54 protein-coding genes and 1 pseudogene (1 of these 55 running past the window's edge) are annotated in these 54,739 nt (G+C 62.6%); 22 read left to right on the top strand and 33 right to left on the bottom strand.

What is annotated here, in order from left to right:
- Positions 1-37 precede the first annotated feature (37 nt).
- Together trpB and trpA are read left to right on the top strand one after the other, a co-directional pair.
- Entirely contained in the window at positions 38-1,255 is a 1,218-nt protein-coding gene (gene trpB, locus C8K61_RS04945) for a tryptophan synthase subunit beta (RefSeq protein WP_108095091.1), read from the top strand.
- Entirely contained in the window at positions 1,252-2,061 is an 810-nt protein-coding gene (trpA, locus tag C8K61_RS04940; protein WP_108095090.1) for a tryptophan synthase subunit alpha, read from the top strand. The genes trpB and trpA overlap by 4 nt, the downstream gene beginning before the upstream one ends.
- A gap of 168 nt (positions 2,062-2,229) precedes the next feature.
- Here trpA and C8K61_RS27165 read toward each other — a convergent pair whose 3' ends face one another.
- Together C8K61_RS27165 and C8K61_RS27160 are read right to left on the bottom strand one after the other, a co-directional pair.
- A complete protein-coding gene (locus tag C8K61_RS27165) occupies positions 2,230-3,093 on the bottom strand; it encodes a methyl-accepting chemotaxis protein (RefSeq protein ID WP_371919971.1) in 864 nt (287 codons plus the stop codon).
- Positions 3,088-4,017 (bottom strand): annotated as a pseudogene (locus C8K61_RS27160) (methyl-accepting chemotaxis protein); the annotation flags it as partial. The gene C8K61_RS27165 and the pseudogene C8K61_RS27160, both read right to left, overlap by 6 nt.
- Positions 4,018-4,399: 382 nt before the next feature.
- On the opposite strand from C8K61_RS27160, the gene C8K61_RS04930 reads away from it, so the two are divergent.
- Entirely contained in the window at positions 4,400-5,287 is an 888-nt protein-coding gene (locus C8K61_RS04930) for a LysR substrate-binding domain-containing protein (protein ID WP_108095088.1), read from the top strand.
- A gap of 52 nt (positions 5,288-5,339) precedes the next feature.
- Here the strand turns inward: C8K61_RS04930 and C8K61_RS04925 are convergent, their stop codons facing one another.
- The 6 genes from C8K61_RS04925 to exbB form a co-directional block, all read right to left on the bottom strand.
- The gene (locus C8K61_RS04925; RefSeq protein WP_108095087.1) at positions 5,340-6,740 is read right to left on the bottom strand and encodes an aminoacyl-tRNA deacylase and HDOD domain-containing protein; all 1,401 of its coding nucleotides are present in this window, start codon (positions 6,738-6,740) and stop codon (positions 5,340-5,342) included.
- 89 nt (positions 6,741-6,829) lie between these two features.
- A complete protein-coding gene (gene recG / locus C8K61_RS04920) occupies positions 6,830-8,905 on the bottom strand; it encodes an ATP-dependent DNA helicase RecG (protein ID WP_108095086.1) in 2,076 nt (691 codons plus the stop codon).
- A 12-nt stretch (positions 8,906-8,917) separates the two neighbouring features.
- Positions 8,918-9,844, bottom strand: coding sequence for a hydrogen peroxide-inducible genes activator (locus C8K61_RS04915; RefSeq protein ID WP_108095085.1), 927 nt, complete (start codon positions 9,842-9,844; stop codon positions 8,918-8,920).
- A gap of 127 nt (positions 9,845-9,971) precedes the next feature.
- Positions 9,972-10,700, bottom strand: a complete 729-nt coding sequence (locus tag C8K61_RS04910) for an energy transducer TonB (protein ID WP_108095084.1) — start codon at positions 10,698-10,700, stop codon at positions 9,972-9,974.
- Positions 10,697-11,122: a TonB system transport protein ExbD gene (exbD, locus tag C8K61_RS04905; protein WP_108095083.1), complete on the bottom strand. Its 426-nt coding sequence runs from the start codon at positions 11,120-11,122 to the stop codon at positions 10,697-10,699. The genes C8K61_RS04910 and exbD overlap by 4 nt, the downstream gene beginning before the upstream one ends.
- Before the next feature lies 1 nt (position 11,123).
- Positions 11,124-12,203: a tonB-system energizer ExbB gene (exbB, locus tag C8K61_RS04900; protein ID WP_108095082.1), complete on the bottom strand. Its 1,080-nt coding sequence runs from the start codon at positions 12,201-12,203 to the stop codon at positions 11,124-11,126.
- A 189-nt stretch (positions 12,204-12,392) separates the two neighbouring features.
- On the opposite strand from exbB, the gene C8K61_RS04895 reads away from it, so the two are divergent.
- The 3 genes from C8K61_RS04895 to C8K61_RS04885 all read left to right on the top strand — a co-directional run bounded on the left by C8K61_RS04895 (position 12,393) and on the right by C8K61_RS04885 (position 14,737).
- Positions 12,393-13,250, top strand: a complete 858-nt coding sequence (locus C8K61_RS04895) for an SDR family oxidoreductase (protein WP_108095081.1) — start codon at positions 12,393-12,395, stop codon at positions 13,248-13,250.
- A gap of 2 nt (positions 13,251-13,252) precedes the next feature.
- Positions 13,253-14,053: an AraC family transcriptional regulator gene (locus C8K61_RS04890; protein WP_108095080.1), complete on the top strand. Its 801-nt coding sequence runs from the start codon at positions 13,253-13,255 to the stop codon at positions 14,051-14,053.
- A gap of 66 nt (positions 14,054-14,119) precedes the next feature.
- A complete protein-coding gene (locus C8K61_RS04885) occupies positions 14,120-14,737 on the top strand; it encodes a LysE family translocator (protein WP_108095079.1) in 618 nt (205 codons plus the stop codon).
- Positions 14,738-14,777: 40 nt separating this feature from the next.
- Here the strand turns inward: C8K61_RS04885 and C8K61_RS04880 are convergent, their stop codons facing one another.
- The 6 genes from C8K61_RS04880 to C8K61_RS04855 form a co-directional block, all read right to left on the bottom strand.
- The gene (locus C8K61_RS04880) at positions 14,778-15,515 is read right to left on the bottom strand and encodes a hypothetical protein (protein ID WP_108095078.1); all 738 of its coding nucleotides are present in this window, start codon (positions 15,513-15,515) and stop codon (positions 14,778-14,780) included.
- A 40-nt stretch (positions 15,516-15,555) separates the two neighbouring features.
- Positions 15,556-15,936: a RidA family protein gene (locus tag C8K61_RS04875; RefSeq protein WP_108095077.1), complete on the bottom strand. Its 381-nt coding sequence runs from the start codon at positions 15,934-15,936 to the stop codon at positions 15,556-15,558.
- A gap of 61 nt (positions 15,937-15,997) precedes the next feature.
- A complete protein-coding gene (gene spoT / locus C8K61_RS04870; RefSeq protein WP_108095076.1) occupies positions 15,998-18,106 on the bottom strand; it encodes a bifunctional GTP diphosphokinase/guanosine-3',5'-bis pyrophosphate 3'-pyrophosphohydrolase in 2,109 nt (702 codons plus the stop codon).
- Positions 18,107-18,163: 57 nt separating this feature from the next.
- Entirely contained in the window at positions 18,164-18,427 is a 264-nt protein-coding gene (rpoZ, locus tag C8K61_RS04865) for a DNA-directed RNA polymerase subunit omega (RefSeq protein ID WP_108095075.1), read from the bottom strand.
- Between the two features lie 137 nt (positions 18,428-18,564).
- Positions 18,565-19,185 carry a guanylate kinase gene (gmk, locus tag C8K61_RS04860; RefSeq protein ID WP_108095074.1) on the bottom strand — a complete coding sequence of 207 codons (621 nt, stop codon included), beginning with the start codon at positions 19,183-19,185 and terminating at the stop codon, positions 18,565-18,567.
- Positions 19,186-19,198: 13 nt separating this feature from the next.
- Positions 19,199-20,062: a YicC/YloC family endoribonuclease gene (locus tag C8K61_RS04855; protein ID WP_108095073.1), complete on the bottom strand. Its 864-nt coding sequence runs from the start codon at positions 20,060-20,062 to the stop codon at positions 19,199-19,201.
- Between the two features lie 196 nt (positions 20,063-20,258).
- On the opposite strand from C8K61_RS04855, the gene rph reads away from it, so the two are divergent.
- Positions 20,259-20,981, top strand: coding sequence for a ribonuclease PH (gene rph / locus C8K61_RS04850; RefSeq protein ID WP_108095072.1), 723 nt, complete (start codon positions 20,259-20,261; stop codon positions 20,979-20,981).
- Between the two features lie 152 nt (positions 20,982-21,133).
- On the opposite strand, the gene C8K61_RS04845 is transcribed toward rph, so the two are convergent.
- Positions 21,134-21,913 (bottom strand): exodeoxyribonuclease III, encoded by a 780-nt coding sequence (locus C8K61_RS04845; RefSeq protein WP_108095071.1) that lies wholly within the window; start codon positions 21,911-21,913, stop codon positions 21,134-21,136.
- Between the two features lie 92 nt (positions 21,914-22,005).
- Here C8K61_RS04845 and pyrE point away from each other — a divergent pair, with 92 nt between their 5' ends.
- Positions 22,006-22,647: an orotate phosphoribosyltransferase gene (pyrE, locus tag C8K61_RS04840; protein WP_108095070.1), complete on the top strand. Its 642-nt coding sequence runs from the start codon at positions 22,006-22,008 to the stop codon at positions 22,645-22,647.
- A gap of 30 nt (positions 22,648-22,677) precedes the next feature.
- Positions 22,678-23,283 carry a DUF4124 domain-containing protein gene (locus tag C8K61_RS04835; protein ID WP_108095069.1) on the top strand — a complete coding sequence of 202 codons (606 nt, stop codon included), beginning with the start codon at positions 22,678-22,680 and terminating at the stop codon, positions 23,281-23,283.
- A 66-nt stretch (positions 23,284-23,349) separates the two neighbouring features.
- Here C8K61_RS04835 and argB read toward each other — a convergent pair whose 3' ends face one another.
- From argB to coaBC, 4 genes are all read right to left on the bottom strand, one after another.
- Entirely contained in the window at positions 23,350-24,255 is a 906-nt protein-coding gene (argB, locus tag C8K61_RS04830; protein ID WP_108095068.1) for an acetylglutamate kinase, read from the bottom strand.
- 54 nt (positions 24,256-24,309) lie between these two features.
- On the bottom strand, positions 24,310-25,707 hold the full coding sequence (gene algC, locus C8K61_RS26870) for a phosphomannomutase/phosphoglucomutase (RefSeq protein WP_218277799.1): 1,398 nt from the start codon (positions 25,705-25,707) through the stop codon (positions 24,310-24,312).
- 1,270 nt (positions 25,708-26,977) lie between these two features.
- Positions 26,978-27,433, bottom strand: a complete 456-nt coding sequence (dut, locus tag C8K61_RS04820; RefSeq protein ID WP_108095066.1) for a dUTP diphosphatase — start codon at positions 27,431-27,433, stop codon at positions 26,978-26,980.
- A 30-nt stretch (positions 27,434-27,463) separates the two neighbouring features.
- Positions 27,464-28,672, bottom strand: coding sequence for a bifunctional phosphopantothenoylcysteine decarboxylase/phosphopantothenate--cysteine ligase CoaBC (gene coaBC / locus C8K61_RS04815; RefSeq protein ID WP_108095065.1), 1,209 nt, complete (start codon positions 28,670-28,672; stop codon positions 27,464-27,466).
- A 132-nt stretch (positions 28,673-28,804) separates the two neighbouring features.
- Between coaBC and radC the strand changes: the two genes are divergently transcribed.
- A complete protein-coding gene (gene radC, locus C8K61_RS04810; RefSeq protein ID WP_108095064.1) occupies positions 28,805-29,479 on the top strand; it encodes a DNA repair protein RadC in 675 nt (224 codons plus the stop codon).
- 56 nt (positions 29,480-29,535) lie between these two features.
- Here radC and C8K61_RS04805 read toward each other — a convergent pair whose 3' ends face one another.
- On the bottom strand, positions 29,536-31,122 hold the full coding sequence (locus tag C8K61_RS04805; protein ID WP_108095063.1) for an ABC transporter substrate-binding protein: 1,587 nt from the start codon (positions 31,120-31,122) through the stop codon (positions 29,536-29,538).
- Positions 31,123-31,501: 379 nt separating this feature from the next.
- Between C8K61_RS04805 and rpmB the strand changes: the two genes are divergently transcribed.
- The gene (rpmB, locus tag C8K61_RS04800) at positions 31,502-31,738 is read left to right on the top strand and encodes a 50S ribosomal protein L28 (RefSeq protein ID WP_084303647.1); all 237 of its coding nucleotides are present in this window, start codon (positions 31,502-31,504) and stop codon (positions 31,736-31,738) included.
- Between the two features lie 11 nt (positions 31,739-31,749).
- A complete protein-coding gene (gene rpmG / locus C8K61_RS04795) occupies positions 31,750-31,905 on the top strand; it encodes a 50S ribosomal protein L33 (protein ID WP_108095062.1) in 156 nt (51 codons plus the stop codon).
- A 242-nt stretch (positions 31,906-32,147) separates the two neighbouring features.
- Here rpmG and C8K61_RS04790 read toward each other — a convergent pair whose 3' ends face one another.
- The 7 genes from C8K61_RS04790 to C8K61_RS04760 form a co-directional block, all read right to left on the bottom strand.
- Positions 32,148-32,918 (bottom strand): MetQ/NlpA family ABC transporter substrate-binding protein, encoded by a 771-nt coding sequence (locus C8K61_RS04790; protein ID WP_108095061.1) that lies wholly within the window; start codon positions 32,916-32,918, stop codon positions 32,148-32,150.
- A gap of 63 nt (positions 32,919-32,981) precedes the next feature.
- Positions 32,982-33,647, bottom strand: a complete 666-nt coding sequence (locus tag C8K61_RS04785) for a methionine ABC transporter permease (protein WP_108095060.1) — start codon at positions 33,645-33,647, stop codon at positions 32,982-32,984.
- Positions 33,647-34,654 (bottom strand): methionine ABC transporter ATP-binding protein, encoded by a 1,008-nt coding sequence (locus C8K61_RS04780; protein WP_108095059.1) that lies wholly within the window; start codon positions 34,652-34,654, stop codon positions 33,647-33,649. Before C8K61_RS04780 ends, C8K61_RS04785 begins: the two co-directional genes overlap by 1 nt.
- A 215-nt stretch (positions 34,655-34,869) precedes the next feature.
- Positions 34,870-35,730, bottom strand: a complete 861-nt coding sequence (locus tag C8K61_RS04775) for a PA5502 family lipoprotein (protein WP_108095058.1) — start codon at positions 35,728-35,730, stop codon at positions 34,870-34,872.
- Between the two features lie 81 nt (positions 35,731-35,811).
- Positions 35,812-36,600: a zinc ABC transporter permease subunit ZnuB gene (znuB, locus tag C8K61_RS04770; RefSeq protein WP_108095057.1), complete on the bottom strand. Its 789-nt coding sequence runs from the start codon at positions 36,598-36,600 to the stop codon at positions 35,812-35,814.
- Positions 36,593-37,402 (bottom strand): zinc ABC transporter ATP-binding protein ZnuC, encoded by an 810-nt coding sequence (znuC, locus tag C8K61_RS04765; RefSeq protein ID WP_108095056.1) that lies wholly within the window; start codon positions 37,400-37,402, stop codon positions 36,593-36,595. Before znuC ends, znuB begins: the two co-directional genes overlap by 8 nt.
- The gene (locus C8K61_RS04760; protein ID WP_108095055.1) at positions 37,399-37,884 is read right to left on the bottom strand and encodes a Fur family transcriptional regulator; all 486 of its coding nucleotides are present in this window, start codon (positions 37,882-37,884) and stop codon (positions 37,399-37,401) included. The genes znuC and C8K61_RS04760 overlap by 4 nt, the downstream gene beginning before the upstream one ends.
- Before the next feature lie 63 nt (positions 37,885-37,947).
- Here C8K61_RS04760 and C8K61_RS04755 point away from each other — a divergent pair, with 63 nt between their 5' ends.
- On the top strand, positions 37,948-38,856 hold the full coding sequence (locus tag C8K61_RS04755) for a zinc ABC transporter substrate-binding protein (RefSeq protein WP_256589365.1): 909 nt from the start codon (positions 37,948-37,950) through the stop codon (positions 38,854-38,856).
- A 7-nt stretch (positions 38,857-38,863) separates the two neighbouring features.
- On the opposite strand, the gene C8K61_RS04750 is transcribed toward C8K61_RS04755, so the two are convergent.
- Together C8K61_RS04750 and C8K61_RS04745 are read right to left on the bottom strand one after the other, a co-directional pair.
- Positions 38,864-39,814, bottom strand: coding sequence for a homoserine kinase (locus tag C8K61_RS04750; RefSeq protein ID WP_108095053.1), 951 nt, complete (start codon positions 39,812-39,814; stop codon positions 38,864-38,866).
- 59 nt (positions 39,815-39,873) lie between these two features.
- Positions 39,874-40,161, bottom strand: coding sequence for a DUF2782 domain-containing protein (locus tag C8K61_RS04745; protein ID WP_108095052.1), 288 nt, complete (start codon positions 40,159-40,161; stop codon positions 39,874-39,876).
- Positions 40,162-40,356: 195 nt separating this feature from the next.
- Between C8K61_RS04745 and polA the strand changes: the two genes are divergently transcribed.
- Positions 40,357-43,173 (top strand): DNA polymerase I, encoded by a 2,817-nt coding sequence (gene polA, locus C8K61_RS04740; RefSeq protein WP_108095051.1) that lies wholly within the window; start codon positions 40,357-40,359, stop codon positions 43,171-43,173.
- 282 nt (positions 43,174-43,455) lie between these two features.
- On the opposite strand, the gene yihA is transcribed toward polA, so the two are convergent.
- A complete protein-coding gene (gene yihA, locus C8K61_RS04735) occupies positions 43,456-44,091 on the bottom strand; it encodes a ribosome biogenesis GTP-binding protein YihA/YsxC (RefSeq protein ID WP_108095050.1) in 636 nt (211 codons plus the stop codon).
- Positions 44,092-44,284: 193 nt separating this feature from the next.
- Between yihA and C8K61_RS04730 the strand changes: the two genes are divergently transcribed.
- The 5 genes from C8K61_RS04730 (at position 44,285) to C8K61_RS04710 (ending at position 48,950) form a co-directional block, all read left to right on the top strand.
- Positions 44,285-44,575: a cytochrome c5 family protein gene (locus C8K61_RS04730; RefSeq protein ID WP_108095049.1), complete on the top strand. Its 291-nt coding sequence runs from the start codon at positions 44,285-44,287 to the stop codon at positions 44,573-44,575.
- Positions 44,576-44,619: 44 nt separating this feature from the next.
- The gene (locus C8K61_RS04725) at positions 44,620-45,225 is read left to right on the top strand and encodes a cytochrome c (RefSeq protein ID WP_108095048.1); all 606 of its coding nucleotides are present in this window, start codon (positions 44,620-44,622) and stop codon (positions 45,223-45,225) included.
- Positions 45,226-45,399: 174 nt separating this feature from the next.
- Positions 45,400-46,038, top strand: a complete 639-nt coding sequence (locus C8K61_RS04720) for a thiol:disulfide interchange protein DsbA/DsbL (protein WP_108095047.1) — start codon at positions 45,400-45,402, stop codon at positions 46,036-46,038.
- Positions 46,039-46,044: 6 nt separating this feature from the next.
- Positions 46,045-46,923 carry an endonuclease/exonuclease/phosphatase family protein gene (locus tag C8K61_RS04715; protein WP_108095046.1) on the top strand — a complete coding sequence of 293 codons (879 nt, stop codon included), beginning with the start codon at positions 46,045-46,047 and terminating at the stop codon, positions 46,921-46,923.
- Positions 46,920-48,950 carry a GGDEF domain-containing protein gene (locus C8K61_RS04710; protein WP_108095045.1) on the top strand — a complete coding sequence of 677 codons (2,031 nt, stop codon included), beginning with the start codon at positions 46,920-46,922 and terminating at the stop codon, positions 48,948-48,950. The genes C8K61_RS04715 and C8K61_RS04710 overlap by 4 nt, the downstream gene beginning before the upstream one ends.
- Before the next feature lie 28 nt (positions 48,951-48,978).
- On the opposite strand, the gene C8K61_RS04705 is transcribed toward C8K61_RS04710, so the two are convergent.
- Positions 48,979-50,328 (bottom strand): GTPase/DUF3482 domain-containing protein, encoded by a 1,350-nt coding sequence (locus C8K61_RS04705; protein ID WP_108095044.1) that lies wholly within the window; start codon positions 50,326-50,328, stop codon positions 48,979-48,981.
- Between the two features lie 111 nt (positions 50,329-50,439).
- Positions 50,440-51,816: a DUF2868 domain-containing protein gene (locus tag C8K61_RS04700; protein ID WP_108095390.1), complete on the bottom strand. Its 1,377-nt coding sequence runs from the start codon at positions 51,814-51,816 to the stop codon at positions 50,440-50,442.
- A 136-nt stretch (positions 51,817-51,952) separates the two neighbouring features.
- On the opposite strand from C8K61_RS04700, the gene C8K61_RS04695 reads away from it, so the two are divergent.
- Positions 51,953-52,465, top strand: a complete 513-nt coding sequence (locus C8K61_RS04695) for a dihydrofolate reductase (protein ID WP_178086422.1) — start codon at positions 51,953-51,955, stop codon at positions 52,463-52,465.
- Between the two features lie 83 nt (positions 52,466-52,548).
- Complete coding sequence (locus C8K61_RS04690) at positions 52,549-53,196, top strand: YitT family protein (protein ID WP_108095042.1); 648 nt, start codon at positions 52,549-52,551, stop codon at positions 53,194-53,196.
- A gap of 16 nt (positions 53,197-53,212) precedes the next feature.
- Here C8K61_RS04690 and C8K61_RS04685 read toward each other — a convergent pair whose 3' ends face one another.
- Entirely contained in the window at positions 53,213-53,674 is a 462-nt protein-coding gene (locus C8K61_RS04685; RefSeq protein ID WP_108095041.1) for a metallophosphoesterase family protein, read from the bottom strand.
- Positions 53,675-53,861: 187 nt separating this feature from the next.
- On the opposite strand from C8K61_RS04685, the gene C8K61_RS04680 reads away from it, so the two are divergent.
- Positions 53,862-54,739: the 5' portion of a phosphorylcholine phosphatase gene (locus C8K61_RS04680; protein WP_108095040.1), read on the top strand. The gene runs 181 nt beyond the window's last position; 878 of the gene's 1,059 nt are visible here — the first part of the coding sequence; its start codon is at positions 53,862-53,864; its stop codon lies off the right edge, out of view.

Here is a 54,739-nt window from a genome sequence, read left to right as displayed (position 1 = left end):
AACGCCATCGAAATCCAGCTTCCAGCAGGAGCCCACCATGACCCAGACTTCATACCGCAACGGACCCGACGCCACCGGCCTGTTCGGTTCGTTCGGCGGCCAGTACGTCGCCGAAACCCTGATGCCGCTGATCCACGATCTGGCCGCCGAATACGAAAAAGCTAAAGAAGACCCCGCCTTCCTCAAGGAACTGGCCTACTTCCAGCGTGACTATGTTGGCCGTCCCAGCCCGCTGTATTTCGCCGAGCGCCTGACCGAGTTCTGCGGCGGCGCGAAGATCTACCTCAAGCGCGAAGAGCTGAACCACACCGGCGCGCACAAGATCAACAACTGCATCGGCCAGATCCTGCTGGCGCGGCGCATGGGTAAAAAACGCATCATCGCCGAGACCGGTGCCGGCATGCACGGCGTGGCCACTGCCACTGTCGCCGCACGTTTCGGTCTGGACTGCGTGATCTACATGGGCACCACCGACATCGATCGCCAGCAGGCCAACGTGTTCCGCATGAAGCTGCTGGGCGCCGAGGTGATTCCGGTCACCGCCGGCACCGGCACCCTCAAGGATGCGATGAACGAAGCCCTGCGCGACTGGGTGACCAACGTGGATTCGACTTTCTACCTGATCGGCACCGTGGCCGGCCCGCACCCGTACCCGGCGATGGTCCGCGATTTCCAGGCGGTAATCGGCAAGGAAACCCGCACGCAGTTGCAAGACCAGGAAGGCCGCCTGCCGGATTCCCTGGTGGCGTGCATCGGCGGCGGTTCCAACGCCATGGGCTTGTTCCATCCGTTCCTCGACGACAAAGACGTGCAGATCATCGGCGTTGAAGCTGCCGGCCACGGCATCGAAACCGGCAAACACGCTGCCAGCCTGAACGGCGGGGTACCGGGCGTGCTGCACGGCAACCGCACCTTCCTGCTGCAGGACGACGACGGCCAGATCATCGACGCCCACTCGATTTCCGCCGGCCTCGACTACCCCGGCATCGGCCCGGAGCACGCCTGGTTGCACGACATCGGCCGCGTCGAATACACCTCGATCACCGATAACGAAGCCCTCGCCGCTTTCCATAAATGCTGCCGACTGGAAGGCATCATCCCGGCGCTGGAAAGCGCCCACGCCCTGGCTGAAGTGTTCAAACGCGCACCCAAGCTGCCCAAGGACCACCTGATGGTGGTGAACCTGTCCGGCCGTGGCGACAAGGATATGCAAACCGTCATGCACCACTTCGACGAACAGGAAGAACATATATGAGCCGCCTGCAACGCCGTTTCGCCGAACTGAAACAACAGAACCGTGCTGCCCTGGTGACCTTTATCACCGCCGGCGACCCGGGCTACGCCACCTCCCTGGAAATTCTCAAAGGCCTGCCGGCTGCCGGCGCCGATGTGATTGAACTGGGCATGCCGTTCACCGACCCGATGGCCGACGGCCCGGCCATTCAGTTGGCCAACATCCGTGCGCTGGCCGCCAAGCAGGACCTGAAGAAAACCCTGCAGATGGTTCGCGAATTCCGCGAAGGCAACAGCGACACCCCGCTGGTGCTGATGGGCTACTTCAACCCGATCCACAAATACGGCGTACCGGCGTTTATCGCCGATGCCAAGGCAGCCGGCGTTGACGGCCTGATCGTCGTCGACCTGCCGCCTGAACATAACGTCGACCTGGCCGACCCGGCGCAAGCCGCTGGCCTGGATTTTATCCGCCTGACCACGCCGACCACCGACGACAAGCGCCTGCCGACCGTACTCAACGGCAGCTCGGGCTTCGTTTACTACGTGTCGGTCGCCGGCGTTACCGGTGCCGGTTCCGCCACCCTGGAACATGTGGAACAGGCGGTTGCTCGCCTGCGTCGCCACACCGACCTGCCGATCAGCATCGGCTTCGGCATCCGCACCGCCGAACACGCCGCGACCATCGCGCGCCTGGCCGACGGTGTGGTGGTGGGCTCCGCACTGATCGACCATATCGCCAACGCTGCCAGCCAGCAGGATGCCGTCAAAGGTGTGCTGGGCTTGTGCGCCGAACTGGCCGAAGGGGTGCGTGGCGCGCGTAAATAAAACGCCTGCTGCCAGCCAATAAAAAACCGCCATGCCCGAGAGGGCATGGCGGTTTTTTGTTTTTTCGGTTTTACCTTTTCCAGGAATCGAGGCGAAAGCCTCTCCCACAAGGACCGCGGTTTCTGTGGGAGGGGCTTCAGCCGCGATAGCCGTTATGCGGTCTGTGCATTACACCCGGAAGTGACTCACCAACTGCTGCAACTGCCCACCCAGCCTTGCCAGCTCAACACTGGAAGCGGCGGTTTCGTCACTGGCGGCGGCGGTCTGTTCGGAGACGTCACGCACGTTAAGGATGCTGCGGCTGATCTCTTCGGCCACCGCGCTTTGCTCTTCGGCGGCCGCAGCGATCTGCTGGTTCATCGACTGGATGTTGGACACCGTGGCGGTGATGCTTTCCAGCGCGGTGCCGGCCTTGCGGGTCAGCAGCACGCTGCTGTCGGTCAGGCTGCGGCTGTTGCTCATCACAGTGGCGACTTGCTGCGAGCCGCTTTGCAGGCCGGCGACCAGGCCGGCGATTTCTTCGGTGGACTGCTGGGTGCGCTGCGCCAGGCTGCGCACTTCATCGGCGACCACAGCGAAACCACGACCGGCTTCGCCGGCGCGGGCCGCTTCGATGGCAGCGTTGAGGGCCAGCAGGTTGGTCTGGTCGGCGACGGCTTTGATCACGTCCATCACGCTGCCGATCTTGTCGCTTTCCTGTTGCAGCACTTGCATGGCTTCGGTGGAGCGCGCCACTTCATCGGCCAAGCGTTCAATCTGTGCAATCGCTTCGCCAACCACTTTGTCGCCTTGGCGCGCTTCCTGGTCTGCCAGGCTGGCCGCTTGCGAAGCCTCTTCGGCGTTGCGCGCCACTTCCTGCACGGTGGCCGACATTTCGTGCATGGCGGTGGCCACCTGGTCGGTCTCGATCTTCTGGCTGTTGACCCCGGCGCTGGTCTGCTCAGTGACGGCCGACAGCTCTTCGGCGGCGCTGGCGATCTGTGTAACGCCATCGCGAATGCCGCCAATCAGGTTGCGCAGGGTCACGCCCATGCGCTGAATACCTTGCTGTAGCACGCCGAGTTCGTCGCGGCGGGTCACTTGCAGGTTCTGCGTCAGGTCGCCATCGGCGATGCGTTGCACCACGGCCAGGGTTTCGGCCAGCGGGCGGGTGATCTGGCGGGTGATGACCACCGCAGCCAGCACACCGAACAGCAGCGCCAGCAGCGTGGCGCCCAATTGCATGCTGCGTGCTTCGGCGCTTTCGGCGTCGCGGCGGGTGATCTGGATTTTGTTCAGTGCTTCGTTGAGCGAGACGATGGCCGCGCCCTGGTCGGTCATTTCTTTGCGCGCCTGAACAATGTTGTCGGTGGCGACTTTGAACCGGCCGAGGGCGGCGCGGTAGGTTTCCAGATGGCTTTCCAGTTGCTGCAGTTCGCTGGCGTGGCTGGCGCCGAATGGGCCTTTGAGGCTTTCCAGGCCGGCGACGGCGGTATCCAGTTGCTTGATCGCCTTCTGCTCGGTATCCGCGCTTGGAGTGGCGGTGTAGCCGCGCACTTCATAGCGTGCCAGCAGCAGCTGTTCGCGGGCCTGGGTGATGGTCTGGAAGGTGTCCAGGCGGCTCGGGTCGTCGCTGGCGCGTTGCAGGGCATCGGTGTTGAGCACGTCCAGCAGCTTCAGCGAAGCTTCGGCGTGGCTGCCCATCTCCGCGCGTGCTGCATTGTTGGCGGCATAGCCGGCGCGCATCGCATTCAGAGACTTCTGGTAGGCGTCGATCTGCGCGGTCTGCTCGTGGAGCAGCTTGAGGTTGTCCGGGCTCTTGAAGGTTTCCAGCAGGCTCTTCTGCTGCTTGGCGAACCCTTCGAGGGTGGTTTGCACGGTGGCGGCGATGGCCTCGTCGCCATTGGCGATCATGTATTGCAGGCGGGTGATGCGCAGTTTGGTCAGGGCTGCGTCGAGTTGAGCGATGTCGCCCATCCAGATGCTGCGGTTGATCAGGCTGCCCAGGCTGTTCCAGCCAGTGACGGCGAGGATCACGGTAAGGGCCAGGACCAGGCCGAAGCCCAGGCCAAGTTTGCGGTTAACGCTGATGTTGCCGAACCATTCGTTCATGAACACTCCAGTGTCTTGGGCCCAACGCTTGTGGCAATGGTCCAATTTAAGTGAGGCTTTTCGGTTAAGTGGGAAAGGAAACCTGGAGGTTTTGTTGTTCTTGAACCAGTTCTCGCCTTGCATCGACGCCCTGTATAGCGCGCAGGCCACGTATTTTATGTGAACGACTGGTCATAGTGGCAAATTGCATCCAGACTCGTGCCCAAACGTTGGGTTTACCGCCTGCATCTGTGATAAAAACGCACGAATGAAAACCACCCTCGACGAATTGCTCGCCCTTACCACAGTGGTCGACAGCGGTTCGATCACGGCTGCCGCCGAGCATTTGGGGCAAACCGCGTCCGGGGTCAGCCGTGCTCTCAGCCGTCTGGAAGAGAAGCTCGACGTTACTTTGCTGCAGCGCACCACTCGTCGTCTGGAGCTCACCGAAGAAGGCCGGGCCTTTGTGCAGCAGGCGCGGCGCATCGTCGCCAGTGTCGAGGATGCCGAGGAGCAAATGGCGTTGCGTCGTCAGCGCCCAGCCGGGCGTTTACGGGTGAATGCCGCCTCGCCGTTCATGCTGCATGTGATCGTGCCGCTGGTGCCTGGCTTTCGTGCGTTGTACCCGGATATCGAGCTGGAGCTGCACAGCAGCGACCAGATCATCGACCTGATCGAGCAGCGTACCGACGTCGCCATCCGCATCGGTCCGCTGCGCGACTCCACCCTGCATGCCCGGCCGTTGGGCAGCAATCGCCTGCGGGTACTGGCCAGCCCCGGTTATGTGCAGCAGTTCGGCGCGCCGGACAGCGTGGAAGCGCTCAGCGAACGCAGCCTGTTGGGTTTCACCCAGCCCGACAGCCTCAACCAGTGGCCGCTGCGTCACGCCCTCGGGCAGCACTGGCAGGTGACGCCGAGCATCAAGGCCTCCAGTGGCGAGACCTTGCGCCAGCTGGCGCTGGAGGGTGCGGGGATTGTTTGCCTGGCGGACTTCATGACCCTGCAGGACCGCCTCGACGGACGCCTGGTGCAGGTGCTGGAAGCGCAGACGGTGGACGTGCTGCAGCCGATCCACGCGGTGTATTACCGCAACACCGCGCTGGCCTCGCGGATTACCTGTTTTCTCGACTACGTCAGCGCGCAGATGAAGGCCTGAACTGCGCCCATGAAAAAAGGGCACAAGGCCCTTTTTAATTTGCTCACGCGCATCAAGCGTGGAACTGCGAGGCCAGTTCGCGCAGGGCGGTTTCGGCTTCCAGCACCTTGTTGATCGCTTCGTTGGCTTTTTCGCGGGACAGACCCAGGCGGTCGAACAGCGCCTGTGGAATCTCGGCTTGCGGGCCCGAGCCGATACCGCGGTTGCGCAACAGGCGCACGGCCAGGCACACCAGGTTCGGGTAGGCGGCGTGGGCGCCTTCGTAGTCCGGGTCATGCTGGAAACGCAACGCGGTGGCCAGCTCGTCGGGCATGTCCCAGAAGCGCATCAGCCAGGAGCCGATCTGCTCACGGGTGATGCCCAGCAGGTGCTGCTCGATGTAGCTGTGGTCGAGGTGCGGGTTGACCTCCAGGTGACGGCAGATCAACGAGAAATGTGGCGGGAACACATGCGCCAGCACCAGGTAGCCGAAGTTGTGCAGCAGGCCGGCCAGGTAAGTCAGGCCGGCTTCCGGGCGCTGGGCGCGCGGCATGGCGCGGGTCAGGCCTTCGATCACGGCGGCGGTGTAGATCGCCTGGTGCCAGTACGGGGTGGCCTGTTGCGGTTGATCTTTGGGCAGCGCCAGGGTTTTGCCCAGGGCCAGGCCCAGGGCCAGGTTGATCACCAGGTCGAAGCCCAGCACGCGAACGATGGCGTCTTCTACTGAGCGGATCTTGCCGGGTGCCGCGTAGTACGGCGACGCTGCCCAGCTCACCACTTGCGCGGCCAGGGCCGGGTCGGTTTCCACCACGCCGGTGATGTCATCGACTGTGGCGTCAGGGTCGACGCGCAGCTTGATGATCTTTTGCGCGGTTTCCGGCAGCGGTGGGATTTCGATGGTCTCTTCCAGGCGCTGCTGAATACGGCGAGCGGTGAAGGCTTGCACGGCCTGGGTGATTTCCGCGCGGTCATCATCCGGGCGGTCGAGGTTCGGGCGAATGCCGCTCAGGGGCTCGCCGAAGCGTGCGGCGCTGGCCTTGCCGAGTAAGGTTTTGTAGGCGTCGCGGGGGATTTCCAGCAGCACACCGGCCTGGCCGGATTCGATCACCAGGGTCGGCGCCAGCAGCAGTTGTTCGTCATACAGGCACGGCGAGCTGGTCAGCGGCGGCAGGGCCGGCAGCAGAGTCAGGCTGTGCTTGGCGAGCATGCGTTCCTGGCGCTCGGGCTTGACGGCGGCGAGCTTGCGCCCGGTCAGTTCCGCGAGGCGGTTGAGGTCGAGCAGTTGGCTATGGGGGTAGAGCACCAGCAGGGCGCCGATGGCATCGTCCAGGAGCACCGCTTGCACGCGCTGGGCAAGGGCCAGTTTCGGTTGTTCGTAGCAAACCTGATAAGGAACGCCCAGCTTGTCGAGCAACTGCAGAATGACCGTCGGCGGTTGCGGCGAGGTATCGGTGGCGAGGGCTACTTCCGTCATGAGCGTGCATCCGGTGCGTTAGATTGGCCCGAGTATAACCAGCCAATATTCTGACTGACCGGTCACCCGACAGGCGTTTGTGAGTTGTATCACACTTGTCCGTATTGCTGACCGTGACGCAGCCAGCGCTCCAGCAGCGGGCTGACGTGCTGCGGCCAGCGCTCCAGCAGCGCCTGCGCGGCGTCACGCACGGCGGGCAGCAGATCAGCGTCGCGCATCAGGTCGGCGACCTTGAACTGCAGCAGCCCGGTTTGCCGGGTGCCGAGCATTTCGCCGGGACCGCGTAGCTCCAAATCTTTTTCTGCAATCAGAAAGCCGTCGCTGGTTTCGCGCATGATGCCCAGGCGCTCACGGCCGAGCTGCGACAGCGGCGGGTGATACAGCAGCACGCAGTGGCTGGCCGCGCTGCCCCGGCCAACGCGACCGCGCAGCTGGTGCAGTTGCGCCAGGCCCAGGCGTTCCGGGTTCTCGATAATCATCAGGCTGGAGTTGGGCACGTCGACGCCCACTTCGATCACCGTGGTAGCTACCAGCAACTGCAATGCGCCTACCTTGAATTGCTGCATCACGGCGGCTTTTTCCGCGGGCTTCATGCGCCCGTGAATCAGGCCGACGTTCAGCCCGCCCAGGGCGGCGGACAGGTCTTCATAGGTGGTTTCGGCGGCCTGGCAGGTGAGCTCTTCCGACTCTTCGATCAGGGTGCACACCCAATAGGCTTGGCGCCCTTCGTGGCAGGCTGAGCGCACCCGCTCGATCACTTCGAAACGTCGGCTGTCGGCCACCAGCACGGTGTTCACCGGGGTGCGACCAGGCGGCAGTTCGTCGAGGATGGAGGTGTCCAGATCGGCGTAGGCGCTCATGGCCAACGTGCGCGGAATCGGTGTGGCGGTCATGATCAACTGGTGCGGGCACATGCGCCCGTCCACACCCTTTTTGCGCAGGGCCAGGCGCTGTTGCACGCCGAAGCGGTGTTGTTCGTCGATCACCACCAGGGCCAGGCGTTTGAACTGCACTTCGTCCTGGAACAAGGCGTGGGTGCCGACCACCATCGGCGCGCCCGCGGCGATCTGTTCCAGCGCCGCGGTGCGCGCCTTGCCTTTGAGCTTGCCGGCCAACCAGGCCACTTCAAACCCCAGCGGTTCGAGCCAGCGTTGGAAGTTGATGAAGTGCTGTTCGGCGAGAATCTCGGTCGGCGCCATCAGCGCCACCTGGTAGCCGGCCTCCAGCGCCTGCAAAGCGGCGAGGGCGGCGACCACGGTTTTGCCGGCGCCGACGTCGCCTTGCACCAGACGCAGCATGGGCTCCGGCTGGCTGAGGTCGTAGGCGATTTCGGCGCCCACTCGCTGCTGTGCACCAGTAGGAGCGAAGCCTAGGTTCTTGAGGAATTTGGCCGGCAGCTTCTTCGCTTTCGGCAGCTGCGGCGCTTCCTGCGCGCGCAGGCTTTCGCGCAGGCGCTGCAGCGACAGTTGATGGGTCAACAATTCTTCAAACGCCAGGCGATGCTGGGCCCAGTGGCGGCCTTCGGCCAGTTCTTCCAGGTCGGCATCTGGCGGTGGTCGGTGCAGGTAGCGGATCGCTTCGTCCAGCGGGCTGAGCTGGTAGTCGCGGGCCAGCTCTTCCGGCAGCCAATCCGGCAGGCTGTGCGGGCCGAGACGGGCCAGGGCCTGTTCGCTGAGCTGGCGCAGGCGCTGTTGGGTCAGGCCTTCGGTAGTCGGGTAGATCGGCGTCAGGGTTTGCTCGACGCCGCTGTCGCTGTCGGCGGTGAGGGCGCGGTATTCCGGGTGGTAGATTTCCAGGCCGGAGGCGCCGGGGCGAGCCTCGCCATAGCAGCGCAATTGGGTGCCGCGCTTGAGGCCGTCTTTCTGCGCCTGGCTGAAATGGTAGAAGCGCAGGCTGAGGGTGCCGCTGCCATCCTGCAGGCGCACCAGCAGGCTGCGGCGTTTGCCCATCAGCACATCGGCGCCGGCCACCACCCCTTCCACCACCGCATCCTGGCCCGGGCGCAGGGCGCCAATCGGCACCACGCGGGTGCGGTCCTGGTAACGCAGCGGCAGGTGGAACAGCACGTCCTGGAGGTTTTCCAGGCCGACGCGGGCGAGCTTTTCTTCCAGCGCCGCGCCCACGCCTTTCAGCGCGGTTACCGGCACCGCCGCCAATTCAGTCATGGGCGCACAGCCTCAAGCGGTTTGAGGCAGCGGGTTGGCCACCGAACACAGGCGGATGGAGTCGGCCAGCACATCGATCGCTTTCGGCCGTGGGAAGCTGGCGCGCCAGGCGATGGCTACGGTGCGGAACGGTACCGGCGGGGTCAGCGGGCGCACATCGAAAACGCCAGGGGCGTAGTGATGGCTGTCGACCGCCGAGAACGGCAGGATCGAAATTCCCATGCCGGAGGCGACCATATGGCGGATGGTTTCCAGCGAACTGGATTCCACCGTGGTGTGTTTGGCGTGGTCATCGCCGCCCTTGCGCAGGGTTGGGCAGGCTTCCAGCACCTGATCGCGGAAGCAGTGGCCTTCACCGAGCAGCAGCAGGCTCTTGTCGTTGAGCAGTTCGGCGTCGATGGTTTTTTTCGCGGTCCAGGCATGGCCGGCCGGTAACAGGACGTAGAACGGTTCGTCGTACAGCACTTTGGTGAGCACGTCGGCTTCCTGGAACGGCAGGGCGATGATGATCGCGTCGAGCTCGCCGTTACGCAGTTTGTCGCGCAGCACGTGGGTGAAGTTTTCTTCGATATACAGCGGCATCTGCGGCGCGACGCGGTGCAGTTGCGGAATCAGGTGGGGGAACAGATACGGGCCGACGGTGTAGATGGCGCCGACCTTGAGCGGCGCCGCCAGCTGGTTTTTGCCGGCCTGGGCCAGTTCGCGGATGCCCTGAGCTTGCTCCAGCACCTTCTGCGCCTGGGTGACGATGCCTTCGCCCACCGGGGTCAGGCGAACAGCGCTTTTGCTGCGTTCGAAAATCAGAATGCCGAGCTCGTCTTCGAGCTTTTTAACGCCGACCGAGAGGGTGGGTTGGCTGACATGGCAACGCTCGGCCGCACGCCCGAAATGCTGCTCTTGTGCCAGGGTGACGATGTAGCGCAGTTCGGTGAGGGTCATAGTGTTTTTCCATTGATTTGCGCCAAAGCATAGCGGTTGTATTCAATGGAACCAACCCGCCCCGCAGGTTAAATGTGCGCGATTTTTCGCGCATCACCTGGGGGCGGGTCCGGTTAGAGGGGAGATGTCAGCGACGGTCCAGCGAATAAACGAAGGGCGCTGTCACTTCCTTGCTGTTGCCGTCGAGGATATCGGCCGGCGGTTTGGGCAGCGGCTGGGCGCGGCGGATCATGGCGACCGTGGCGCGGTCCAGCGAAGCGTTGCCGGAGGAACCTGCCAACGACACGCTCAACACGTTGCCTTCGGCGTCCACAGTGAAACGCACCCGGCTGGTCCCTTCGGCGCCACGACGACGGGCATCCTCGGGGTAGCGTTTGAAGCGCGCCAGGTGGCTAAGCAATTTGCTCTGCCAGGTCACCTGCGCTTCCGACGGTGCGCTGGTGCTGCTCGGTTGTGGCGCGGTGGGCGCGGCCGGTGGTGCTGGCGGCGCCGGTTGCGCATCCGGCAGAGTCTGCTCGGCCGGTTTTTCTTCCGGCTTCGGCGGCTCGACCGGTTTCACCTTCGGCTTGGGTTTCGGCTTGGGCTTGGGCTTTTCCAACACCAGCTTGGGCTTGGGCGCTTCCACCACTTCCGGCTGCGGCTCGGGCTCAGGCTCGACGATCTGCGCCGGCGCCGGTGGCGGCGGCACCACTTCCGGCATCGGTGGCAGCTCGATGATCATCGCCGGCGGCGGCAGTTCGACCGGAATTGCTTCGGCATGCCAATACAACGCCCACAGGCCGATACCGACATGCACGGCGAGCACGAGCAACCAACTGACTGTCCAACCGGAAGCTTTACGGACCGATAGGGTCATTTCTGCCCGACCGCCTCAAGGCCAACCAGGCCCACTTTGAGGTAACCGGCCGCGCGCAGGCTGTTCATCGCTTCCATCAGGTCGGCGTAGTCCACACCCTTGTCGGCGCGGAAGAAGATCGTGGTGTCCTTCTTGCCTTTGGTCTGCTGGTCGAGTGCCTGCCCCAGTTGTTCCTTGGTCACTTGCTGATCGCCCAAGTAGAGGTTCTTGTCCTCTTTGACGGTCAGGTACACCGGCTTGTCCGGCCGCGGTTGCGGCTCGGCGCTGGAAGCCGGCAGGTCGACCTTGATGTCCACCGTGGCCAGCGGTGCGGCGACCATGAAGATGATCAGCAGCACCAGCATTACGTCGATAAAGGGCGTTACGTTGATCTCGTGGGATTCGACCAGATCATCGCCGCCGTCGTTGAGGTGCAGGCCCATGTCAGCTCACTTTTACCGCGTGTGGCTGGCTGCGTTGCTCAGCCGGCAGGTGGTCGAGGTCGCGGCTGACCAGCAGCAGGACCTGGGCCGAGGCGTCCGCCACCTGGGCTTTGTAGCCGGTGATGGAACGGGCGAAGACGTTGTAGATGACCACTGCGGGAATCGCCGCTACCAGGCCCATGGCCGTGGCCAGCAGGGCCTCGGCGATACCGGGGGCGACCACGGCGAGGTTGGTGGTCTGCGATTTGGCGATGCCGATGAAGCTGTTCATGATGCCCCACACGGTACCGAACAGGCCGACGAAGGGCGCAGTGGAACCGATGGTAGCGAGCACGCCGGTACCTTGGCTCATTTCACGACCGCAGGCGGCAACCAGGCGCTCAAGGCGGAAGCTGACGCGTTCTTTGATGCCTTCTTTCTCGCGGGTATTGGCCGACAGGCGCATTTCTTCCAGGGCGTCGTGAACCAGTACGTGGGACAGGCTGCCAACCTTGTTGGCCTTGTCGGAGGCCTCTTTCAGCGAGCGGCTCTGTTTCAGCAGGGCCAGTTCGCCACGCAGACGACGCTTGGCGCCGATCAGCTCGAAGCCTTTGGCGATCCAGATGGTCCAGGTAATGACCGAAGCCAGGGCCAGGCCGATCATCACCGCTTTCACGATGTGGTCAGCGTTCTGGTACATACCCCATGGCGACAGGTCGCTGGCAAAGGTGGCCTGGTCTTCGGCAATCAGCTCGTCGGCTTTTCGCAGGGTATCCAGCGCTTGTGCCACTTCCTCTGGCGAGGCGCCATTGGCCTCCAGGGTCTCTTTGGTGGCGGTGCTGATCTGCTCCGGGGTAGCGTCCGGGCCCAGGCTGGCGATCTTTTCGCGCAGTGCGGCGGCGGCCGGGGTTTCGGCAGTCGGGGCCGGTACGGCAGCGGTCGAAGCAGCGGGAGCGGTGGCTGTCGGCGCGGGGGTCGCGGCGGTGGTTTGATCAGCGAAGCTGCTGGCAGGCAGCGTCAGGCTGAGCAGCAGCGCACCGAAGGCGAGCAGAGCGCGGGGCTGCAGAAGGGAGGACTGAGCGCGGTAGGCGTTAGAGTTCATGCTGGCCGGACCTGAGATGGGAAGAGCGGTGACCGGGGTCAAAAGCGACCCCTGGCGCAAAAGGGCGCTAAGTATTGCAAACTATTCTTGTTTGTGAAAGTGATACTGTAACGTTTGTCTGACCACTCAAGCCTTTCCCTTATCCCCTGCGGCCCGCCTAGAATGCCGCTTTTGTCCTGAGGTTCTGCTATGTCTAGCGCCCCCACTCTGTTGATTGCCGGCTGCGGCGATGTTGGAAGCCGGCTCGCTTCGCAGCTGCATGCGACGGGTTGGCAGGTGTATGGCTTGCGGCGTTCCGTCGCAGCGCTGCCGGCGGACATCACGCCGGTGGCGGCGGACCTGAACGACCCGGCCTGCCCAGAGCAGTGGCCACAAGACCCGCTGGACTACCTGGTGTACGCCGCTGCCGCCACCGAGCACGACGAAGCTGGCTACCGCCGCGCCTATTTCGATGGCCTGGCCAACACCTTGAGCTGGTTGAAAGCGCGCGGCCAGTCGCCCAGGCGGGTGATCTTCGTCTCCAGCAGCGGCGTGTATGCCCAGGACGGCGGGGTGTGGGTAGACGAACAGTCGCCGGCCGAAGCCCAGAGCTATTCCGGACGCATCATGCTGGATGCTGAACGGTTGGCTCTGGACAGCGGCTTCCCCGCCACCATCGTGCGCCTCACCGGTATTTACGGCCCCGGCCGCGAGTGGCTGCTCAAGCAAGTGCGCATGGGTTACCGGGTGGTCAGCGAGCCGCCGTTGTATGCCAACCGTTTGCACGCCGACGACTGCGCGGGCTTGCTGGCGTTTCTGCTGCAAGCGGATGCCGACGGCAAGGCGCTGGATGACTTGTACATCGGTGTCGATGATGCACCGGCGCCCCTGCACGAAGTGGTGGGCTGGCTGCGCGACTATATGGGCGTCACCGAGTGGGCCGAGGAGTCGACCGTGCGCCGCTCCGGCAGCAAACGTTGCAGCAATGCCCGCGCCCGCGCCCTGGGTTGGGCGCCGCGTTACCCGAGCTACCGCGAAGGCTACGCGGCGGTGCTGGCCGGCGCCTGAGGATGGACGCCAACCGGCTGTTGGTGCAGCCCTGGCTGTCGGGGGTCGAGCTATTTCAGGCCGACTTCTCCGGGCAGCCGTTTGGCCGCCATAGCCACGACGCGTTTGCCATCGGCGCGATTTTGCACGGCGTCGGCGGCTATCAATGCCAGGGCGCACGGCATGCATTGCCGGCCGGCACCCTGTCATTGATGAACCCGGAAGAGCCGCACACCGGCCACGCGATTTCGTCGCGGCTGGTTTATCACATGCTCTATGTCGAAGAGGCGCGCTTGCCGGCGCTGCTGGGGCGCAAGCGTTTGCCGCGCGGTTTCAACCAACTCAATCCGGCGGATGACGGCGCGGTGGCGCAGTTGATGGCTGGCCTGGCGCTGGAGTTCGAGCGGCATGATGCCCTGGCGCTGGAAAGCCAGCTGCTGGCAGTACTGGAGTTGGTGTTTATCCGCCACGGCGGCATGCGCCCGCTGCCGACTGCGGCCCGCGACGGCGGCAGCACCGCGCGCTTGCGTGAATACCTGGAAGCGCACTACCGCGACGCGGTCAGCCTGGAGCAATTGGCCGTGGTCGGCGAGCGGCATCCGCGTCACCTGATCGAGGCTTTTCGCCGCGCCTATGGCGTGCCGCCGCATACCTACCTGCTGCAACGGCGGGTGCGTGAGGCCAAGCGCCTGCTGCTGGGTGGAGAGCCGCTTAGCGAGGTGGGATTGCAGTTGGGTTTCTATGACCAGGCGCACTTCAGCGGTACCTTCAAGCGCTTCACCGGTGTGACCCCTGGGCGTTTTCGCAGCGCCGCACGCACCTGAGTTTTCTCCAATACCTGCGCCATAAGCGCGCCACAGACTGGCCGCCGAATTCACTCGGAGGTCGTTATGGTTGCGCTGTTTTTATTGGTCGCCAGCACTCACTTCGCGGCGTTGCTATCCCCCGGCCCGGACTTCTTTCTGCTGCTGCGCACAGCGTTGCTCCAGGGGCGACGGCAGGCGGATGGCTGCGCCAGCGGTATTGCGGCAGCCAATGGGCTGGTGATGCTCGTGGTGCTGTTGGCGCAGAGTCTGCTGCCAGCCGAAGGCGGCTGGGTGTGGCGCGCCTTGCAGGGCGTGGGCGGTGCCTACTTTGTCTGGCTGGGGTTGCAGGCATTCAGCGGACGCCGGCAATTGGCCTTGCCGGAAGCGGGCGAGGTGCTGGCGGGGCGTTGGTGGCTGGGGTTCGTTCAAGGCCTTGCAGCCAGCGTGCTGAATCCCAAGTGCCCGATTTTTTATGCCGGTCTGTTTGGCGTGCTGCACAGCGCGGCGATGCCGGGGTGGGGCCTGGCCGTGTGCATGGCCTGGATGGCAACGATGGTGCTGGTGTGGGACCTGGCGCTGGTGCGCTTGCTCAGCGTTGAGCGCTGGCGGTTGTGGTTGCAGCGGCGGGTGGTGGTGCTGGATCGGGTGTGTGGCGGGTTGTTGCTGGTGCTGGGCGTTTATCTGCTTTGGACGGCGCGGTAAGGCATTCAAAAAATCGAGGCTTCAGCCTCGAGCTTTTGCTTCAGTCCTTCTCCAGCACCCAGGTCGTCACACCCGGCAGGTATTCGGGCATTTCATCCAGCTGCGCCTGGTTCACGGCCTGGAAAATTTCCAAGCGGTTGCCTTCGCGTTTGAACAGCCAGACGTTGCCCTGGTTACCCAGTTGCAGCCACAGGCTGTCGTTTTCGCCACTCATGGCGGCGCAGTCGCCAGCCAGGCACAGAGCGTAACGGTCAGCGCCGGGCAGGCCTTCAACCTGGCCGTCCGGGTGAAACAACACCAGGCCTTTTACCCCAGGGCCCTTGGTGATTTTCCAGGTGCCACCGAGGTAAGCGGTGTACAGCGCTTGCTCAAAGCTGCTGCCCGCCGGAGCGCCGAGCGGCAGTTTGAGGGTGGAGCGTTGAAAACGCTGCTCCGGGCCGGTCTTGCTTTCGGCCTGGCGCATCTGGTCGTTCTCGACGTTCAGTTGCTCGTGGTAATCGCCATAGAAGTCGATGCGCCACTGGCCGTCCGGAGCGTCCACCAGGTGGCCTTCGTCCAGCTCGAAGCCATTGCTGACTTTGGCGCTGCGCCGTGTGGCGTCGATGGTCCATTCCAGGTTCGGCCCGTAGGCCAGCAACGCCTCCCGCAGATTGCCGCCTTGGGCAGCAGCATCGATGGCCACCTGATTGATCCAGATGCCGTTCGGGTTGTGGCTTGCGGGGCTGCTGCAGCCGCCGAGTACGGCAGCGGATAACAGCAGGGCAAGGGCGTTGCGCATGGTGGTGTTCTTCCTTGGGGCGGCGGTTATTCGACAGCCATTACTCAATAACGAGGATGGCGTCCATTTCAACCTGGGCGCCACGGGGCAGGGCGGCTACGCCAATAGCGGCGCGGGCTGGGTAAGGCTGTTCGAAGTAACGGCCCATCACCTCGTTGACCTTGGCGAAGTGCGAGAGGTCGGTGAGGAAGATGTTCAGTTTGACGATGTCTTTGAACGAACCACCGGCCGCTTCGGCCACGGCTTTGAGGTTTTCAAACACCTGCACGGTCTGGGCTTCGAAGCCTTCGACCAGCTCCATGGTTTTCGGGTCCAGGGGGATCTGGCCGGACATGTACACGGTGTTGCCCGCTTTGATCGCCTGGGAGTAGGTGCCGATGGCGGCTGGGGCGTGTTCGGAAGTGATGACGCTCTTGCTCATGAAAAAGCTCCTTGAGGTGTAGTCCTGCGTAAAGACCGCAGGCCGTCGTTACGAAAGGGGGTCAGGCGCGGACGCGGGAAATATGCACCACGCCTTTGAGGGCTCGCAGCTTCTTGATCACGCGGGCCAGGTGCACGCGGTCATGCACGCTGACCACCAGCTGAACCACACTGATGCGGCCGTCGCGCTCGTCCATGCTGATTTTCTCGATGTTGCCGTCGGCAGCGTTGACGCTGCTGGCGAGCAAGGCGATCAGGCCGCGCTGGTGTTCCAGCTCGATGCGCAGTTCGACGTTGAACTCGCCGACCACGTCTTTGGCCCAGGACAGTTGAATGCACTTTTCCGGGTTCTGGCGGATGTCGCTGATGTTCTTGCAGCTTTCCAGGTGCACCACCATGCCTTTGCCGGCAGACAGGTGACCGACAATGGGGTCGCCCGGAATTGGCGTGCAGCACTTGGCGTAGCTGAGCACCAGGCCCTCGGTACCACGGATTGCCAGCGGCCCTTCGGCGCTCGGCAGTTGCTCGCTTTCGCTAGCCAGCAGGCGGCGGGCGACCACGTAGGCCATGCGGTTGCCGAGGCCAATGTCTTCCAGCAGGTCTTCGATGACCTCCAGGCGGTATTCGGCGAGTACGCCTTGCACCTGGTCGGCCGGCACTTTGTCGAGGTGGCTGTTGAGGCCGGTCAGCACCTTGTTCAGCAGGCGTTCGCCGAGGCTGATGGATTCCGAGCGGCGCTGCAGCTTCAGCGCATGGCGGATATGGGTGCGGGCTTTACCGGTAACCACGAAGTTGAGCCAGGCCGGGTTTGGTCGTGCGCCCGGGGCGGTGACGATTTCCACCGTGGCGCCGCTTTGCAGTGGCTCGGACAGGGGCGCCAGGCGGCGGTTGATGCGGCAGGCGATGCAGGAATTGCCGACATCGGTGTGCACCGCGTAGGCGAAGTCGACGGCCGTGGAGCCCTTGGGCATCTCCATAATCCGGCCTTTGGGGGTGAAGACGTAGACCTCGTCCGGAAACAGGTCGATCTTCACGCTCTCGATGAATTCCAGCGAGTTGCCGGCGCGTTGCTGCATTTCCAGCACGCCTTTGACCCATTGGCGGGCGCGGGCGTGGGTGCCTTTGGGCTGGTCTTCTTCATTGGACTTGTACAGCCAATGGGCGGCGATGCCGTTGTTGGCCATTTCTTCCATTTCGCGGGTGCGAATCTGGATTTCGATGGGAACGCCGTGCATGCCAAAGAGCGTGGTGTGCAGCGACTGGTAGCCGTTGGCCTTGGGGATCGCGATGTAGTCTTTGAAGCGCCCGGGCAAGGGTTTGTACAGGTTGTGCACGGCGCCGAGCACGCGGTAGCAGGTGTCGACCTTGTCGACGATGATGCGGAAGGCATAGACGTCCATGATCTCGTTGAACGCCCGGCGCTTGCCACGCATCTTCTGGTAGATGCCGTACAGGTGCTTCTCGCGGCCCACCACTTCGCCTTCCATGCCTTCGCGGTTGAGGCAGTGGGTCAGCGACTCTTCGATCTTGTTGACGATTTCCTTGCGGTTGCCACGGGCGCGCTTCACCGCCTGGCGGATGCGCTCGGAGCGCATCGGGTGCATGGCCTTGAAGCCAAGCTCTTCGAATTCCACGCGCATGCTGTGCATGCCCAGCCGGTTGGCGATGGGGGCGTAGATTTCCAGGGTTTCCTTGGCGATGCGTCGGCGTTTTTCGCCAGCCAGCACTTCCAGGGTGCGCATGTTGTGCAGGCGGTCGGCGAGCTTGACCAGAATCACGCGAATGTCGCGGGCCATGGCCATGGCCATTTTCTGGAAGTTTTCCGCCTGGGCTTCGGCTTTGGTTTCGAAGTTCATCTGGGTCAGCTTGCTGACCCCGTCCACCAGTTCGGCGACGGTTTCACCAAATTGCGCGGTGAGCGCTTCTTTGGCGATGCCGGTGTCTTCGATGACGTCATGCAGCATCGCAGCCATCAGGCTCTGATGGTCCATGTGCATGTCGGCGAGAATATTGGCCACCGCGAGCGGGTGGGTTACGTAGGCTTCACCGCTGCGGCGGCGTTGGCCGTCGTGGGCTTGCTCAGCGTAGAAGTAGGCGCGGCGAACCAGGTTGACCTGTTCGCCGCCCAGGTAGGTCGAAAGCCTATCGGCGAGGGCGTCTATGCTCGGCATGGGTTCACCCCCTGCCAACCGGAAACGCGCGCCGTAGGACTTCGACCGGGCATAGGCTTAGAGGGCCTCGTTGGCCTCTTCCTCAAATGTGGCAAACAGTGGTTCTTCGTCGACGATCTCTTCTTCCGCGATCACCGCGTAGTCGATCAGGCCGGCAGCGATTTCGCGCAGGGCAACTACGGTTGGCTTGTCGTTTTCCCACGCTACCTTCGGCTCTTTGCCGCCGGTGGCGAGTTGGCGGGAGCGCTTGGTAGCGAGCATGACCAGCTCGAAGCGGTTATCAACGTTGTCCAGGCAGTCTTCAACGGTAACGCGGGCCATGGTATTCCTCGTAGCGACATATAGATAAGAGCGAAAAACTTTAGCCCAGGTGGGCGAACGAACTGTGCAGTCTAAAAAATAACCAGCCTTTATGGAAGCTTAGATTTCAGCGCTCCGCTTGACGGCTGGTTTTCTCATTACGCCAGCAACTCGGTCAGCAAGTCGCTGTGACGCTGCTGCTGCACCGACTGACGCAAGTTGTTGGCGCGGAAGATGGCTTTCAGGTCCTCCAGGGCGGCGGCGAAATCGTCGTTGATCACTAGGTGATCGTACTCAACATAGTGGCTCATTTCGCTGACCGCTTCGCGCATGCGCGTTTCGATGATCTCGTCGCTGTCCTGGCCGCGGTTGTTCAGGCGCTGGCGCAGGGCTTCCTGGCTGGGCGGCAGAATGAAGATTGAGCGCGCGTCCGGCAGCAGCCGGCGCACTTGCTGGGCGCCTTGCCAGTCGATTTCCAGAATCAGGTCGAAACCTTCCGCGAGGGTCTTTTCCAACCAGCGCTGCGAGGTGCCGTAGAGGTTGCCGAACACTTCGGCATGCTCGAGAAAGTCGTTGTGCTCGAGCATCTGCAGAAAGCTTTCACGGCTGACGAAGTGGTAGTTCAGCCCGTCGCTTTCGCCCGGGCGCATGGCGCGGGTGGTGTGCGAGACCGAGACGCGAATCTGCGGCTCGGCGTCGATCAGCGCTTTGACCAGGCTGGTTTTGCCCGCGCCCGAAGGCGCAGAAATGATGTAGAGGGTGCCGGTGGTGGCGTGCATGAGGGGGTCCGCCTTACTCGATGTTCTGTACTTGTTCGCGCATTTGTTCGATCAGCACCTTGAGGTTCACTGCCGCTTGCGTGCTGCGCGTGTCAAAGGCCTTGGAGCCCAGGGTGTTGGCTTCGCGGTTGAGTTCCTGCATCAGGAAGTCCAGGCGCCGGCCGGCCGCGCCGCCGGCTTTGAGCACGCGGCGAACTTCGCTGACGTGGGTAACCAGGCGGTCCAGTTCTTCAGCCACATCGCTCTTTTGCGCCAGCAGTACCAGCTCCTGTTCCAGGCGGTGGGGGTCCAGCTCCGCTTGCATTTCGGCGGTGCGGTCGAGAATGCGCTGGCGTTGGCCGGCGAGCATCTGCGGTACCAGTTCACGCAGGGCCGCGACTTCGTCGCCGATGTTGTCCAGGCGGTCGTTGAGCAGCTTGGCCAGTTCGGCGCCTTCGCGGCCGCGGCCGGCTTTCAGCTCGTTGAGGGCATCATTGAACAGGGCCAAAGCGGCGCTGTTGAGCGCTTGCGGGTCAGCCGCATCGGCCACCAGTACGCCCGGCCAGGCCAATACTTCCAGGGGATTCAGCGGTGCCGGGGAACTGATCAGGCTGGCCACGCTTTCGGCCGCGGCCACCAGCTGTGCAGCGCGGTCGCGGTCGACCTGCAGCGGCTTGCCAGCGGTTTCTTCGGTGTAGCGCAGGGTGCATTCCACCTTGCCGCGTGAGAGGCCCTGGCGCAGGGCATCACGCACGCCGCCTTCGAGGTCGCGAAACGACTCGGGCAGACGCAGGTGCGGCTCCAGGTAGCGGTGGTTGACCGAGCGCAATTCCCAGCTCAGCGTGCCGTTGGCAGTAGCTCGCTCGACGCGGGCGAAGGCGGTCATGCTGTGCACCATGGGAAGGACCTCGCGAAGTAAGACGATATGAAACGGCCTGCAGAGAAACACCAGCGCAGCCGCGCGGCGTTTTCACACGGCCTATAAAGGCGCAGGATTGTAGCGCAGTGCGCCGTTAGCTCCCAATTTGGCGTGTGAGCCGCGCCCGGCCCCCCTATAATGCCGAGCAGTTTTCCGTCCCGAATAGGTATCCCTGATGAAACGTCCGAGTGGCCGTGCCGCTGATCAGCTGCGCTCGATCCGCATCACCCGTAACTACACCAAGCACGCCGAAGGTTCGGTACTGGTGGAGTTTGGTGACACCAAAGTGATCTGCACAGTCAGTGTGGAAAATGGCGTACCGCGTTTCCTCAAAGGCCAGGGCCAGGGTTGGCTGACCGCCGAGTACGGCATGCTGCCGCGCGCCACGGGCGATCGTAACCAGCGCGAAGCCAGCCGTGGCAAGCAAGGCGGCCGTACCCTGGAAATCCAGCGTCTGATCGGCCGCTCGCTGCGCGCAGCGCTGGACATGTCCAAGCTCGGCGAAGTGACCCTGTATGTCGACTGCGATGTGATCCAGGCCGACGGTGGCACCCGCACCGCTTCGATTACCGGCGCCATGGTGGCCGTGATCGACGCGCTGAAAGTGATCAAGAAACGTGGCGGCCTGAAAGGCGGCGACCCGCTCAAGCAAATGATCGCGGCGGTATCGGTGGGCATGTACCAGGGCGAGCCAGTACTGGACCTCGACTACCTGGAAGACTCCGCCGCCGAGACCGACCTCAACGTGGTGATGACCAGCCAGGGCGGTTTTATCGAAGTGCAAGGCACCGCCGAAGGTGCGCCGTTCCAGCCGGAAGACCTCAACGCCATGCTGGCGCTGGCACAGAAAGGCATGACCGATCTGTTCGAGCTGCAGCGCGCGGCATTGGCCGAGTAAGCCAACGCGATGCCCGAGAGATGCTGACAAAGGACAACCTTTGTCACTTTGCGGCAAACTTGGGCTTCACTGGGCTTCACTGGGCTTCACTGCAGACACAAAAAAGCCGGCTTGCGCCGGCTTTTTTGTGTCTGCAACTTATCGATCGGGGCTTAGACGCTGAGCGTCCAATCGTAGTCGACGATCAGCGCAGCGTGCTGCGAGAAACGTGGCTGACGCGGCAAGCGTGCGCCGCGGACAAACCGGCGCAGGCCAGTGGTCAGCAACTGGTAGTCGTAGCGGTAGCCGAGGTTAAGCATCTCGGCTTGTTCGCTATTGGGCCACCAACTGAACTGGTCGCCTTCACGATTCACTTCCCGCAGGGCGTCGACATAGCCCATGGTACCGACGATCTCGTCCATCCAGGCCCGTTCCGGCGCCAGGAAGCCCGGCTCCTGCTGGCAGTCACGCCAGTTCTTCACGTCCAGCTTCTGGTGCGCCACGTACAGCGAGCCGCAATAAATGTACTCGCGGCGTTTGCGCCGTTGCTTGTCCAGATACTGGGCGAAATCGTCCATGAACTTGAATTTCTGATTCAGGTTCTCGTCGCCGTTCTGCCCGGTAGGAAGCAGAAGCGTGGCGATGCTTACTTTGTCGAAATCGGCCTGCAGATAGCGCCCGTAGCGATCAGCCGTCTCGAAACCGAGCCCACTGATCACCGCCTTGGGTTGCAATCGCGAGTACAGCGCCACACCACCTTGGTCTGGCACTTCTGCGTCGCTGGCATAGAGGAAATAGCCATCCAGTTGGAGGGCTGGGTCGTCCAGTTCAAAGGCGGAGGCACGGGTGTCTTGCAGGCAGATGACGTCGGCATTCTGCGCTTGCAGCCAACTGAGCAAACCTCGCTCGACTGCAGCCTGAATACCATTCACGTTCACACTGATGATCCGCATAAATGGCCCCCAAAAACACGTGCGTGTATGATACCCGAGCTCATCCTTATTAGCTAAACCCACAGCTAAATCCGTGTGTTTCGGGGCTTTTTATGCAGGCGTACCAGCGCGAGTTCATTCGTTTTGCCATCGAGCGCGGGGTCCTGCGCTTTGGTGAGTTCACTCTCAAGTCGGGGCGTACCAGCCCTTATTTCTTCAATGCAGGCCTGTTCAACAGCGGTTCTGCGTTGGCTCAGCTCGGGCGTTTCTACGCCGAAGCAATCGTGGCCAGCGGCATCGATTTCGATGTGCTGTTCGGCCCAGCCTACAAAGGCATCCCGTTGGCGGCCACCACGGCAGTAGCGCTGGCCGAGCACCATGACCGCGATCTGCCCTGGTGTTTCAACCGCAAAGAGGCCAAGGATCACGGCGAAGGTGGCACCTTGGTAGGTGCGCCATTGAGCGGCAATGTGCTGATCATTGACGACGTAATCACCGCTGGAACCGCCATTCGTGAGGTCATGCAGATCATTAATGGGCAAAGTGCCACTGCAACTGGCGTGCTGATTGCATTGAATCGCCAGGAGCGTGGTAAAGGCGAGTTATCGGCCATTCAGGAAGTCGAACGTGATTTCGGCATTCCGGTGGTCAGCATCGTGTCGTTGGAACAAGTACTGGAATACTTGGCCGAAGATGCTGAACTGAAGAAATACCTGCCAGCCGTCCAGGCATACCGCGCGCAATACGGAATTTAAAAGTCTCAACCACGACAGGGTGTTGTTTGCATGCTCAGACCGGACGTAACTCGTTTCACGTTGATCTTCAGCATGTTGCTGTGCGCGGCGGCGTCTGCCGCCGACAGTTCTGTTCGTTTCTACCGTTACGTGGATGCCAAGGGTGTTACCGTTCTGGACCGTCAGGGTGTGCCGCCGGACCTGATTTCCAAAGGCTACGAGGTACTCAACGACCAAGGCCGTGTGGTTCAGGTGGTAGCCCCGGCGCCGAGTCTGGAGGAGCGTCAACGCGCTTTGGCCGACAAGGCGCGTGCCAGTTCCGATGCGCAGTTGCTGCGTCTGTACTCCACGCCAGAGGACGTCGACCGCGCCAAGGCGCGCAAACTGGCGGAGCTGGACGGCGTGATCACCGTGGCGCGCGGCAACCTCGCCTCGCTGCGCACCCAGCAAGCCAACCTGCAAAGCCAGGCGGCCGATCTGGAACGTGCGGGCAAGCAGGTGCCGGACCATCTGGTCGCGCAGATCGAGAACATCAAGGCTGAGCAGGTCGGGTTGGAGGCGGATATAAAACGCTATCTGGATGGCCGCACCCAGGCTGAAGCCAGCTTCGATGCCGACCGCTCCCGCCTGCAGGCGCTGTTGGGCCCGAGGCAGTAATTAAAAACGCGCAAGAAAAAGCCCCGGTGAGTGATCTCGCCGGGGCTTTTTTGTATCTGCTGCCGATCAGTGATGCTTGCGGTTGCAGATCAGCGTGCCGACGCCGCTGTCGGTGAATATCTCCAACAGCACCGCGTTCGGTACGCGGCCGTCGATGATGTGCGCGCTGATTACGCCGCATTGCACCGCTTCCAGCGCGCATCGAATCTTCGGCAGCATGCCGCCGTAGATAGTGCCGTCGGCGATCAACGCATCCACCTGAGCGGTGGATAGGCCGGTGAGTACATTGCCTTCCTTGTCCATCAGGCCGGCAATGTTGGTTAGCAGCATCAGCTTTTCAGCTTTCAGTGCTTCGGCCACTTTGCCTGCCACCAGGTCGGCGTTGATGTTGTACGACTCGCCATTGGCACCTACGCCGATTGGCGCGATCACCGGAATGAAGTCGCCTTTTACCAGCATGTTGAGCAGGTCGGTATTAACCCCGACCACTTCGCCCACATGACCGATATCGATGATTTCCGGCTGGGTCATTTCCGGTGTCTGGCGGGTAACGGTGAGTTTCTTCGCGCGAATCAGCTCAGCGTCTTTACCCGTCAGGCCGATAGCGCTGCCGCCATGGCGGTTGATCAGGTTGACGATGTCTTTGTTCACCTGGCCGCCGAGCACCATCTCCACCACGTCCATGGTCGCGGCATCGGTAACCCGCATGCCGTCGATGAAGTGGCTCTCGATCGACAAACGTTTGAGCAGATCACCGATCTGCGGGCCGCCCCCGTGAACCACCACCGGGTTGATCCCCACGGCTTTCATCAACACGATGTCGCGCGCAAAGCCGGTTTTCAGCTCGTCGCTTTCCATGGCGTTGCCGCCGTATTTGATAACCAGGGTTTTGCCGACAAAACGTCGAATGTAGGGCAAGGCCTCAGAAAGAACCTTGGCAACATTGGTGGCGGCATCGCGTTCGAGGGTCATGCGGGGCTCCAGCAAAACGGCGTAGCCGGCCGCGAGGGCCGGCTATACAGGCGGTCAGAAAGGCAGGTTGAGGTCAGGTGCGGCGGTATACAGCTGGGCGCGGAACAGCTCTTTGATGCGTTCCAGCTCTTCATTGGTATCGGCTTCGAAGCGCAGCACCAGCACCGGCGTGGTGTTGGAGGCGCGCACCAGGCCCCAGCCCTTCGGATAATCGACGCGCACGCCATCCAGGGTGGTAACGCTGCCTTCGCCCCAGTGACCATCGCGCTGCAGGGCAGTGATGATGGTGAACTTGTTTTCGTCGGTCACGGTGATGTTGATTTCCGGGGTCGACACGTCGCTTGGGAAGGCGGAGAACACGTGCTCGGCGTCGCGCTTGTCCTGGCTGAGGATTTCCAGCAGGCGGGCGGCGCTGTAGATGCCGTCGTCGAAACCGAACCAACGCTCTTTGAAGAAGATGTGGCCGCTCATTTCACCGGCCAACAGGGCACCGGTCTGCTTCATTTTCTTCTTGATCAGCGAGTGACCGGTTTTCCACATTACCGGACGGCCACCGTAGCCGCTGATCAGCGCGCCAAGGCGACGGGTGCATTTGACGTCGAAGATCACGTCGGCGCCCGGGTTGCGCGACACCACGTCTTTGGCGAACAGCATCATCAAGCGATCCGGGTAGACGATGGTGCCGGTGTTGGTCACCACGCCCACGCGGTCGCCATCGCCGTCGAAGGCCAGGCCGAGGTCGGCGTTGGTTTCTTTTACCTTGGCGATCAGGTCCACCAGGTTTTCTGGCTTGCCCGGGTCCGGGTGGTGGTTGGGGAAGTTGCCGTCGACGTCGCAGAACAATGGGATCACGGTGCAACCCAGGGCTTCGATCAGTTGCGGGGCGATCACACCGGCAGCGCCGTTACCGCAGTCCACCACCACGCGCAGCGGTTTGGCCAGGGCGATGTCGTCGCGAATCTGTTTGAAGTAGCGCGGCAGGATTTCCACTTGCTCAACGCTGCCGGGGCCGCTGCTGAGGTTGTTGGTTTCGATGCGCTCGCGCAGGGCTTGAATCTGTTCGTTGGCCAGGGTGTCGCCAGCGACCACGATCTTGAAGCCGTTGTAGTCCGGTGGGTTGTGGCTGCCGGTGAGCATCACGCCGGTTTTGCCGGCCAAAACGTTGGCGGCGTAGTACAGCGCCGGGGTCGGCACCAGGCCGATGTCGCTGACTGCGCAGCCGGCTTCCACCAGACCTTGAATGAGCGATTGCACCAGTTCAGGGCCGGACAGGCGTCCGTCGCGGCCAACCGAGACATTGGGTTCGCCACAGGCGAGACTCTCGGCGCCCACTGCGCGGCCGACCCAATAGGCGGTTTCAGTTGTCAGGGTGTCGCCAACTACGCCGCGAATGTCATAGGCGCGGAAGATGCTGGCGGGCAAGTTGGGTGCGGTGTGCGGCACATTGCTCATAGCGGGGGCTTGCTCCAGTCCCAGGAGATCCTGGTCTTCGTCGAGGATGTCGATATCGAGAATATCGGTTTCTTGAAAGAGAGGGTTCACAAGCGTGGCAGGCTCTACGGCGGCAGCTGCTGCCACTTTCGTGCCATTACTACTGCTACCAGTCGCGTTGGTCTCTTCTACGGATGCTGATGCACTTTGCCGGCGTGGCATTCGCGCGAGTTTCTGAGCCAGCGCATTGAGTACAGGCGAGCGCAGGCTGAAGGCTTTGACGCTTTTGCCGGCAGAGAGTTCTTGGACTAATTGGCTCAGCTGTTCGACATCTTTGCGCAGCATGCTTTGCTGCCGATTGTTCAGCAGCATCAAGCCAAGAAGTGCGCCGGAGAGCGCCAGGGCCACGGCCAGCAAGAGCGGCAGGATGGACACCGGTGGCATCGACAGATCCGGGCCCGGCAGGAATTCCAGCTTCCAGTTGGAGTTGCCGCTGATGAAGGCCAGCGGTGCGCTGTCGGTGTCCTGACCGCGCTTGGCCAGCACTTGCGCCGGGCTCTGACCGAACTGCTGCGACAGGCGCAACTGGCCAATGCCATCGGGCAGCGGTGGCAGCGCCGACAGCAGGCGTTGCAGGTCGATCACCAGCAGCAGCGTGCCTTGCAGCGGTTGGCCGTCAGCCAGACGCAGCGGCGCGGCGCTGTATACCAGCCAGCGTTGGCCGGCCTTGTAGGCTTCCGGGGCTGGGGTCTGGCCGCCTTCGACGCGGCGCAGCAGGTCCAGCGCGGCGAAGTTCATCGGCGCGGCGCGGGTGGTGTTCTGCGTGGCCTGGCCGGGCAGGTTGATGTAGGCATCGACCACGCCATCCCAGTAACCGAGGTCGCGTTCGGCTGCGGCGACTGCATCGGCGTTCTGGCTCTGCAGCGCCTGAAGCAGCTGTGGGTTGCGCGCGGCGGCCTCGGTGTCAGCGCTGAGTTGGCGCAGCGCCTGCTGCATGGCGGCCGCTTGGCTACCGCCCCAGGCATGGCTGAGCTCATTCTGGGTTTGCGTTTGCGCACTGGTGAGCAGCGCGAACCACAGCACGGCTGCTGCCGCGACCAGGCCGACAAGCGCCATGCCGAGGCCCGGTAGCAGGGTTTTCAGCAACGGCTCGGCATCCGCCTTGGCGGCGGTCGGGTCGCTCACTTGCGGAAGGGTTTCAGCGTCCTTGGCGGTGCGCTTGAAGAGTTTCAATCGGTGTCTCCTCGGCGGTGCGTCCTGGCTTTGGTCAGTGGGAGCAAGGGCGTGTCGGTCATTGGCTGCCCGAGTGGCCGAAACCACCCGCGCCGCGTTGGCTCTCATCGAAGTGTTCGACCAGCTCGAAGCGGGCTTGTACCACCGGCACCAGAACCAACTGGGCGATGCGCTCGCCGATGGTGATGGTGAAGGCGCTTTGGCCGCGGTTCCAGCAGGACACCATCAGCTCGCCTTGGTAATCCGAGTCGATCAGGCCGACCAGGTTGCCGAGCACGATGCCGTGTTTATGGCCCAGGCCCGAGCGCGGCAAAATCAGCGCCGCCAGACCCGGGTCGCCAATATAGATGGACAGGCCGGTGGGGATCAGCACGGTCTGCCCAGGCTCCAGCACGCGCTCCTCGGTGAGCATGGCGCGCAGGTCGAGACCCGCCGAGCCTGGGGTGGCGTACTCGGGCAGGGGGAAATCACGGCCAATCCGCGGGTCGAGAATCTTGGCTTGCAGTGCGTGCATGTGTGGCTCTTTGCAGGTGGTGATTAAGCGTCAGGCGTGGTTCAGGCGTTCGGCAATAAAGGCGATCAGTTGGCGGGCAATCTTGCCTTTACTGGTCTGCGCGAGACTGCTTTGCTGCAGGTCGCGGTCGATGATGGTGATTGCGTTCTCTTCACTATTGAAGCCGATGCTGGGGTTGGCCACATCGTTGGCGACGATCAGGTCGAGATTCTTGTCTTTCAGCTTGCGAGCAGCATAGTCGAGCAATTTTTCCGTTTCAGCGGCGAAGCCAACACTGAACGGGCGATCTTCGCGCTGCGCCAGGGTGGCGAGGATATCCGGGTTGCGCACCATCTGCAGGAGCATGCCCTCGCCGGTGGACGGGTCTTTTTTCAATTTGTGCTGCGCGACCACTTCCGGGCGGTAGTCGGCCACGGCGGCGGCGGCAATCAGCAGGTCGCAAGGCATGGCGGCTTCGCAAGCGGCGAGCATGTCGCGGGCGCTGACCACGTCGATGCGGGTAACCCGATCAGGCGTTGGCAGGTGCACCGGGCCGGTAACCAGGGTGACCTTGGCGCCGGCTTCGACAGCCGCTTCGGCCAGGGCAAAGCCCATTTTCCCCGAGCTGTGGTTGGTGATGTAACGCACCGGGTCGATGTTTTCCTGGGTCGGGCCCGCCGTGATCAACACATGGCGGCCGGTGAGGCTTTCGCGCTTGAAGCAATCGGCGGCCAGTTGTGCCAGGTCGTTGGCTTCAAGCATGCGCCCCAGGCCTACGTCGCCGCAGGCCTGGCTGCCGGATGCCGGGCCAAACATGTGCAGGCCGCGGTCGAGTAGGAGTTGACTGTTGGCTTGGGTGGCTTCGTCGCGCCACATCGCCTGATTCATCGCCGGGGCCAGTGCGACGGGTGCGTCAGTGGCCAAGACCAAAGTGGTCAGCAAGTCGTTGGCGATGCCTTGAGCCAGGCGCGCCATCAGATCGGCAGTGGCGGGGGCGATTAGGATCAGGTCGGCCCATTTGGCCAGTTCGATATGGCCCATGGCAGCTTCGGCGGCGGGATCGAGAAGATCCATGTGCACCGGGTGACCGGAGAGTGCCTGCAAGGTCAGCGGCGTGATGAATTCGCGACCACCTTGGGTCATCACCACCCGCACTTCCGCACCGTGGTCGCGTAGACGGCGAACCAGTTCGGCGCTCTTGTAAGCGGCAATGCCGCCACCCACGCCAAGAACAATGCGTTTCCGGTACAGCCGCTGCATAGGCCTGCCTTATATGAAGTGGGATCCGCCGCGGCGAGGCCTCCCCAGGCCGCTCGTCGCGCAAAAAAGTGGGGCTAAGATAGCACAGCGCCCGCCCCGGAACAGCGGGCTGCGCACGACATGGAGGGTTCTATGAGCATTCGTAATTGGCCTGCGGAAGATCGTCCGCGGGAACGTTTATTGGAGCACGGCGCCAGCGCGCTGAACGACGCGCAATTGCTGGCGATTTTTCTGCGTACCGGGGTGCCCGGTAAGAGCGCCGTGGACCTTGCCCGCCACCTGCTTGCCGAGTTCGGTGGCCTGCGTGCCTTGCTGGAGGCGGATCTGCCAAGCTTCAGTGCCCACCTGGGCTTGGGTTCGGCGAAGTTCGCACAGTTGCAGGCGGTGCTGGAGATGTCGCGCCGGCACCTGGCCGAACACCTGAGCCATGACTCGGTGCTGAAAAGCCCGGAAGCGGTGCGTGAGTACCTCACGGCGAAACTGCGGCATGAAGAGCACGAAGTGTTTGGTTGTCTGTTTCTGGACACCAAGCACCGTGTGTTGGCCTTCGAGGCACTGTTTCACGGGACCATCGACGGCGCCATGGTCTACCCTCGGCAGGTGGTCAAGCGCGCGTTATTGCACAACGCGGCGGCGTTGATTCTCTGCCACAACCACCCCTCTGGCGTGGCTGAGCCGAGCCAGGCCGACCGTCAGCTGACCAAGCAATTGAAAGAGGCCTTGGCTTTGGTTGATGTGCGGGTGCTCGACCACATCATCATCGGGGAGGGGGCGCCGCTGTCGATGGCGGAGTGTGGCTTGATGTAGGTGGAGGCCTACGGGAAGCCAGGCGCGGCGTGCAGTTTGCCGCGCCTTCTGCGGCCTCAGGGCTTGAGCGTGACTTTAGAAAAATCCTGGCGACCAAAGGGGCTGGCCTGATAGCCCTGTACGTCTTTTCGCGTCAGCGCTGCCGCAGTGGGATGTGCCAGGGGCAACCATAACGCCTGCTGCTGGATCTGCGTTTGCGCCTGTTGGTAAAGCGCCGTGCGTTTGGCCACATCGCTGGTGCCTTTGCCGTCGCTGATCAACTGGTCCAGGCCTTTGTCGCAGTAACGGGCGAAGTTGGTGCCCGATTGCACAGCGGCGCAGGAAAACTGCGGAGTGAGGAAGTTGTCCGGGTCGCCGTTGTCGCCGGCCCAGCCCATGAACAACAAATCGTGCTCGCCGGCTTTGGCGCGCCGCACCAGCTCGCCCCACTCGATCACGCGGATCTGCGCGCGAATGCCGACTTTGGCCAGGTCAGCCTGTAGCAGTTGTGCTCCGAGGCTTGGGTTGGGGTTGAGCAGGCTGCCGGTGGGGCGGGTCCAGATGGTGGTGTCGAAGCCATCCTTGAGACCGGCTTTGGCCAGTAGGTCTTTGGCTTTTTGCAGGTCATGGGGATAACCCGGCAGGTCTTTGGCGTAGCTCCAGGTGTTCGGCGGGAACGGGCCGTTGGCGGCGGTGGCGCTGTTTTCGAAAACCGCCTTGAGGTAGTTGGCCTTGTCGAAGGCCAGGTTGATGGCCTGGCGCACCTCGGGTTTATCCAGCGGCGGGTGCTGGCTATTAAAGGCCACGAAGGCGGTCATGAACGCGGGGGTGGAAACCACCTGCAAGGCACTGTCCTGGTTGGCGGCGCTGACGTCCATGGGTTTGGGCGATAGGGCGATCTGGCATTCACCGCGGCGAAGTTTCTGCAGGCGCACGTTGGCGTCCGGGGTGATGGCGTAGATCAGCCCGTCGACAGCAGGCTTGCCAGCGAAATAGTCCGGGTTGGCGGCGTAGCGCACCACGGCATCTTTCTGGAAGCGCTTGAACACAAAGGGGCCGGTGCCGATCGGCTGGGCGTTGAGCTTTTCCGGGGTGCCGGCCTTGAGCAACTGGGCGGTGTATTCGGCGGAATAGATAGAAGCGAAGCCCATGCTCAGGGTGGCGAGGAAGGTGGCCTCCGGGTGAGCGAGGGTGAAGCGCAGGTGCTGGGCGTCAGGTGCTTCCACGCTTTTGATCAGGCTGGGCAGTTGCATCGACTGGGCGTGGGGAAAGCCGCTCTGGGCCACCTTGTGCCAGGGGTTGTTCGGGTCGAGCATGCGCTGGAAGCTGAACAGCGCGTCTTCGGCGCTCAGTTCGCGGCTGGGGCTGAAGTAGTCGGTGTGATGGAACTTCACCCCTTTGCGCAGTTGGAAGTCGTAGACCAGGCCGTCGTTCGAGACCGTCCAGCTCTCAGCCAGGCTAGGCACCAGTTTGCCGCTGGCGGCGTCGAAGTCCACCAGGCGGTTCATCAGCACATCGGCCGAGGCGTTGGTGGTGGTCAGGGTGTTGTACTGCACAACGTCGAAGCCCTCAGGGCTGGCTTCGGTGCAAACGCTGAGGGCAGCAGCTTGCACGGCGGGGCTGAGCAACGGGACGAGCAGCAGAGGTAGGGCGGCGAGGCGCATAGAAGACTCCTTGAGTGCTCGCCGAAGCGAGTCGACGGCCCATCCGCAGGCCCGGGAAGATCGCAAAGGGCCTACCCTAGACCATGGGGCCCAGCAGGACAATCGGCTCGGGCTGACGAGTGGTTATTCAGCTGATAGCGCAAGATCAAGCGGTTGCAGGTAGAATGCTCGCCCCCGTTTGGCCGGCAGACTGTAGTTATTCTTGTTGCTCCGGGGGCTTTCTGGTATAAAGCAGCGCTCTTTTCTAGGGGCCCGGTTCCTTCGCTTGTAGGTGTGGCCGGTAAGACCCTGAAGAAACGCGGCGCAGAGCGCCAAATGACTTTGAGTTTAAGCGGCCAACCCATGCCGGGTTGGGCATGTGGTTTTAGAGGGCTGATGTATGTCGAGAGTCTGTCAAGTTACCGGTAAGGGTCCGGTAACCGGGAATAACATTTCCCACGCTAACAACAAAACCCGTCGCCGTTTCCTGCCGAACCTGCAGCATCACCGCTTCTGGGTTGAGTCGGAGAAGCGTTTCGTGCGTCTGCGCGTAACTGCCAAAGGCATGCGTATCATCGACAAGCGTGGCATTGATGTCGTGCTGGCCGAAATCCGCAGCCGTGGCGAAAAGGTTTAAGGAGCTAAATCATGCGTGAATTGATCCGTTTGGTGTCGAGCGCCGGTACTGGCCACTTCTACACCACCGACAAGAACAAACGTACTACCCCGGACAAAATCGAAATCAAAAAATTCGATCCAGTTGTTCGCCAGCACGTGATCTACAAAGAAGCCAAAATCAAGTAATTGGTTTTAGCTTCAAAAAGAACCCCGCCTTTGTGCGGGGTTTTTTTTCGCCTAGCGATCGGCTGCGCGTCGGCATTGCTGCGTTGAAATCGCAAAATCAAAGGCTTCGCGGCTGATCGGAGTGCCTGACCGGCCCGCTCCTACGGATTGCGTTAACTGTAGGAGCGGCTTTAGCCGCGATGTTTTTGGCCCACAAAAAAGCCCGCTCATTGAGCGGGCTTTTGTTTCCAGCAGTCTGCAAATCAGAACGCGGGGACGATGGCGCCCTTGTACTTCTCTTCGATGAATTTCTTCACTTCTGGAGTAGTCAGAGCCTTGGCCAGTTTCTGGATGGCGGCGGAGTCTTTGTTGTCGGCGCGCGCTACCAGGTTGTTCACGTACGGCGAGTCGCTGCCTTCGATAACCAGGGCGTCCTTTTTCGGGTCCAGTTTGGCTTCCAGGGCGTAGTTGGTGTTGATCAGCGCCAGGTCGACTTGGCTCAGTACGCGCGGCAGGGTGGCAGCTTCCAGCTCGCGGAACTTCAGGCCTTTCGGATTCTCGGCGATGTCTTTGCTGGTGGCCAGGATGTTGTGTTTGTCCTTCAGCTTGATCAAGCCGGCTTTGTCCAGCAGCAGCAGGGCACGGCCGCCGTTGGTGGCGTCGTTAGGGATAACCACGGTGGCGCCTTGTGGCAGCTCGTCGAGCTTCTTGTATTTGCTCGAGTAGGCGCCGAAGGGTTCTACGTGTACGCCAACAATGCTGACCAGCTGGGTGCCGCGGCTCTTGTTGAACTCATCAAGGTAGGGCTGGTGCTGGAAGAAGTTGGCGTCCAGACGTTTCTCAGCGACTTGTACGTTCGGTTGCACGTAGTCGGTGAACACTTTTACCTGCAGGTCCACTCCTTCTTTGGCCAGGGTCGGCTTGATGAACTCGAGGATTTCGGCGTGCGGTACGGCGGAAGCGGCGACGGTCAGGGTTTCCGCGTGGGCGGAGAAGGCCGCGACGGCGGCCAGGGCAGCGAGCAGTTTTTTCATCTCTGGGTTCCTTGTGGGATGCAGTGTTGGCGGCTGGTGGCCGCACTCGTTTAGGTAGCCTTGTTACTTTCTTGAAAAGTGCACCACCAGCTTGTCGCCGACGGTTTGCAGTACTTGCACCAGCACCAGCAGGAGGATGACGGTCACCACCATCACATCCGGCTGGTAGCGCTGATAGCCGTAACGTACTGCCAGGTCGCCCAGGCCGCCGCCGCCAATCAGGCCGGACATAGCGGTGTAGGAGACCAGGGTAATCGCGGTCACGGTGATCGCCGCGACAATGCCCGGCAGCGCTTCAGGAAGCAGGGCGTTGACGACGATTTGCCGTGTCGTCGCGCCCATGGCCTGGGTGGCTTCGATAATGCCGCGGTCGACTTCGCGCAGCGCGGTTTCCACCAGGCGCGCGAAGAATGGGGTAGCGCCCACCACCAGCGGTGGAATGGCGCCGGCGACGCCGAGCGAGGTGCCGGTGATCAGCACGGTCAGCGGGATCATCACGATCAACAAAATCACGAACGGCACCGAGCGCAGCACGTTGACCACCAGCGACAGCAAGGCATAAAAGCCCTTCTGTTCGAACATCTGCCGTGGGCTGGTCAAAAACAGCAGCACGCCCAGGGGCAGGCCGAGGATGGTGGTAAACAGCAGCGAGCCGCCGAGCATGCTCAGGGTGTCGAGGCTGGCTTGCCAGATTTCCACCCAGTCAACATTGGGGAGTAAGGCTTCCATTAGCGCAGGACCTCCAGGTGCACGTCGCTGGCGCCGAAGCGCGCCAGGGCGGCCTCAATGTCGCCACCGGTCAACGCCAGGGTGAGCTGGCCGTAAGGGGTGTCCTTGATGTGGTCGATGCGCCCGGCAAGGATGCTGTAGTCGACGCCGGTTTCCCGCGCGACCACGCCGAGCAGCGGAGCATAAGTAGCCTCACCCTGGAACGTCAGGCGCACGATGCGGCCGCTGACGTGTGCGAAGTCGTCGCGTTGCTCGTCTTCATTGATCTGTTCGGCTTCCATCACGAAACGTTTGGTAGTCGGGTGCTTGGGGTGCAGAAACACTTCTGTGACTGGCCCGTGCTCGACGATAACGCCGGCATCCATCACCGCCACGCGGTCGCAGACACGGCGGATCACATCCATTTCATGGGTGATCAGCACGATGGTCAGGTTCAGTTCGCGGTTGATCTGCGCAAGCAGGTCGAGGACCGAGGCGGTGGTCTGCGGGTCGAGGGCGCTGGTGGCTTCGTCACAGAGCAGAATTTTTGGCTGGGTGGCCAAGGCGCGGGCGATGCCGACGCGCTGTTTCTGGCCGCCGGACAGCTGCGCCGGAAACTTCTTGGCGTGGTCGCTGAGGCCGACGCGTTCGAGGAGTTCGCTGACGCGCTGATTAATGGCGCTGGCAGACAGCTCGCCAGCAAGCTTGAGCGGCAGGGCGATGTTGTCAGCGACGGTTTTCGATGAGAGCAGATTGAAGTGCTGAAAGATCATCCCGACTTGTTGGCGGAAACGGCGTAGGCCGTTGGCGTCGAGGCCGGTGACGTCTTCGCCGTCGACGTCGATGCGCCCGCCAGACGGTTCTTCCAGGCGGTTGATCAGGCGCAGCAGGGTGCTTTTGCCGGCGCCGGAATGACCAATGATGCCAAATACTTCGCCGCTGGCGATGGACAGGCCGGTCGGTTGCAGGGCGGCGATGTCGCGGCCATTGACGCGGTACGCCTTGTGGACGTGATGAAAGTCGATCACTCGTTAAACCTTTTGGGTTTGGCGGTCTGCCGGATAGGCATAAAGGAGCGCTAGTCTAACTGGCGCCTTATAGACCGTAAAAATCTTTGTAATCCTATGGTTATAGCTTTCAGCTCTAAGAGAGTGAGGCCGTTGCCACAGTCTAGAAGGTGGTGTGCCGGTTGCCTGGCTTACGGGTGTGCAGGCCAGGCAGTTGGCCGTTCAATCAGCCGGGCTTAGCCCTTGGCCTGCGGGGTCAGCAACAGGCGCGGCACTTGTTCCAGCTTGAGGGCTTGGGACAGGCGCGGGCTGTAGCTGGGGTCCAGGCGCTTGATACGCGCCAGCAACAACGAGGCGACCCAGGGGTAGTCCTTGTTCTGGCGTACTTCGATGCGCACATCGCAGTCAAAAGTCACGACATCCACGGCGACAGCGTCGAGCAGGCTGCGCAGGCGTTCGTTGTCCTGATTGTCGAGCATCGGCATCGGGATCGCGCTGCTGCTGGCAGCCGGGTTGATCACGCGGGCGCTGGGCTTGGCGGGTGCCTCGACCGGCGTAACCGGGGCGACGGCGGTAATCTCCTGGCTGGCCTTGTTCTGGCGTTCGGCGGCCAGGCGTTGCTGGCGGGCCAGCTCGGTTTTTTCTGCGGCATCCTTGGCAGCCAATTGGGCGGCAGCGCGGGCGCGGGCCTGGTCGGCGGCGTTGAGTTCGGCGGCGCGCGCCTGGGCGATCGAGCTATCCAGGCCATTGGTCAGCGCCGGGGCTTGTGGCATCAGGCTGCGGGCGTGGCTCAGGGCTTTGGTGGCGGTGTCCAAGTCGCCTTGCTGCAGGGCGCTTTGACCTTGTTGCAGGTAGGCGTCGGCCAGTTGCCGCTGGTATTGCTCCACGCGGGTGTCCCCCTGGGCACGCGGGGCGATGGCGGCCAATTGGCTTTCGGCGCTGCTGAGTTGGCCGGCGTTCAGGCTCTGCTCAACCTGGCGAAACGCCGTGATCAGCTCGTCAGTGGGCAGGTTGGCCACTTTCGGCGTGCTCTGGCATGCGGCTAACAGCAGAGAAATCGCCATAACGGGTAGGTAACGGGAGGCGAACTGCTTCATCTATGCAAGTCTCGGGTAGCGCAAAACCGGCGAGTTTACACCGCCGCGCGGGCGGCACCAAACCTCGCCGATATGGCGTGTTCAGGCCAGCCGGCGTGGCAGGGCAAAACTGAGCAGGAACAGCGCCGCGGCGCTGACCACAATGGAGGGGCCGGCCGGGGTGTCCTTGAACCAGGACATGGCCAAGCCGGCGCACACCGCCACCAGTCCCAACACGCTGGCGCCGCCAGCCATCTGCTCCGGCGTGCGCGAATGGCGCTGCGCGGCAGCGGCCGGAATGATCAGCAGTGAGGTGATCAGCAGTACGCCGACGATCTTCATCGCCACGGCAATCACCACTGCTATCAGCAGCATCAGCGCCAGGCGCAGGCTGGCCACCGGCAGGCCCTCGACCTTGGCCAGCTCTTCATGCACGGTGACCGCCAGCAGCGGCCGCCATAGCAGGGCCAGTGCTACCAATACCAAGGCGCTGCCGCCGAGAATCCAGGCCAGGTCGCCGGTGCTGACGGCCAGCAGGTCGCCGAACAGGTAACCCATCAGGTCGATGCGCACGTCGTGCATAAAACTCAGCACCACCAGGCCGAGCGACAAGGTGGTCGGCGCCAGAATGCCCAACAAGGTGTCCGAGGCCAGTGGCTGACGTTGCTGCAACGTCAGCAACAGCACGGCGAGCAGCACGCAGCCGACGGTTACCGCCACGGTGGGGCTGACATCGAGCAAAAAGCCCAGGGCCACGCCCAACAGTGCGGCGTGAGATAAGGTGTCGCCAAAATAGGCCATGCGCCGCCACACCACGAACGAGCCGAGCGGCCCGGCCACCAGTGCCAGCGCGAGGCCGGCGAGCAAGGCGTTTACGAGAAAATCAGGCATGCTTGCAGCCGTCTCCATGTACATGTGGCTGCACTTGACCCTGAATGCGCAGGCCGGCGGCGGGCGCATCGGCCACCACGCCGCCATGCAGGTCGTGGGCGTGGTCGTGATGGTGGTGATAGATCGCCAGGTCCTGGGCGTCCTGGCCGAACAGCTCGACGAATGCCGGGTCGCCGCTGACCTGCTCTGGGTGGCCGGAGCAGCAGACGTGACGGTTCAGGCACACCACCTGGTCGGTGGTGCTCATCACCAGGTGCAGGTCGTGGGAGACCATCAATACGCCGCAGCCATGGCGGTCGCGCAGACGGGTGATCAGGCGATACAGGTCCGCCTGGCCGGCGACATCGACGCCTTGCACTGGCTCGTCCAGCACCAGAAGTTCCGGTTCGCGCAACAGGGCGCGGGCCAGCAGCACGCGCTGCAGTTCGCCGCCGGAAATGCTTTGCAACGGGCTATCGATCACCTGGCTGGCGCCGACTTCTTCCAGCGCTGACAGCGCCGAGCGACGATCGACGCCCGGCACCAGGCGTAGAAACCGCAGCACGCTGAGCGGCAACGTGGCGTCGACATGCAGCTTTTGCGGCATATAGCCGATGCGCAGTTTGGGTTTGCGCCAGACACTGCCGAGCTCGGTTTTCAGCAGGCCCAGCACGGCGCGGACCAAGGTGGTTTTGCCGGCGCCGTTGGGGCCGATCAGGGTGACGATTTCGCCAGGCTGCACACTCAGTTGCACATCGCTGAGCACCTGCTGCCCGGCAAAGCTGACGCCAACGCCTTCAAGGCGGATCAGGGCACTGCTCATGCGCTTTTCTGGCAGCCGGAGCAGACGCCAACCACTTCCACGGTCTGGCTTTCCACGGTGAAGCCGACATCACTGGCGCCCGCAACGATGCTCTGGCTGATGGTTTCGTTGGACAGTTCGATCGCCGCATTGCAGGTGCGGCAGATCAGGAACTGACCCTGGTGCGCGTGCGCAGGATGGTTGCAGCCGACGAAGGCGTTGAGCGAGGCGATGCGGTGCACCAGGCCGTTTTCCAGGAGGAAATCCAGCGCGCGGTACACGGTTGGAGGCGCCGCGCGGCGGCCGTCCTGTTCGGTCAGTACGCCGAGAATGTCATAGGCGCCCAGCGGCTTGTGGCTTTGCCAGACCAGCTCCAGCACCCGACGGCGCAGGGCGGTCAGGCGCAGGCCGGCCCGTTCGCAAATAGCGTCGGCTTCGGACAGCGCGTTGTGCACGCAATGGGAGTGGTCGTGGGGGCGAGAAGCCAGAGGTGTGAGAATCATGGGCGGCGACGGCTGATGAAAGAGACGTTATTCTATAACCCTTTTGCCGGAGAGTGTGCTCCCGTGTCGCGTTTCCTTGTGATCTTTCTGCTGATTTTTTCCGCTGCTGCCCAGGCGGATGTCCGCGTGCTTACCAGCATCAAGCCGCTGCAGTTGATTGCTGCCGCCGTGCAGGACGGTGTCGGCACGCCAGAAGTGCTGCTGCCGCCCGGCGCGTCGCCGCACAACTATGCCTTGCGCCCCTCCGATGTGCGGCGGGTCACCGAGGTTGAGCTGCTGTACTGGATCGGCCCGGACATGGAGAGTTTTATCCCTCGCGTGTTGAAAAGCCGCAGCCTGCCGAGCGTTGCCGTGCAGGACCTGCCGGGGCTGAGCCTGCGTCATTTCGGCGAGGGTGAGGCGCACGCCGACAGCGATCACGATGAGCATGACCACGATCACCAGCCCGGTAGCCTGGATGCGCACCTGTGGCTGCTTCCCGCCAATGCACGGGTGATTGCCGAGCGCATGGCGGCGGACCTGGCGGCTGCCGATCCGGCGAACGCCGCTCGTTATCAGGCCAACCTGAAAGCATTCAGTGAGCGGCTGACGGCGCTAGATGCGCGCCTCAAGCAGCGCGTCGCCGGTATCGCCGGCAAACCGTACTTTGTGTTCCACGAGGCGTTCGATTACTTCGAAGCGGCTTACGGTCTGCAACACGCCGGGGTATTCAGCATTGCCAGCGAAGTGCAGCCCGGTGCCCAGCATGTTGCGGCGATGCGTGCGCGGCTGCAGCAGGCGGGCCCGACTTGCGTGTTCAGCGAACCGCCTTTGCGGCCGCGTCTGGTTAGCACCTTGAGCGACGGTCTGCCGGTACGTCTGGCTGAGCTTGATGCGCTGGGGGGGAAAGAGATTGCGGTGAATGCCCAGGGTTACGAGCAATTGCTGGAAACCCTGGGCAACGATCTGGCTGGTTGCCTGGAAGCGCTCTGACTATCTGTTAGAGCGCAAATGGCAGGGGCAGATGCACGTGCTGTCGCTGCGCCAGGCGGCGCTGGAACTCGTCGGGGTTGTGGATAAGTACGTCTTGCCCGGCGAAGGACTCGGCAGCAATCAGTCGCGAAATCCAGAAGCGCACGCAGGCTACCCGCAGCATCACCGGCCACAACTCAGCTTCGCTCGGGGTGAACGGCCGCGAGGCGGCGTAGGCGCCCAGCAGTGCGCGGGCGCGCGGCGCGTCGAGCGTGCCGTCTTCGCTTGAGCACCAGTCGTTCACAGCGATGGCGACGTCATACAGCATCGGCCCGGAGCAGGCGTTATAGAAGTCGATCAGGCCAGCCAGGTGCGGACCGTCAAACAGCGCGTTGTCGCGGAACAGGTCGGCGTGCAGGTTGGCCCGTGGCAGGGCGAGAATCGCCGCGTGCTGAGCCTGGATTTCTGCCAGTGAGTCACGCAACAGTGTCTGGTTGGACGGTTCCAGCTTGCTCAGCAGCTGTTCACCTTCGCTGAGCATCCAGTCCAGGCCGCGGTCGGTTTTGCGCTCCAGCACCTGGCCGCGCGTGGCGCCGTGTAGTTGTCCGAGCAGCTTGCCCACCTCACTGCAATGGTGGGCGTTGGCCTGGCTCACATGCTTGCCGGCCAGTCGAGGTTGCAGCAGTGCCGGCTTGCCCGCCAGGCTGCGCAGCGCTTCACCGTCGGTGGTGCGCAAGGCATAGGGCACCGGCAGGCCGGCGTCGTGCAGTACGTCCAACAGTTCGATGAAAAACGGCAGGTCTTGAATGGGGCCCCGTTCAACCAGGGTCAGGACAAATTCGCCCTGCTCCAGGCTGACAAAGAAGTTGCTGTTCTCGCTGCCGGCACTGATGCCCTGAAAGTCCCGCAGACGGCCAAGCCCGTAGGGCGCAAGAAACATTTCGAGCTCGGGACGGGTGAGGGGGGTGAATACCGACATCGGGAACCTGCCAACTGCCTGGAGAGGCCGCAATAAAGCGGCGATTAATTAAGCGCCGCTTACCATTTGAAGATTTCCCAGGCGGGAATCAGCATGTCTGGATTGTCGGAGCGAATGAAGTTGCCATCGCTGCCATCGGCACGCACCAGAAAGTACGGCTTGCCGTTTTTTGGGGTGATTTTGATGGCGTACAGAAAGCCGTTCTGTCGGTATTCCTGGATCATCTTGTCGCCGTCCTGGCGGATGGTTACGTCGGGGTCGCCCGTCACCGGTTCATCTTCGGCATAGGCGTTTACTGCACCAGCGGCGAGCAGGCCTGCGAGCAATAAGCTAGAAAGTGTACGCATGGTAACCTTGTCCCTTTGTCGTCAACGGTGCGGTCATTCTAACAGGCTGCAATGAAACTACTGACGCGGCATTCAGGCGCGTTTGACTTGTTGGCCTCCGACTATAAAAGCCAGTCGTTGCGCCGACCCCCCGTTGCTCGCTACATTTTTCCGTTGTCCGTACACCACGGCCCGTCCAATAGGTTGATCTTGCGCATGTCTCAGACTCCCCTCGTCCTGGTGGACGGCTCGTCCTACCTTTATCGCGCTTTCCACGCTCTGCCGCCGTTGACCACCTCCAAAGGCCTGCCGACCGGCGCGGTGAAGGGCGTGTTGAACATGCTCAAAAGCCTGCGCAAGCAGTACCCGCAAAGCCCGTTCGCGGTGGTGTTCGACGCCAAGGGCGGCACCTTCCGTGACGAGCTGTTCGCCGACTACAAGGCCAATCGCCCGTCGATGCCGGACGAGCTGCGGGTGCAGATCGAACCCCTGCATGCCAGCGTGCGTGCCTTGGGTTACCCGCTGTTATGCGTGGACGGCGTCGAGGCCGATGACGTTATCGGCACCCTGGCCCGGCAATGCGCAGCGGCCGGCCGCGACGTGGTGATCTCCACCGGCGACAAGGACATGGCCCAGCTGGTTTGCCCGCACGTTACGCTGGTCAACACCATGTCCGGAAGCGTCTACGACATTGATGGCGTTAAAGAGAAATTCGGTGTCGGTCCTGAGCTGATCATCGACTACCTGGCGCTGATGGGCGACAAGGTCGACAACATTCCGGGCGTTCCTGGCGTCGGCGAAAAGACCGCCGTAGGGCTGCTGGTGGGAGTCGGTGGTGGCCTGGAAGTGCTCTACGCCAACCTCGACAAAGTGCCTGAGCTGCCGATTCGCGGCGCCAAGAACCTGCCTGCCAAACTGCTCGAACACAAGGACATGGCCTTCCTCTCGTATCAGTTGGCGACAATCAAACTGGACGTGCCGCTGAATATCGAAATCGACAGCCTGCATCCCGGTGAGCAGGATCGCGAGGCGTTGGCCGAGCTGTATGCGCTGCTGGAATTCAAGACCGGTCTTGATGAGCTGGCCCGTGATGTGAAAGCTGCCGGCATTGCCGCGATTCGCTCCGGCGGCCTGTTCGATGCACCGGCTGCCGAACCGCCGGCGACCGAGGAAAACGTTGCCGCCGTTGAGTCCGCCGCCAACCAGTACGAAACCGTACTGGATGCTGAGCGTTTTGCCGTCTGGCTGGAGAAGCTGAACAAGGCTGAGCTGTTCGCCTTCGACACCGAAACCACCGGTCTGGATGCTCAGCAGGCGCAGTTGGTCGGCATCTCCATCGCCGTGCAGGTCAATGAGGCGGCCTACATTCCGCTGACCCACTCTTATATGGGCGTGCCGGCGCAGCTGGATCGTGACACCGTGCTCAAGGCGCTCAAGCCGATTCTTGAAGACCCGAACAAAGCCAAAGTCGGCCAGCACGCCAAGTACGACATCAATATCCTCGCCAACTGCGCCATCGACGGTGAGTCGAACAACGGCATCACCCTGCGCGGCGTACGCTTCGACAGCATGCTTGAGTCCTACGTGCTCGACTCCGTGGCCACCCGTCACAACATGGACGCCCTGGCGCTCAAGTACCTCGACCACACCACCATTGCCTTCGAAGACATCGCCGGCAAAGGCGCCAAGCAGCTGACCTTCGACCAGATCGCCCTGGAACAGGCTGGCCCCTACGCCGCCGAAGATGCCGACATCACCCTGCGTCTGCACCAGGTGCTGTGGCAGAAACTGCAGGCGGTGCCGAGCCTGGCCAAGGTCTTGAGCGACATCGAGATGCCGCTGGTGCCCGTGTTGGCGCGGATCGAGCGTAACGGCGCGTTGGTCGACGCCAACCTGTTGGGTCTGCAGAGCAATGAGCTGGGCGAGAAAATGGTTCAGCTCGAGCGCGAGGCGTTCGCCATCGCCGGTGAGGAATTCAACCTCAGCTCGCCGAAGCAGCTGGGGGTAATCCTCTACGAAAAACTCGGCATGCCGGTGCTCAGCAAAACCGCCAAGGGCCAGGCGTCCACGGCCGAAGCGGTGCTGGCGGAGTTGGCCGAGCAGGACTTCCCACTACCCAAGGTGTTGATGCAGTACCGCTCCATGAGCAAGCTGAAAAGCACCTACACCGACCGCTTGCCGGAGCAGATCAACCCGCGCACCGGGCGAATTCATACCTCGTATCACCAGGCCGTGGCGGCCACCGGGCGCTTGTCTTCCACCGACCCGAACCTGCAGAACATTCCGATTCGGACCGCTGAAGGTCGCCGTATCCGTCAGGCCTTTATCGCACCGCCGGGCTACAAACTGTTGGCGGCCGACTACTCGCAAATCGAGCTGCGCATCATGGCGCACCTGGCCAAGGATGAAAGTCTGCTGCACGCCTTCCGCGATAACCTCGATGTGCACCGCGCGACGGCTGCGGAGGTATTTGGCGTTGAGCTGGAACAGGTCACTACCGATATGCGCCGCAAAGCCAAGGCGATCAACTTCGGTCTTATCTATGGCATGAGCGCCTTTGGCCTGGCCAAGCAGATCGGCGTCGACCGCAAAGAATCGCAGGCGTATATCGACCGCTACTTTGCTCGTTATCCGGGCGTGCTGTCGTATATGGAGCGCACTCGCGAGCAGGCCAGCGAGCAGGGCTATGTCGAGACCCTGTTCGGGCGTCGCCTCTACCTGCCGGAGATTCACTCGAAAAACGCCGGTCTGCGCAAAGGCGCCGAGCGCACCGCGATCAACGCGCCGATGCAGGGTACGGCGGCGGACATCATCAAACGGGCGATGGTGAAGGTCGACGATTGGCTCAGCGAATCGGGGCTGGATGCCAAGGTCATTCTCCAGGTACACGACGAATTGGTCCTGGAAGTGCGCGAGGATCTGCTGGAAACGGTCAGCGCCGAAATTCGTCAGCGCATGAGTGCGGCGGCCGAACTGGATGTGCCATTGCTGGTGGAAGTGGGCGTCGGCGCCAACTGGGATGAAGCCCACTGATGCGGGCTTTTTTGCTGCGGCATATCGACGCAGCAAAAACACTTAGGTAGGAAGCTACTGGAATTAGGCGAAGGGTTTTTATCGCTATTGGGTTTTAAACCCGCAGTGAACTTTCGGTAAATCAGGGCGGTCAGAGTTACTGAATGGCTGATGAAGCCCTTCGGTGCTCCTATGTTGTGTTAAGTGTTGGCAGATATCTGAGCCCCGCCCTAGCGGTTCAGACCCTTAAACCCCGAGCCTCTCCCTCCCCATACGAAGCTCGGGGTTTTTTTTGCCTGCGATTTACCCGGCAGGCGGCGTGTCTTCCAGCTCCATCCAGCGCGCCAGCACGGCTTGCGCCTCTTCGATACCCATACGCTTGGGCGCCGAGAACAACTGAATCGTCACCCCATCACCCCAGCCTTTACGCAGGTCGGTCTGCACTTTCAGCAGGGCGTTTTTGGCTGCGCCGTAGGCCAGTTTGTCGGCCTTGGTCAGGAGGATATGCATAGGCATTTCGCTGGCTGCAGACCAGTCGAGCATCAGCCGGTCGAACTCGGTGAGGGGGTGGCGGATGTCCATCATCAGCATCAAACCCTTCAGGCTTTCGCGGCTGCCCAGGTAGGCCTCGAGGTGGCGCTGCCAGTGCAGTTTCAGCGGAATAGGCACCTTGGCGTAGCCATAACCCGGCAGGTCGACCAGGCGCCGCTCTTCGTCCAGGCGGAAGAAGTTCAGCAGCTGCGTGCGGCCGGGCGTCTTCGACGTGCGGGCTAGGCTTGCGTGGGTCAGGGTGTTCAGCGCACTGGATTTACCGGCGTTGGAACGCCCGGCAAAGGCCACTTCAAAGCCCTGGTCATCCGGGCATTGGTCCACCTTTGCGGCGCTGATCATGAAGGCAGCCTGTTGGCACAGACCGATTATGGGGTTCTTGAATTGCATCGAATTTTCCGGTGAGGGGGGTGCCAGCAAGTGGCCCGGCGTGCGGTGTCGCTTCCGTTTCAGTGACGCCAGTATATAATGCCGCAGATTTTGTGTGCGCTTTGTCCGGAATAAGGGCAAGGAATTGCTATAAGGATTTTCTGATTTCGCGCGTTTAGAACGCGAAACGGTCCTCACTGATGAGGTTGATCTGATGAAGTTGTTGCTGCTTGCAGCCACTACCCTGTTGTTGTCCTCGATGGCTCATGCAGCCCAGGACCCGGAAGCGGTATTCAACCGTTCCTGTGGAGCCTGCCATAATGGACAACTGCCGATGGCGCCTAAAAAAGGTGACACGGCTGCTTGGACCCCGCGGTTGGCCCAAGGCATGGATACGTTGGTGCAGCATGTGACCGATGGATTTAACGCCATGCCGCCCCGCGGCTTGTGCACCGACTGTAGCGCCGAAGACTTCCAAGCCATCATCCATTGGATGAGCAAGTAAGCCACGCGTTGATTCTCTCCCTTTAGCCGTAATTGGATTAGCTGATGAACAAAGTACTCGTGAGTCTGCTGTTGACCCTGGGCATCACCGGTATGGCTCATGCCGCAGGCGACGCCGCTGCAGGTCAAGGCAAAGCTGCTGTATGTGGCGCTTGCCACGGTGCCGACGGCAACAGCCCTGCACCGAACTTCCCGAAACTGGCTGGCCAGGGCGAGCGCTACCTGCTCAAGCAAATGCATGACATCAAGGCCGGTAACCGTACCGTGCTGGAAATGACCGGCCTGCTGACCAACCTGAGCGATCAGGACCTGGCAGACATCGCTGCCTACTTCTCCAGCCAGAAAATGGGTGTTGGCGCAGCCGATCCGAAACTGGTTGCACGCGGCCAGGACATCTTCCGTGGCGGCAACCTGGAAACCGGCATGCCAGCGTGCACCGGTTGCCACTCGCCGGACGGCTCGGGTAACGCCGCTGCCGGCTTCCCGCACCTGGGTGGTCAGCACGCTACCTACGTGGCCAAGCAACTGACCAACTTCCGTGAGGGTGATCGCACCAACGATGGTGACAACATGATCATGCGCGGCATTGCAGCTAAGCTGAGCAACAAGGATATCGCTGCGGTATCCAGCTACATCCAGGGTCTGCACTAATCGCGTAGCGGTAATATCCGGTACGCATTAGCGTGAAGAAAAGGGTGGCGAGAGCCACCCTTTTTCGTTGGGGCCGCCGTTACAATGTTGGCCCCTCAGCCGGGAACCCGCCGCAAGGCAATCGGTCGAAATCCAGCTCGCTATCGGGCGAGTTTATCCGCCAAGGAGTAAAGCATGCGTAACCTGATTTTCAGTGCTGTCCTCGCCACCGCGAGTTTGATCGGCATGACTGCTACCGCCACTGCTGCGGAGCCGATTGAAGCTGGCAAGCAATACGTGGAGCTGAGCAGCCCTGTTCCGGTTTCCAAGCCTGGCAAGATCGAAGTCGTCGAGTTGTTCTGGTACGGCTGCCCGCACTGCTACCACTTCGAACCCACCATCAACCCATGGATCAAAAAACTGCCGGATGACGTTCACTTCGTCCGCATTCCGGCCATGTTCGGTGGCGTCTGGGATGCCCACGGCCAACTGTTCGTGACCCTCGAAACCATGGGTGTTGAAGACAAAGTCCACGCCGCCATTTTCGACGCAATCCAGAAGCAAGGTAAAAAACTGGCCAAGCCTGACGAGATGGCCGAGTTCCTCGCCACCCAAGGCGTCGACAAGGACGAGTTCCTCAAAGCCTTCAACTCCTTCGGCGTGAAGAGCCAAGTTGAGAAAGACAAGAAACTGGCCATGGCTTACCAGATCAGCGGTGTACCGACCATGATCGTCAACGGCAAATACCGCTTCGACATCGGTTCGGCCGGCGGCCCGGACCAGGCGCTGGAAGTGGCTGATCAACTGATCGCCAAAGAACGCGCAGCGAAGTAATTCGCCATGCTCCGTCGCTGGGGTACGCCACGTGTAGCAGGACCGCGCGACGCGCGGGTCAATGCAGCGTGCGGCGACTCCGGCGGCCTGCCAGCAGACGGGCGTTTGCGTCTGCTCAGTTTTAATATCCAGGTCGGCAATAGCACCGAGAGTTATCGCCATTACCTCACCCGTGGCTGGCAGCACCTGCTGCCGCACGGCGGGCGCTCCACCAACCTGCAACGTATTGGCGCGCTGCTCGCTGATTACGACCTGGTAGCCCTGCAGGAAGCCGACGGTGGCAGCCACCGTTCGGGCTATATCAACCAGGTGGAACACCTGGCGCAGTTGGGCGCATTCCCTTACTGGTATCAGCAGCTCAACCGCAACCTCGGGCGTCTGGCCCAACACAGCAACGGCGTGCTCAGCCGCTTGCAACCGACAGTCATTGAAGACCACCCGCTGCCCGGCCCGCCCGGTCGTGGCGCGATCTTGCTGCGCTTTGGCGAAGGTGAAGATGCACTCGCGGTGGTGATGATGCATTTGTCGCTGGGGGCGAAAACCCGCGTCCGCCAACTGGCCTATATTCGTGATCTGATTGGCGATTATCGCCATCAGGTGCTGATGGGCGACATGAACACCCACGCTTCTGATTTACTGCTCAACTCGCCCTTGCGCGATCTCGGCCTGTTGGCGCCCCAGGTGGAAGCCACCTTCCCCAGCTGGCGGCCGCAACGGTGCCTGGACCATATTCTGTTGAGCCCGAGCCTTACCTTGGAGGCTGTGCGCGTACTGGCCCAGCCGATTTCCGATCACTTGCCGGTGGCGGTGGAAATTCGTTTACCCGATAGCCTGTGCAGTGATCTGGATAGACCCAACACTTCCCTCGCGGAAATACCGACATGAGTGACGACGCGCAGCGCTGGAAAGAGAAGTACCTGAGCAGCCTCGAGGACCAGGAAAAACTCGAGCGTCGTTGGGACAACCGCCTCGACCTGCTGCGTCGCGGCCTGGTGCGCAGCTCGCTGGCTGCCGAGGGCACCGACAAGGCGGTGGACCAGTGCATGCACGAGCTGCGTGAAATCGTCCGCCGCGACGACATGGACGCCGGCCTGTCCGCTTTGATTCCGCGCCTGGAAAAAGCCGTGCTTGACTCCGAGCAGCGCCGCGTCGAGCGCGCCTCGCAGGTTACCGGTGCGCTGGGTGGGCTGGTGAGCCAGCTGCTGACCCTCGACCTGCCCAGCGAAGTGCGCAAACCGCTGAAGAAGTTCACCAAGCAAGTGGAGAACCGTGCCAGCCAGGTGCGTGAACTGCCGGCATTGCTGTCCGAACTCAGTGGTTTGCAGCGCCAGGCGTTGGCCGTGCTGGAGGCGCCGGAATCGGCGCGCCCCGGTTTGCTGCAACGTTTGTTCGGTGGCCGAGATGGCGGCAGCGAGGATGCGCCGCAGACCCCTGCTGCAGCGCCAGTTGCTGAAACGCCAGCGCCGCAGTCGCCGGTCGCCAGCGCCGCGGCGCCGATTGCGTCTGCGCCCGCCGTCACCCCAACCCCTGCCGCTGAACCGGCAGCCGCCGCCGTGACGCTTGCTCCCGCTCCGGTATCGGCCCCAGCTGCCGCCGCCGTCGCGACCCTTGAGCCCATTGCGGTGCAGGCCTCCGCCCCGGCCACCAGCAGCGAAGCGGCTACCGTCGCGATCAACGAAGCCTTGGCCGCCGCGCGAGTTGCCGCCCGCCCGGCTTCGTCCTTGTCGACGCTGGACAGTTTGCCGCTGTCGGCGTCACTGTTGACCGAAGGTGCCACCGTCTCGGCGGCTATCCACGCCACCGCCGAGCAGGAGCTGGCCGACCCCGAATTCGCCATTCCGCCACCGCCGGAAGCGGGTTACAGCGCTATTGCCGCCCACGTCGAGGCCACCCTGTTGGGCTTGCTCGACGACCTGCCAGTGCCCGAGCATCACAAGCCCCAGGCCGAAGCCTTGCGTGTGCGTATTCAGGCCGGGCTGAACCTGTATGAACTGGTGCCGGTGCTGGATGATTTCGCCGTGCTTATGCTGGCGGTCGCCGACCTCGGCCAGCGCGAGTTCGAAGGCTACCTGGCGCAACTCAACCAACGCCTGGCGACCTTCCAGGGCGGTTTGCAGGACGCCCACCAGGGCTACAGCGAATCGATGGCTGCGGCCCGTGAACTCGATACCGAATTGCGCCAACAGGTCGATGGTCTGCACAACAGCGTGCAAGAAGCCACCGACCTCAGCAGCCTGAAAAACCTGGTGGAAAACCGTCTGGATGGGCTGCTCAGCACCATGTCGCAGTACCAGTCGCAGCGCGATGAGCGCGACCAGGAAGTGGCCGGCCGCCTGCAAACCCTGGTGGAGCGGGTGGCGAGCATGGAGCAGGAAGCCAAGGGCTTTCGCGACCACCTCGAAGAGCAGCGGCAGAAAGCGCTTACCGACCCGCTTACCGGCTTACCCAACCGTGCGGCCTGGGCTGAGCGTCTGGAACTGGAAGTGGCGCGTTGGCAACGTTACGGCGGCGACTTGCTGTTGGCGGTGGTGGACATCGACCACTTCAAGCGGATCAACGACAACTACGGCCACCTGGCCGGCGACAAGGTGTTGAAGATCATTGCCGGCGAGCTCAACAACCGCCTGCGCAAGACCGATTTCATGGCGCGTTTTGGCGGCGAAGAGTTTGTCTTGCTGATCCCCTCAACGCCGTTGGCCGGCGGTCAGCAACTGCTGGAAACCCTGCGCTCGGCGATCGAAGCCTGCCCGTTCCACTTCAAGGGCGAGCGCGTGACCATCACCATCTCTGGCGGGCTGACGGCATTTGCCGAGGGCGAGAAGGGCGACGAAGTTTTCGAGCGTGCCGACCAGGCGCTTTACCGCGCCAAGCGCGCGGGTCGCAATCAGGTAGAAGTCGCCGCAGGCGATTGACCGCTGTGGAGCGCTTGATCTGGAAACCCTACAGCTGCGCCACTAACCGCTCCACCGCCTCTTGCCGCTCAGCCTGCTGCAACCTGGCCTGCGGATTGAGCGACGACCAGCGCGGGTGCGCTCGCGCCTGACGCAGCACCGCCGGCAACTTGCCCTGACGCCAACCTGAGTCCTGCCCCGCTTGCACTTCAATTGCCGCAGTCGCGGCATGGCCGCGCGCGCTCAGGGCGTCCAGCAATTGCCGCTGGCGCACGGCCAGCAGGCGTAGCACGTTGTCGTCGACGCTCAATTCGCGCTGCCCCTTGAGCTTGCCCAGCAGGCGCTCGCCATAGTTGCGCGCGGTCTGCAGGCCGCCACCGGCCAGGGCCCCGATTAATGTCGCGGCGCCCAGCGTCAGACCACCGACCATCAGGTCGATACCCGCCCCGGCTGCTGCGCCCGCGGCGATGCCACCGCCCACTTGAACGCCCAGTTGCTTGAGGGTTTCCGGGTTGAACAGGTCATCGCCCCAGCGTCCGTCCAGCAATGGCAAATCCCCAGCGCGAGCATCCTCCGCGCGGAAGGCGTACAGGCGCAGCAGCGCTTGCACGCAGGCCTGCTCGCGCTGGCGAATGCTCTGGTGCAAGGCCTGCACTTGCGCCTGCTGGTCGGCACCGACGCTGCGGCGGCAGGCGGCGCAGTCGATCAGCAGTTCGGCGATCAGGCGCAGCCCGGCAGCGTGGCGGGCGTGTGCCTGCTGTTCATGGTCGGCAATCAGCCGCTCCAGCTGTGGGCGCGATTTTTCCAACAGCAAAGCCAGGCTTTCATACAGCCGCCGTTCGCCGTCCAGCGGCGGCGCCACGGTGTCGAAGCGCACCAGCGCATGCAGACCGAGACGGGCCAAGGCATCACGCCATTCCTCTTCGCGCTGTTGCGCGCTGGTGACGAAATTCAGCACCGGCAGCAGCGGTTTGCCGCAACTGCCCAGCACTGCGAGTTCGTCGCGGTACTTGGCCAGCACTGGCTCACGCGCGTCGATCACATACAGGCCGGCATCGGAGGCGAGCAGTTGGCGCAGCACCTTGGCTTCCTGCTCGAAACGCTGGCGAGCTTCGCTGCCTTCCAGAAAACGAGCCAGACGCGCCGGACCGTCCAGGCGTTCGCCGGGGCGCTCGAGGCGTTCCAGGTAGTCGAGCAGGGCGATGGCGTCTTCGAGACCTGGGGTGTCATACAGCTCCAGCAGCGCCTGGCCATCCACCGACAACCGCGCGCCTTCGACATGGCGGGTGGTGCTGGGACGATGGGACACCTCACCAAAGCCGACGTCACGGGTGAGGGTGCGCAGCAGCGAGGTTTTACCGACGTTGGTGTGGCCGACAACGGCGAGTTTCAGTGTCATGGCCGGGCCCTCTCCGGCAAGCGGGCGAGGGGGCTGGTGCGCATACTCGGTTGGTTCCCCTCGCCCGCTTGCGGGAGAGGGGCTAGGGGAGAGGGCACGCGAAAACGCAGATTATTCATGCCCACTCTCCAACCATTGCAACGGCGCGCCGTGACGCCAATCCAGCTGCAACCCGTCCAGCGCTGCATGCCAATCCTCCAGCCGCTGACTATCCAGCGCCTCCCCAGGTTCGGCCGCCAGCAGCCATACCCGCGTTTGTCCGGCATTGCGCGCCAGCTCGGCGAGCAGCGCCAGGGTGCCGCGATCCGGCGAGCGGCGTGGGTCGCAAGCGATAGCCAGGCGCGCCGGGGGAAAACGGCTGAGTTGGTCGAGCAGGTGTTGGCGCTGTTCACGGCTGTCGATCACCCCGGCATTTGCAACACCTTTGGGCAGGGCGGGTGGCCAGGGGCGCTGTGGGTCCAGTTCGATGGCCACCAGCAGTGCTCCCTCGCTCTGAGCGGCCACGCTACCCACCTCGCTGGTGGCCAGCTGCGGCGGCGCCGCATCGGTAACGCCCAGGCGTTCGCTGCTGGGTTGCAGGCGTTCGCGCAGCAGGCGGTAGCTGGGCAGTTCAAGATCCAGCTGCAGCAGCGCGCGGCCGCGATGCCAGCGCCAGGCGCAGAAACCGGCCAGCACCGCGCGGGGAATAATGCCGTACGCCAGCAACAACCCCAGCAGCCAGATGGCCCAGGCCTGCCGGGCGCCTTCCTCGGCCACGGCATCGGCGCCGCTGGCGCGAATCAGTTCGACCGAGGGGGTGGCGAAGCCGAGCAGCTGGGGCAGGGCGCCCAGGGTTTGGGTCAGGGTGACGAAGGTGTCGCTTCCTAGCAGCGTGGTCTCCCAGACAAAGCCGTAGCGGCGGGTGGCCAACAGCGCGAGCAAACTGCCCAGGGCGCTGAGCAATACCAGCAACCACAGGCCGTGGGCCAACACGCCAATGGCCCAACGGCTGAGGCGCTGGCGCTGCAACAGAACCAGCAGGGCCGGCGCCAACTGCGCGGCCTGGGCGTCGCGGGCGAGTTTTTCACTCAGCCATAACCACAGTCGGCCGAGGCTGGCATTGCCGCCTGCCAGCAGCAGGCTGGCGCCCCAGCCCAGCAACATCAACAGGTGCAAACCGAGCAGGCTGCCCAGGGCCCAGAACACATTCACCGGGCGCTGTCCGTCGCCCAGCGCGGCCAGGCCCAGGCCGGCACCGCTGAGCAGCGCCAGCACCAGTAACAGACCAAGGGCCAGCCGCGCACCCTGTTGCCAATGGTGCAAAGCGGCGAGCATGCCGTCGCGCTGCGCCAGCCACAGGGCGCGGTGTTCGATGCGGCTGCGCAGATCGCCGCCCTCGGCCACAGCGAGGCGATTCGCTTCGCGGTCTTCCAGCGGCCCCGCCTGTTCTTCACGCAGCCGCACGGCTTCTGTCAGCCACAGGCGTTGTAACGGTGAAAGAGGGGACACGGGCGAATTCGACAAGGGCATGCGCGAGCTCATAAGGCCAAACGGGAAGAGGAACGGCTAGGAGGATAACCCCTCAGGTGCGCGCCCATCATCCGTTTGCTTTTTTTCCACCGGCCTAGCCGTTATCCTCGCCGCCATGAATACGACCTTACCCCTCTGCCTGATCGCCGCCCTCGCCGAAAACCGCGTGATTGGCCGCGACAACCAATTGCCCTGGCACCTGCCGGCGGACCTCAAGCACTTCAAGGCCATGACCCTCGGCAAGCCGATCATCATGGGCCGCAAAACCTGGGATTCGCTCGGCCGCCCGCTGCCGGGCCGTCTCAATCTGGTGGTCAGCCGCCAGGCCGGTCTGCAGCTGGAAGGCGCCGAAGTGTTCGCCTCGCTGGAAGCGGCGGTGCAGCGTGCCGAGCAATGGGCCAAGGCGGAAGACGCCGACGAACTGATGCTGATCGGTGGCGCCCAGCTGTACGAACAAGGTCTGGCCCTGGCCCAGCGTCTGTACCTGACGCGCGTGGCGCTGAGCCCAGAGGGTGATGCCTGCTTCCCCATTTACGATGAAGACGCCTGGCACCTGGCATCGAGCATCGAACACGAAGCCACTGGCGAAACGCCGGCCTACAGCTTCGAAGTCTGGGACAAGCGCTAAGCGCCCCACCGACACTGCTGACTGACTACGCTGAACACGCTGCCTCGTCCGAGGCGGCGTGCCGTTATTTCCGAGGTTTACCCATGCAAGACAACACGCCGGACGCCACCGAGGTGGACACCGTTGCCCAGGTATTTGTCCGCCACCCCCTGTGGGAAGACGGCTTGGCTATGATCTCCGGCACCGCCATGGTGGCCTTGGGCATCGCGTTCTACGCCCACGCCGGCTTGCTCACCGGCGGCATGGTCGGCCTGGCCTTTCTGCTCAAGTACCAGATGGGTGTGCCGTTCGGCCTGATGTTTTTCCTGCTCAACCTGCCGTTCTACCTGCTGGGCATCTGGCGCATGGGCTGGAGCTTCACCCTGCGCACCGGCTGCGCGGTGGCGTTGGTGTCGGTGCTGGCCGAGCTGACGCCGACCTGGGTGTCGTTCAATCAGCTGAGCCCGTTATACGCCGCAGTGTTTGGCGGCCTGGCGATGGGCTTGGGGCTGCTGATGCTGTTCCGCCACCGGGCGAGTCTGGGTGGGGTGAATATTCTGGCGCTGTTCCTGCAGGAGCGCTTCGGCGTGCGTGCCGGGCTGGTGCAGATGGGCGTAGATGGCGTGATCGTGCTGGCGTCGTTGTTTGTGATCGCGCCTGAGAAGGTCGCGTTGTCGGTGCTGGGGGCGTTGGCCTTGAACCTGGTGCTGGCAATCAACCACCGCTCGGATCGGTACATGGGCGTGAGCTGAATAACGATTTTGCTGTTTAGCCCAGGGTGAGCTCCAACAACTCTCCCGTGACCTGCCCATCCTCAATCCGCAAAAAACCCACACTGATCGGCAGCTTGAACCGCCGCGGCCCTGCGCTGCCGGGGTTGATATACAGCACCCCATGCACCTGCTTTTGCAGCGGCTTGTGTGAATGCCCCGTCACCACCACGTCGATGCCGGCCGGCAATTGCTCCGGTACGTCGGCCATTTCATGCACCACATAAATGCCGATGCCGTCGATGCGCAGCACGGCATGGGTGGGCACGCTGCTGGCCCAGCTGTCGTCTTCGTCGTTGTTGCCGCGCACAGCGGTCAGCGGCGCGAGGTCGCGCAGGGCTTCGAGGATCTCCGGTTTGCCGATGTCGCCGGCATGCACGATGCGCTCGCAACCCTCCAGCGCGGCCAGCGCTTCGGGGCGCAGCAAGCCGTGGGTATCGGAGATCAGGCCGATCTTCATGGGCATCTCCTCCTGCTCCTAAGGTTCTGAAAACTATGGATTAAGCGGCGATAACGTCGTTTTCGTCGGTTTTTTCTGACGTTTTCACGACAGTGGATGACGCTCAGAGCAAACGCGCAGTCGTTGCCGGATCAGGGCTGTCATTTTCATTTGTTAGCGTCGCCCTTTCACTCCTGAGGGATCGACGATGACCTTTGTTAAAACCCTGTTCGCCGCCGCGCTGGCACTGGGCCTGGCCAGCCACGCCATGGCCGCCACCGAACTCAAGCACTGGCCGGCCGACGCCGCCAAGCAACTGGATGCCATGATTGCGGCGAATGCCAACAAGGGCAACTTCGCGGTCTTCGATATGGACAACACCAGCTACCGCTACGATCTCGAAGAGTCACTGCTGCCGTTTATGGAAAACAAGGGCGTACTGACCCGCGACAAGCTCGACCCCTCGCTAAAGCTGATCCCCTTCAAAGACACCGCTGAGCACCAGGAAAGTCTGTTCAGCTACTACTACCGCCTGTGCGAGATCGACGACATGGTCTGCTACCCCTGGGTGGCGCAGGTGTTTTCAGGCTTCACCCTCAGCGAGCTGAAGGGTTATGTCGATGAGCTGATGGCCTACAACAAGCCGGTACCGAGCACCTATTACGAAGGCGATGTGGTCAAGACCATCGAGGTGCAGCCGCCCAAGGTCTTCACCGGCCAGGCCGAGCTGTACAACAAGCTGATGGAGAACGGCATCGAGGTGTACGTGATGACGGCCGCCTCGGAAGAGCTGGTGCGCATGGTCGCCTCCGACCCCAAGTACGGCTACAACGTCAAACCGCAGAACGTGATCGGCGTGAGCCTGCTACTCAAAGACCCGAAGAGCGGCGCCCTGACCACGGCGCGTAAGCAGATCACTGCCGGCACCTACGACGCCAAGGCCAACATGGGCCTGGAACTGACCCCGTATCTGTGGACCCCGGCAACCTGGATGGCCGGCAAACAGGCGGCGATCCTCACCTACATCGATGAATGGAAAAAGCCGGTACTGGTGGGCGGCGATACGCCGAGCAGCGATGGCTACAT

The organism is Pseudomonas sp. GV071 (assembly GCF_003050835.1).
Classification (GTDB): domain Bacteria; phylum Pseudomonadota; class Gammaproteobacteria; order Pseudomonadales; family Pseudomonadaceae; genus Aquipseudomonas.
Note: the sequence above shows the minus strand (reverse complement) of the source record. Positions and strands in the feature narration are given on the sequence as shown.

Coding starts and splice junctions, on each gene's coding strand:
- C8K61_RS04855 (WP_108095073.1), bottom strand. CDS start 20,062: ATGGTGCACAGCATGACCGCCTTCGCCCGCGTCGAGCGAGCTACTGCC.
- C8K61_RS04930 (WP_108095088.1), top strand. CDS start 4,400: ATGAAAACCACCCTCGACGAATTGCTCGCCCTTACCACAGTGGTCGAC.
- C8K61_RS04725 (WP_108095048.1), top strand. CDS start 44,620: ATGAACAAAGTACTCGTGAGTCTGCTGTTGACCCTGGGCATCACCGGT.
- gmk (WP_108095074.1), bottom strand. CDS start 19,185: ATGCACGCCACCACCGGCACCCTCTACATCATTTCTGCGCCTTCGGGC.
- C8K61_RS04750 (WP_108095053.1), bottom strand. CDS start 39,814: ATGTCGGTATTCACCCCCCTCACCCGTCCCGAGCTCGAAATGTTTCTT.
- algC (WP_218277799.1), bottom strand. CDS start 25,707: ATGAGCAATGTGCCGCACACCGCACCCAACTTGCCCGCCAGCATCTTC.
- C8K61_RS04705 (WP_108095044.1), bottom strand. CDS start 50,328: ATGACACTGAAACTCGCCGTTGTCGGCCACACCAACGTCGGTAAAACC.
- C8K61_RS04745 (WP_108095052.1), bottom strand. CDS start 40,161: ATGCGTACACTTTCTAGCTTATTGCTCGCAGGCCTGCTCGCCGCTGGT.
- pyrE (WP_108095070.1), top strand. CDS start 22,006: ATGCAGGCGTACCAGCGCGAGTTCATTCGTTTTGCCATCGAGCGCGGG.
- rpoZ (WP_108095075.1), bottom strand. CDS start 18,427: ATGGCCCGCGTTACCGTTGAAGACTGCCTGGACAACGTTGATAACCGC.
- C8K61_RS04915 (WP_108095085.1), bottom strand. CDS start 9,844: ATGACCCTCACCGAACTGCGCTACATCGTCACCCTGGCACAAGAGCAG.
- recG (WP_108095086.1), bottom strand. CDS start 8,905: ATGACTGAATTGGCGGCGGTGCCGGTAACCGCGCTGAAAGGCGTGGGC.
- dut (WP_108095066.1), bottom strand. CDS start 27,433: ATGCACGCACTGCAAGCCAAGATTCTCGACCCGCGGATTGGCCGTGAT.
- C8K61_RS04690 (WP_108095042.1), top strand. CDS start 52,549: ATGCAAGACAACACGCCGGACGCCACCGAGGTGGACACCGTTGCCCAG.
- C8K61_RS04805 (WP_108095063.1), bottom strand. CDS start 31,122: ATGCGCCTCGCCGCCCTACCTCTGCTGCTCGTCCCGTTGCTCAGCCCC.
- exbB (WP_108095082.1), bottom strand. CDS start 12,203: ATGAACTCTAACGCCTACCGCGCTCAGTCCTCCCTTCTGCAGCCCCGC.
- argB (WP_108095068.1), bottom strand. CDS start 24,255: ATGACCCTCGAACGCGATGCCGCCACCAATGTTGCCAAGGTTCTTTCT.
- znuC (WP_108095056.1), bottom strand. CDS start 37,402: ATGAGCAGTGCCCTGATCCGCCTTGAAGGCGTTGGCGTCAGCTTTGCC.
- C8K61_RS04885 (WP_108095079.1), top strand. CDS start 14,120: ATGGTTGCGCTGTTTTTATTGGTCGCCAGCACTCACTTCGCGGCGTTG.
- C8K61_RS04685 (WP_108095041.1), bottom strand. CDS start 53,674: ATGAAGATCGGCCTGATCTCCGATACCCACGGCTTGCTGCGCCCCGAA.
- C8K61_RS04845 (WP_108095071.1), bottom strand. CDS start 21,913: ATGCGGATCATCAGTGTGAACGTGAATGGTATTCAGGCTGCAGTCGAG.
- rpmG (WP_108095062.1), top strand. CDS start 31,750: ATGCGTGAATTGATCCGTTTGGTGTCGAGCGCCGGTACTGGCCACTTC.
- C8K61_RS04720 (WP_108095047.1), top strand. CDS start 45,400: ATGCGTAACCTGATTTTCAGTGCTGTCCTCGCCACCGCGAGTTTGATC.
- trpB (WP_108095091.1), top strand. CDS start 38: ATGACCCAGACTTCATACCGCAACGGACCCGACGCCACCGGCCTGTTC.
- rph (WP_108095072.1), top strand. CDS start 20,259: ATGAAACGTCCGAGTGGCCGTGCCGCTGATCAGCTGCGCTCGATCCGC.
- radC (WP_108095064.1), top strand. CDS start 28,805: ATGAGCATTCGTAATTGGCCTGCGGAAGATCGTCCGCGGGAACGTTTA.
- C8K61_RS04835 (WP_108095069.1), top strand. CDS start 22,678: ATGCTCAGACCGGACGTAACTCGTTTCACGTTGATCTTCAGCATGTTG.
- C8K61_RS04910 (WP_108095084.1), bottom strand. CDS start 10,700: ATGACCCTATCGGTCCGTAAAGCTTCCGGTTGGACAGTCAGTTGGTTG.
- C8K61_RS04715 (WP_108095046.1), top strand. CDS start 46,045: ATGCTCCGTCGCTGGGGTACGCCACGTGTAGCAGGACCGCGCGACGCG.
- C8K61_RS04785 (WP_108095060.1), bottom strand. CDS start 33,647: ATGGAAGCCTTACTCCCCAATGTTGACTGGGTGGAAATCTGGCAAGCC.
- polA (WP_108095051.1), top strand. CDS start 40,357: ATGTCTCAGACTCCCCTCGTCCTGGTGGACGGCTCGTCCTACCTTTAT.
- znuB (WP_108095057.1), bottom strand. CDS start 36,600: ATGCCTGATTTTCTCGTAAACGCCTTGCTCGCCGGCCTCGCGCTGGCA.
- C8K61_RS04775 (WP_108095058.1), bottom strand. CDS start 35,730: ATGAAGCAGTTCGCCTCCCGTTACCTACCCGTTATGGCGATTTCTCTG.
- spoT (WP_108095076.1), bottom strand. CDS start 18,106: ATGCCGAGCATAGACGCCCTCGCCGATAGGCTTTCGACCTACCTGGGC.
- C8K61_RS04695 (WP_178086422.1), top strand. CDS start 51,953: ATGAATACGACCTTACCCCTCTGCCTGATCGCCGCCCTCGCCGAAAAC.
- exbD (WP_108095083.1), bottom strand. CDS start 11,122: ATGGGCCTGCACCTCAACGACGGCGGCGATGATCTGGTCGAATCCCAC.
- rpmB (WP_084303647.1), top strand. CDS start 31,502: ATGTCGAGAGTCTGTCAAGTTACCGGTAAGGGTCCGGTAACCGGGAAT.
- C8K61_RS04710 (WP_108095045.1), top strand. CDS start 46,920: ATGAGTGACGACGCGCAGCGCTGGAAAGAGAAGTACCTGAGCAGCCTC.
- coaBC (WP_108095065.1), bottom strand. CDS start 28,672: ATGCAGCGGCTGTACCGGAAACGCATTGTTCTTGGCGTGGGTGGCGGC.
- C8K61_RS04880 (WP_108095078.1), bottom strand. CDS start 15,515: ATGCGCAACGCCCTTGCCCTGCTGTTATCCGCTGCCGTACTCGGCGGC.
- C8K61_RS04875 (WP_108095077.1), bottom strand. CDS start 15,936: ATGAGCAAGAGCGTCATCACTTCCGAACACGCCCCAGCCGCCATCGGC.
- trpA (WP_108095090.1), top strand. CDS start 1,252: ATGAGCCGCCTGCAACGCCGTTTCGCCGAACTGAAACAACAGAACCGT.
- C8K61_RS04730 (WP_108095049.1), top strand. CDS start 44,285: ATGAAGTTGTTGCTGCTTGCAGCCACTACCCTGTTGTTGTCCTCGATG.
- C8K61_RS27165 (WP_371919971.1), bottom strand. CDS start 3,093: ATGGGCGTGACCCTGCGCAACCTGATTGGCGGCATTCGCGATGGCGTT.
- C8K61_RS04760 (WP_108095055.1), bottom strand. CDS start 37,884: ATGATTCTCACACCTCTGGCTTCTCGCCCCCACGACCACTCCCATTGC.
- C8K61_RS04925 (WP_108095087.1), bottom strand. CDS start 6,740: ATGACGGAAGTAGCCCTCGCCACCGATACCTCGCCGCAACCGCCGACG.
- yihA (WP_108095050.1), bottom strand. CDS start 44,091: ATGCAATTCAAGAACCCCATAATCGGTCTGTGCCAACAGGCTGCCTTC.
- C8K61_RS04890 (WP_108095080.1), top strand. CDS start 13,253: ATGGACGCCAACCGGCTGTTGGTGCAGCCCTGGCTGTCGGGGGTCGAG.
- C8K61_RS04895 (WP_108095081.1), top strand. CDS start 12,393: ATGTCTAGCGCCCCCACTCTGTTGATTGCCGGCTGCGGCGATGTTGGA.
- C8K61_RS04790 (WP_108095061.1), bottom strand. CDS start 32,918: ATGAAAAAACTGCTCGCTGCCCTGGCCGCCGTCGCGGCCTTCTCCGCC.